The organism is Sulfitobacter aestuarii (assembly GCF_042685005.1).
Taxonomy (GTDB): Bacteria; Pseudomonadota; Alphaproteobacteria; order Rhodobacterales; family Rhodobacteraceae; genus Sulfitobacter; species Sulfitobacter aestuarii.
The window spans coordinates 56,329-110,715 of record NZ_JBHUMP010000007.1 but is presented as its reverse complement, the minus strand read 5'-3'; the positions used below and the strand labels follow the sequence as shown (position 1 = coordinate 110,715).

The 54,387-nt window shown below is 66.4% G+C and carries 58 protein-coding genes and 1 pseudogene (2 of these 59 cut by a window edge); 40 read left to right on the top strand and 19 right to left on the bottom strand.

The window, feature by feature from the left end; genetic code table 11:
• The 3 genes in view from ACFSUD_RS10045 to ACFSUD_RS10035 are tightly spaced (at most 60 nt apart) and all read left to right on the top strand, a layout consistent with a single transcriptional unit that may run on beyond the window.
• Positions 1-200, top strand: the 3' portion of a protein-coding gene (locus ACFSUD_RS10045; RefSeq protein ID WP_386373965.1) for a hypothetical protein. Its footprint begins 103 nt before the window's first position; 200 of the gene's 303 nt are visible here — the last part of the coding sequence; the start codon falls outside the window, past its left edge; its stop codon occupies positions 198-200.
• The gene (locus tag ACFSUD_RS10040) at positions 200-2,929 is read left to right on the top strand and encodes an ATP-binding protein (RefSeq protein WP_386373963.1); all 2,730 of its coding nucleotides are present in this window, start codon (positions 200-202) and stop codon (positions 2,927-2,929) included. The genes ACFSUD_RS10045 and ACFSUD_RS10040 overlap by 1 nt, the downstream gene beginning before the upstream one ends.
• Before the next feature lie 60 nt (positions 2,930-2,989).
• On the top strand, positions 2,990-4,138 hold the full coding sequence (locus ACFSUD_RS10035; protein ID WP_386373961.1) for a FliM/FliN family flagellar motor switch protein: 1,149 nt from the start codon (positions 2,990-2,992) through the stop codon (positions 4,136-4,138).
• A gap of 224 nt (positions 4,139-4,362) precedes the next feature.
• On the opposite strand, the gene ACFSUD_RS10030 is transcribed toward ACFSUD_RS10035, so the two are convergent.
• The 3 genes from ACFSUD_RS10030 to ACFSUD_RS10020 all read right to left on the bottom strand — a co-directional run bounded on the left by ACFSUD_RS10030 (position 4,363) and on the right by ACFSUD_RS10020 (position 6,088).
• Complete coding sequence (locus ACFSUD_RS10030) at positions 4,363-4,785, bottom strand: TIGR01244 family sulfur transferase (RefSeq protein WP_386373959.1); 423 nt, start codon at positions 4,783-4,785, stop codon at positions 4,363-4,365.
• Between the two features lie 77 nt (positions 4,786-4,862).
• The gene (locus tag ACFSUD_RS10025) at positions 4,863-5,741 is read right to left on the bottom strand and encodes an MBL fold metallo-hydrolase (protein WP_386373957.1); all 879 of its coding nucleotides are present in this window, start codon (positions 5,739-5,741) and stop codon (positions 4,863-4,865) included.
• A gap of 107 nt (positions 5,742-5,848) precedes the next feature.
• Complete coding sequence (locus ACFSUD_RS10020) at positions 5,849-6,088, bottom strand: hypothetical protein (protein WP_386373955.1); 240 nt, start codon at positions 6,086-6,088, stop codon at positions 5,849-5,851.
• A 100-nt stretch (positions 6,089-6,188) separates the two neighbouring features.
• Here ACFSUD_RS10020 and ACFSUD_RS10015 point away from each other — a divergent pair, with 100 nt between their 5' ends.
• From ACFSUD_RS10015 to ACFSUD_RS10005, 3 genes are all read left to right on the top strand, one after another.
• Positions 6,189-6,473 carry a DUF2312 domain-containing protein gene (locus ACFSUD_RS10015; protein WP_386373953.1) on the top strand — a complete coding sequence of 95 codons (285 nt, stop codon included), beginning with the start codon at positions 6,189-6,191 and terminating at the stop codon, positions 6,471-6,473.
• Between the two features lie 158 nt (positions 6,474-6,631).
• A complete protein-coding gene (tig, locus tag ACFSUD_RS10010; protein WP_386373951.1) occupies positions 6,632-7,963 on the top strand; it encodes a trigger factor in 1,332 nt (443 codons plus the stop codon).
• A gap of 180 nt (positions 7,964-8,143) precedes the next feature.
• A complete protein-coding gene (locus ACFSUD_RS10005) occupies positions 8,144-9,247 on the top strand; it encodes a histidine kinase dimerization/phosphoacceptor domain -containing protein (RefSeq protein ID WP_386373949.1) in 1,104 nt (367 codons plus the stop codon).
• Positions 9,248-9,314: 67 nt separating this feature from the next.
• Here ACFSUD_RS10005 and ACFSUD_RS10000 read toward each other — a convergent pair whose 3' ends face one another.
• Positions 9,315-10,703, bottom strand: coding sequence for an HWE histidine kinase domain-containing protein (locus ACFSUD_RS10000; protein ID WP_386373947.1), 1,389 nt, complete (start codon positions 10,701-10,703; stop codon positions 9,315-9,317).
• A 142-nt stretch (positions 10,704-10,845) separates the two neighbouring features.
• Positions 10,846-11,328, bottom strand: a complete 483-nt coding sequence (locus ACFSUD_RS09995) for a transglycosylase SLT domain-containing protein (RefSeq protein ID WP_386373945.1) — start codon at positions 11,326-11,328, stop codon at positions 10,846-10,848.
• Between the two features lie 187 nt (positions 11,329-11,515).
• On the opposite strand from ACFSUD_RS09995, the gene ACFSUD_RS09990 reads away from it, so the two are divergent.
• Positions 11,516-11,860 carry a hypothetical protein gene (locus tag ACFSUD_RS09990; RefSeq protein ID WP_386373944.1) on the top strand — a complete coding sequence of 115 codons (345 nt, stop codon included), beginning with the start codon at positions 11,516-11,518 and terminating at the stop codon, positions 11,858-11,860.
• A gap of 85 nt (positions 11,861-11,945) precedes the next feature.
• Here the strand turns inward: ACFSUD_RS09990 and rplI are convergent, their stop codons facing one another.
• From rplI to rpsF, 3 genes are read right to left on the bottom strand one after another with little or no spacing between them, the layout of a single operon-like run.
• Complete coding sequence (rplI, locus tag ACFSUD_RS09985; protein ID WP_386373942.1) at positions 11,946-12,569, bottom strand: 50S ribosomal protein L9; 624 nt, start codon at positions 12,567-12,569, stop codon at positions 11,946-11,948.
• Between the two features lie 11 nt (positions 12,570-12,580).
• On the bottom strand, positions 12,581-12,808 hold the full coding sequence (rpsR, locus tag ACFSUD_RS09980; RefSeq protein WP_005852865.1) for a 30S ribosomal protein S18: 228 nt from the start codon (positions 12,806-12,808) through the stop codon (positions 12,581-12,583).
• A 28-nt stretch (positions 12,809-12,836) separates the two neighbouring features.
• Positions 12,837-13,199, bottom strand: coding sequence for a 30S ribosomal protein S6 (gene rpsF / locus ACFSUD_RS09975; RefSeq protein ID WP_386374136.1), 363 nt, complete (start codon positions 13,197-13,199; stop codon positions 12,837-12,839).
• 271 nt (positions 13,200-13,470) lie between these two features.
• On the opposite strand from rpsF, the gene ACFSUD_RS09970 reads away from it, so the two are divergent.
• Complete coding sequence (locus tag ACFSUD_RS09970; RefSeq protein ID WP_386373940.1) at positions 13,471-13,977, top strand: hypothetical protein; 507 nt, start codon at positions 13,471-13,473, stop codon at positions 13,975-13,977.
• 155 nt (positions 13,978-14,132) lie between these two features.
• On the top strand, positions 14,133-14,708 hold the full coding sequence (locus ACFSUD_RS09965; RefSeq protein WP_386373938.1) for a YceI family protein: 576 nt from the start codon (positions 14,133-14,135) through the stop codon (positions 14,706-14,708).
• Positions 14,709-14,714: 6 nt separating this feature from the next.
• Here ACFSUD_RS09965 and ACFSUD_RS09960 read toward each other — a convergent pair whose 3' ends face one another.
• Positions 14,715-15,956 carry a cytochrome b/b6 domain-containing protein gene (locus ACFSUD_RS09960; protein WP_386373936.1) on the bottom strand — a complete coding sequence of 414 codons (1,242 nt, stop codon included), beginning with the start codon at positions 15,954-15,956 and terminating at the stop codon, positions 14,715-14,717.
• A 141-nt stretch (positions 15,957-16,097) separates the two neighbouring features.
• On the opposite strand from ACFSUD_RS09960, the gene fabD reads away from it, so the two are divergent.
• The 26 genes and pseudogenes from fabD (at position 16,098) to cysE (ending at position 37,664) form a co-directional block, all read left to right on the top strand.
• Positions 16,098-17,030: an ACP S-malonyltransferase gene (fabD, locus tag ACFSUD_RS09955; protein WP_386373934.1), complete on the top strand. Its 933-nt coding sequence runs from the start codon at positions 16,098-16,100 to the stop codon at positions 17,028-17,030.
• Entirely contained in the window at positions 17,027-17,614 is a 588-nt protein-coding gene (locus tag ACFSUD_RS09950) for a hypothetical protein (protein WP_386373932.1), read from the top strand. Before fabD ends, ACFSUD_RS09950 begins: the two co-directional genes overlap by 4 nt.
• A 77-nt stretch (positions 17,615-17,691) precedes the next feature.
• A complete protein-coding gene (gene fabG / locus ACFSUD_RS09945; RefSeq protein WP_386373930.1) occupies positions 17,692-18,429 on the top strand; it encodes a 3-oxoacyl-[acyl-carrier-protein] reductase in 738 nt (245 codons plus the stop codon).
• Positions 18,430-18,630: 201 nt separating this feature from the next.
• Positions 18,631-18,864, top strand: coding sequence for an acyl carrier protein (locus ACFSUD_RS09940; protein WP_386373928.1), 234 nt, complete (start codon positions 18,631-18,633; stop codon positions 18,862-18,864).
• A 169-nt stretch (positions 18,865-19,033) separates the two neighbouring features.
• A complete protein-coding gene (locus ACFSUD_RS09935) occupies positions 19,034-19,567 on the top strand; it encodes a GNAT family N-acetyltransferase (protein WP_386373927.1) in 534 nt (177 codons plus the stop codon).
• 127 nt (positions 19,568-19,694) lie between these two features.
• Positions 19,695-20,954 carry a beta-ketoacyl-ACP synthase II gene (gene fabF / locus ACFSUD_RS09930; RefSeq protein WP_386373925.1) on the top strand — a complete coding sequence of 420 codons (1,260 nt, stop codon included), beginning with the start codon at positions 19,695-19,697 and terminating at the stop codon, positions 20,952-20,954.
• Positions 20,954-22,138, top strand: coding sequence for an endolytic transglycosylase MltG (gene mltG / locus ACFSUD_RS09925; protein WP_386373923.1), 1,185 nt, complete (start codon positions 20,954-20,956; stop codon positions 22,136-22,138). Before fabF ends, mltG begins: the two co-directional genes overlap by 1 nt.
• 270 nt (positions 22,139-22,408) lie before the next feature.
• Positions 22,409-22,753, top strand: a complete 345-nt coding sequence (locus ACFSUD_RS09920) for a hypothetical protein (protein WP_386373921.1) — start codon at positions 22,409-22,411, stop codon at positions 22,751-22,753.
• The gene (locus ACFSUD_RS09915) at positions 22,662-24,032 is read left to right on the top strand and encodes a DNA-packaging protein (RefSeq protein ID WP_386374135.1); all 1,371 of its coding nucleotides are present in this window, start codon (positions 22,662-22,664) and stop codon (positions 24,030-24,032) included. The genes ACFSUD_RS09920 and ACFSUD_RS09915 overlap by 92 nt, the downstream gene beginning before the upstream one ends.
• Before the next feature lie 134 nt (positions 24,033-24,166).
• Entirely contained in the window at positions 24,167-25,360 is a 1,194-nt protein-coding gene (locus ACFSUD_RS09910; RefSeq protein ID WP_386373919.1) for a phage portal protein, read from the top strand.
• Complete coding sequence (locus ACFSUD_RS09905; protein ID WP_386373917.1) at positions 25,353-25,577, top strand: GTA head formation protein, RCAP_rcc01685 family; 225 nt, start codon at positions 25,353-25,355, stop codon at positions 25,575-25,577. The genes ACFSUD_RS09910 and ACFSUD_RS09905 overlap by 8 nt, the downstream gene beginning before the upstream one ends.
• Positions 25,578-25,601: 24 nt before the next feature.
• Complete coding sequence (locus tag ACFSUD_RS09900; protein ID WP_386373916.1) at positions 25,602-26,210, top strand: HK97 family phage prohead protease; 609 nt, start codon at positions 25,602-25,604, stop codon at positions 26,208-26,210.
• A 37-nt stretch (positions 26,211-26,247) separates the two neighbouring features.
• A complete protein-coding gene (locus ACFSUD_RS09895) occupies positions 26,248-27,417 on the top strand; it encodes a phage major capsid protein (protein WP_386373914.1) in 1,170 nt (389 codons plus the stop codon).
• Between the two features lie 156 nt (positions 27,418-27,573).
• Positions 27,574-28,173, top strand: a complete 600-nt coding sequence (locus tag ACFSUD_RS09890; protein WP_386373913.1) for a head-tail connector protein — start codon at positions 27,574-27,576, stop codon at positions 28,171-28,173.
• Positions 28,170-28,508: a head-tail adaptor protein gene (locus ACFSUD_RS09885; RefSeq protein WP_386373911.1), complete on the top strand. Its 339-nt coding sequence runs from the start codon at positions 28,170-28,172 to the stop codon at positions 28,506-28,508. Before ACFSUD_RS09890 ends, ACFSUD_RS09885 begins: the two co-directional genes overlap by 4 nt.
• Entirely contained in the window at positions 28,505-28,915 is a 411-nt protein-coding gene (locus ACFSUD_RS09880; protein ID WP_386373909.1) for a DUF3168 domain-containing protein, read from the top strand. Before ACFSUD_RS09885 ends, ACFSUD_RS09880 begins: the two co-directional genes overlap by 4 nt.
• A gap of 42 nt (positions 28,916-28,957) precedes the next feature.
• Complete coding sequence (locus tag ACFSUD_RS09875; RefSeq protein WP_386373908.1) at positions 28,958-29,380, top strand: phage major tail protein, TP901-1 family; 423 nt, start codon at positions 28,958-28,960, stop codon at positions 29,378-29,380.
• On the top strand, positions 29,377-29,697 hold the full coding sequence (locus ACFSUD_RS09870) for a gene transfer agent family protein (protein ID WP_386373906.1): 321 nt from the start codon (positions 29,377-29,379) through the stop codon (positions 29,695-29,697). Before ACFSUD_RS09875 ends, ACFSUD_RS09870 begins: the two co-directional genes overlap by 4 nt.
• Entirely contained in the window at positions 29,694-29,912 is a 219-nt protein-coding gene (locus ACFSUD_RS09865; RefSeq protein ID WP_386373904.1) for a rcc01693 family protein, read from the top strand. Before ACFSUD_RS09870 ends, ACFSUD_RS09865 begins: the two co-directional genes overlap by 4 nt.
• A complete protein-coding gene (locus ACFSUD_RS09860; RefSeq protein WP_386373902.1) occupies positions 29,899-30,558 on the top strand; it encodes a phage tail tape measure protein in 660 nt (219 codons plus the stop codon). The genes ACFSUD_RS09865 and ACFSUD_RS09860 overlap by 14 nt, the downstream gene beginning before the upstream one ends.
• Positions 30,559-30,573: 15 nt before the next feature.
• Entirely contained in the window at positions 30,574-31,206 is a 633-nt protein-coding gene (locus ACFSUD_RS09855; RefSeq protein ID WP_386373900.1) for a phage distal tail protein, Rcc01695 family, read from the top strand.
• Positions 31,206-32,093 (top strand): DUF2163 domain-containing protein, encoded by an 888-nt coding sequence (locus ACFSUD_RS09850; RefSeq protein WP_386373898.1) that lies wholly within the window; start codon positions 31,206-31,208, stop codon positions 32,091-32,093. The genes ACFSUD_RS09855 and ACFSUD_RS09850 overlap by 1 nt, the downstream gene beginning before the upstream one ends.
• Positions 32,090-32,530: a peptidase gene (locus ACFSUD_RS09845; protein WP_386373896.1), complete on the top strand. Its 441-nt coding sequence runs from the start codon at positions 32,090-32,092 to the stop codon at positions 32,528-32,530. The genes ACFSUD_RS09850 and ACFSUD_RS09845 overlap by 4 nt, the downstream gene beginning before the upstream one ends.
• A pseudogene (locus tag ACFSUD_RS09840) lies at positions 32,530-36,461 on the top strand (baseplate multidomain protein megatron). The gene ACFSUD_RS09845 and the pseudogene ACFSUD_RS09840 overlap by 1 nt, the downstream one beginning before the upstream one ends.
• The gene (locus ACFSUD_RS09835) at positions 36,461-36,940 is read left to right on the top strand and encodes a DUF7742 family protein (protein ID WP_386373894.1); all 480 of its coding nucleotides are present in this window, start codon (positions 36,461-36,463) and stop codon (positions 36,938-36,940) included. The pseudogene ACFSUD_RS09840 and the gene ACFSUD_RS09835 overlap by 1 nt, the downstream one beginning before the upstream one ends.
• The gene (gene cysE / locus ACFSUD_RS09830) at positions 36,855-37,664 is read left to right on the top strand and encodes a serine O-acetyltransferase (RefSeq protein ID WP_386373892.1); all 810 of its coding nucleotides are present in this window, start codon (positions 36,855-36,857) and stop codon (positions 37,662-37,664) included. Before ACFSUD_RS09835 ends, cysE begins: the two co-directional genes overlap by 86 nt.
• Positions 37,665-37,736: 72 nt before the next feature.
• Here cysE and ACFSUD_RS09825 read toward each other — a convergent pair whose 3' ends face one another.
• The 5 genes from ACFSUD_RS09825 to ACFSUD_RS09805 all read right to left on the bottom strand — a co-directional run bounded on the left by ACFSUD_RS09825 (position 37,737) and on the right by ACFSUD_RS09805 (position 43,280).
• On the bottom strand, positions 37,737-39,071 hold the full coding sequence (locus tag ACFSUD_RS09825) for a pyruvate dehydrogenase complex dihydrolipoamide acetyltransferase (RefSeq protein ID WP_386373890.1): 1,335 nt from the start codon (positions 39,069-39,071) through the stop codon (positions 37,737-37,739).
• 12 nt (positions 39,072-39,083) lie between these two features.
• Positions 39,084-40,490, bottom strand: coding sequence for a pyruvate dehydrogenase complex E1 component subunit beta (locus ACFSUD_RS09820; protein WP_386373888.1), 1,407 nt, complete (start codon positions 40,488-40,490; stop codon positions 39,084-39,086).
• 3 nt (positions 40,491-40,493) lie between these two features.
• Positions 40,494-41,504, bottom strand: coding sequence for a pyruvate dehydrogenase (acetyl-transferring) E1 component subunit alpha (gene pdhA, locus ACFSUD_RS09815; RefSeq protein ID WP_386373886.1), 1,011 nt, complete (start codon positions 41,502-41,504; stop codon positions 40,494-40,496).
• Between the two features lie 111 nt (positions 41,505-41,615).
• Complete coding sequence (locus ACFSUD_RS09810) at positions 41,616-41,915, bottom strand: FtsB family cell division protein (RefSeq protein WP_386373884.1); 300 nt, start codon at positions 41,913-41,915, stop codon at positions 41,616-41,618.
• Between the two features lie 171 nt (positions 41,916-42,086).
• Positions 42,087-43,280 (bottom strand): phosphoglycerate kinase, encoded by a 1,194-nt coding sequence (locus ACFSUD_RS09805; RefSeq protein ID WP_386374133.1) that lies wholly within the window; start codon positions 43,278-43,280, stop codon positions 42,087-42,089.
• Between the two features lie 130 nt (positions 43,281-43,410).
• On the opposite strand from ACFSUD_RS09805, the gene ACFSUD_RS09800 reads away from it, so the two are divergent.
• The 3 genes from ACFSUD_RS09800 (at position 43,411) to ACFSUD_RS09790 (ending at position 45,506) form a co-directional block, all read left to right on the top strand.
• Positions 43,411-43,917: a peptidylprolyl isomerase gene (locus ACFSUD_RS09800; RefSeq protein ID WP_386373882.1), complete on the top strand. Its 507-nt coding sequence runs from the start codon at positions 43,411-43,413 to the stop codon at positions 43,915-43,917.
• Positions 43,910-44,467, top strand: a complete 558-nt coding sequence (locus ACFSUD_RS09795) for a peptidylprolyl isomerase (protein WP_386373880.1) — start codon at positions 43,910-43,912, stop codon at positions 44,465-44,467. Before ACFSUD_RS09800 ends, ACFSUD_RS09795 begins: the two co-directional genes overlap by 8 nt.
• Positions 44,468-44,531: 64 nt before the next feature.
• Complete coding sequence (locus ACFSUD_RS09790) at positions 44,532-45,506, top strand: DUF3179 domain-containing protein (protein ID WP_386373878.1); 975 nt, start codon at positions 44,532-44,534, stop codon at positions 45,504-45,506.
• Here ACFSUD_RS09790 and ACFSUD_RS09785 read toward each other — a convergent pair.
• The 5 genes from ACFSUD_RS09785 to ACFSUD_RS09765 form a co-directional block, all read right to left on the bottom strand.
• Positions 45,503-46,972 (bottom strand): MFS transporter, encoded by a 1,470-nt coding sequence (locus ACFSUD_RS09785; protein WP_386373876.1) that lies wholly within the window; start codon positions 46,970-46,972, stop codon positions 45,503-45,505. The two genes, ACFSUD_RS09790 and ACFSUD_RS09785, sit on opposite strands and share 4 nt — an antisense overlap.
• Positions 46,973-46,988: 16 nt before the next feature.
• Complete coding sequence (locus tag ACFSUD_RS09780; protein ID WP_386373874.1) at positions 46,989-47,513, bottom strand: bactofilin family protein; 525 nt, start codon at positions 47,511-47,513, stop codon at positions 46,989-46,991.
• Positions 47,503-48,831, bottom strand: coding sequence for a DUF5930 domain-containing protein (locus ACFSUD_RS09775; protein WP_386373872.1), 1,329 nt, complete (start codon positions 48,829-48,831; stop codon positions 47,503-47,505). Before ACFSUD_RS09775 ends, ACFSUD_RS09780 begins: the two co-directional genes overlap by 11 nt.
• Positions 48,832-49,020: 189 nt before the next feature.
• Positions 49,021-49,836 (bottom strand): ferritin-like domain-containing protein, encoded by an 816-nt coding sequence (locus tag ACFSUD_RS09770; RefSeq protein WP_386373870.1) that lies wholly within the window; start codon positions 49,834-49,836, stop codon positions 49,021-49,023.
• The gene (locus tag ACFSUD_RS09765; protein ID WP_386373868.1) at positions 49,833-50,294 is read right to left on the bottom strand and encodes a peroxiredoxin; all 462 of its coding nucleotides are present in this window, start codon (positions 50,292-50,294) and stop codon (positions 49,833-49,835) included. The genes ACFSUD_RS09770 and ACFSUD_RS09765 overlap by 4 nt, the downstream gene beginning before the upstream one ends.
• A 143-nt stretch (positions 50,295-50,437) precedes the next feature.
• Here ACFSUD_RS09765 and ACFSUD_RS09760 point away from each other — a divergent pair, with 143 nt between their 5' ends.
• Positions 50,438-53,881, top strand: coding sequence for a YhdP family protein (locus ACFSUD_RS09760; RefSeq protein ID WP_386373866.1), 3,444 nt, complete (start codon positions 50,438-50,440; stop codon positions 53,879-53,881).
• Positions 53,882-53,891: 10 nt separating this feature from the next.
• Positions 53,892-54,387, top strand: the 5' end (the start) of a protein-coding gene (gene queA / locus ACFSUD_RS09755; protein WP_386373864.1) for a tRNA preQ1(34) S-adenosylmethionine ribosyltransferase-isomerase QueA. 557 nt of this gene lie beyond the right edge of the window; the window shows 496 of its 1,053 coding nt (coding positions 1-496); the start codon lies at positions 53,892-53,894; its stop codon lies beyond the right edge, outside the window.

Here is a 54,387-nt window from a genome sequence, read left to right as displayed (position 1 = left end):
TGCCGCTGCTCTGGCCCGTCGCGGCGCCCCTGTCGCCGCCCGCGCCGGGCCTGTCCGGTGCGCTCGATCCGGAGGCGGCGGGCGCGCTGGCGACCAGCGTGACGTTGAAATATGTCTTCGGCATCTGGGCGGCGCTCATACTTGCAGCGCTCGGTCTCAAGCGGCGCGGCAATAATCCGGCTGCCGCCGGGCGGCGCTGATGGTCTCGCTCAACCAGCTCGTTGCGGTCTGCCTGACCTATGTAGCCTTCCTCTTCATCATCGCCTTCGCCGCCGAACGCGCCGGACTGCGCGGGCGCGGCGACTGGCTGTTGCGCTCGCCGTTGGTCTATACGCTGTCGCTGTCGATCTATTGCACCGCCTGGACCTTTTACGGCGCGGTCGGCTATGCGGCGCGTTCGGGACTGGAATACGTGACGATCTATCTCGGTCCGTCGCTGGTGATGATCGGCTGGTGGTGGATCCTGCGCCGGCTGGTGCGCATCGGGCGCAGCCAGCGGATCACCTCGGTCGCCGACCTGATCTCCTCGCGCTACGGCAAGTCGAACCTTCTGGCGGTGCTGGTCACGCTGATGGCGGTGATCGGGGTCACCCCTTATATCGCGCTGCAGCTGCAATCGGTGACCCTGTCGCTGTCGATCTTCGCGGCGCCGGAGGCCGGAGCCGTCGCGCCGGGGGCCGAGCCGATCAACACCGCCCGCGCGGCGGGCTGGGTGGCCACTGGGCTGGCACTCTTCACCGTGCTTTTCGGCACCCGCAACCTCAATGCCAACGAGCGTCATCACGGCGTGGTCATCGCCGTGGCGGTCGAGGCAGTGGTCAAGCTGGTGGCGCTGCTCGCGGTCGGGATCTTCGTCGTCTGGGGGCTGGCCGGCGGGGCCGGGCAGGCGCTGGCGCGCATCGACGCATCGGCGATCGGCACATGGCAGGTCGCGGGCAGCCGCTGGACGGCGCTGATCCTGCTGTCGGCCGCCGCCTTCCTCTGCCTGCCGCGGATGTTCCAGGTGCTGGTGGTCGAGAACGAGGACGAACGCCATCTGCAGATCGCCAGCTGGGCCTTCCCGCTCTACATGCTGCTGATGAGCCTCTTCGTGGTGCCGATCGCGGTGCTCGGGCTCGACCTGCTGCCGCCGGGGTCGAACCCCGATCTCTTCGTGCTGTCGCTGCCGCTGAGCCAGGGGCAGAACGGGCTGGCGATGCTGTCGTTTCTCGGCGGCTTCTCCTCGGCGACCTCGATGGTGATCGTGGCGACGCTGGCGCTCGCGACGATGCTGAGCAACCACATCGTCATGCCGCTCTGGCTGGCCCTGAGCCGTCAGGGCGCGAGCCAGTCGGGGGATGTGCGCAACGTGGTGATCCGGGCCCGGCGCCTGTCGATCCTGTTCATCCTCGCGCTCGGCTATTTCTATTACCGCGCCTCGGGCGGCAGCGGCGCGCTGGCGGCGATCGGGCTGATCTCCTTCGGCGGGGTGGCGCAGTTCCTGCCCGCCATGCTCGGCGGCATCTTCTGGCGCGGCGCCACCGGGCGCGGGGCTCTGGCCGGGCTCTGCGTCGGCTTCGCGCTCTGGGTCTTCACCATGCTGCTGCCCTCCTTCGGACCCGGCGTGGCGCTCTCGGCGGCGAGCTTCGATCATGGGCTCTTCGGCCTGTCCTGGCTGCGTCCGCAGGCGCTCTTCGGCATTTCGGGCCTCGATCCGACCGTCCATGCGGTGATCTGGAGCCTTGGGCTCAACCTGCTGACCTTCGTCAGCGTCTCGTTGCTCGATTTTCCCGATCCGGTGGAACGGCTGCAGGGCGCGCAATTCGTCAATGTCTTCGATCACTCCAGCCCGTCGCGCGGCTGGAACGCCTCGGTCGCCGACAGCGAGGATCTGATGGTCATGGCGCAGCGGATCCTCGGGGCGCGCGAGGCGCAGGCGTTCTTCGCCGCCGCCGCCCGCGCGCAGGGGCTGAGCGGCAGCCTGCCGGCACCCAGCCCCTCCTTTGTGCAGGCGCTGGAACGCGAGCTGACCGGGTCGGTCGGCGCCGCCACCGCCCATGCCATGGTGGCGCAGATCATCGGCGGCACCTCGGTCTCGGTGCAGGATCTGCTGGCGGTGGCCGATGAATCCGCGCAGATGCTGGAATATTCCAGTCAGCTCGAGGTCAAGTCCCGCGAGCTCGCCCGGACCGCCGCGCAGCTGCGCGAGGCCAATGAGAAGCTGACGCAATTGTCCCGGCAGAAGGACAGTTTTCTCAGCCAGATCAGCCACGAGCTGCGCACGCCGATGACCTCGATCCGCTCCTTTTCGGAGATCCTGCGCGATGCCGAAGGTCTGGAGGCGGAAGAGAAGACCCGTTATGCCTCGATCATCCATACCGAGGCGATCCGCCTGACGCGGCTGCTCGACGACCTGCTCGATCTGTCGGTGCTCGAACATGGCCAGGTCGTGCTGAACCGTCAGCGCGCACGGCTGGGCGACGTGATCGATCACGCGGTCTCCACCGCGCAGGCCGGGGCCGAGCGACGGCTCGAGATCGCGCGCGACCGTGCGGCGGAGGATCTGGCGCTCGACACCGATACCGACCGGCTGGCGCAGGTCTTCATCAACCTGATCGCCAATGCGCAGAAATACTGCCGTGCCGAGGTGCCGCGCCTGTCGATCAGGCCGCGCCGTTCGGGCGGCGAGGTGGTGATCGATTTCAGCGACAACGGCAGCGGCATCGCCGCCGAGGCGCGCGACGTGGTCTTCGAGAAATTCGCCCGGCTCGACGGCGGGGTCGGCACCGGCGCGGGGCTTGGTCTTGCCATCTGCCGGGAGATCATGGGGCGGCTCGGCGGGCGCATCGAGCTGATGAGCCCTTCTGACGGCACCACATTCAGGATCCGTCTGCCCCTGTCGCTCGACGCGGCTGTCGCGGCGGAGCCGACGGGCGTTTCGCCGTCGTAAAGGTCGCGTTAACCAAAGCCCTGCTAGACTGGAAACCGGACCCGCCAGCCGGGGGAGGCGATGACAGAAGTTGATCAGAATTCGGTGATGCGACGCAAGGCACGGGCCGGTCAGGCGGAGGCGCAGATCCGTGGCATGTCGCTGGCCAAGGCGCTGCGCCTGTCACTGGCCAAATCGGCGGAGGCGCTGCTCGGCGTTGCCATGGCGGCCATCGGCATCACCAGCGAGGCGCGGCGTGGCGAGGATTTCGGCGATCTGTTCGAGGCGGCGGACCTGATGCTCTTGCTGGACGGGCCGGAAGGGCGGCGCGGCGCGGCCCTGCTCGCCCCGGCGCTGGTCGGCGGGCTGATCCAGCAGCAATGCATGGGCAAGGTGCTGGAGGCCGAAAAGGACGCGCCGCGCCCGATGACCGCGACCGATGCGGCGATCTGCGCGCCGCTGCTGGACCGGCTGTTCGAGACGGCGGCGGAATTGTTGAGCGATGCGCCGGAGGCGGCGCTGCTCGACGGGCTGCGTTTCGGGGCGCATGTGGGCGATGCACGTCTGTTGCAGCTGGCGCTCGAGGCGCCGGAATACCGGCTGGTGCGGATCACCGTGGATCTGGCGGCGGGGCAGCGTCAGGGCGTGCTGAGCCTGCTGCTGCCGCTGACCCCGCCCGCCGCCGCCCCCGGCAGCGCACCGGCGGAGGCCGAGACGGCGGGCGCCGCCGCGCCCGGTCCGGTGCTCGGGGAGGTGGCGATGGGGCTGCGGGCGGAGCTCGACATCGCGCTGACCCGCCTGTCGCTGCCGCTGCAACAGATCTCGGCGCTGAAACCCGGAGATGTGCTGTCGCTCGGCTCGGCACGGTTCGACGCGGTAGAGGTGCTCACGATCACCGGCAAGCAATTGGCGACGGGACGGCTTGGACAGGTGGGCGGGCAACGCGCCCTGCGCCTCACCCCCGCCGCCGCAAAGGACACCGGGCCGCAACGCCGTCGGGAGGATCGCGGCGCGCTGCAACAGGAGGAGCCGGACCGGCTCGGCGCGGCACCGGAAATGGAGACCGCGGGCGTCGCACCCCCACCGCCGTCGCCTGAACCGGCTGCGCAACCGGAGATGCCCGATATGTCGGACCTGCCGGAAATGCTGCCGGTGCCGGAGATGGAGGATCCGGCGGAACTCGCAAGGCTGCGGGCGCAGGCCGAGACACCGGAGCGGCTGCAGGCCTGAGCCGGCAGGATCGGTCAGGGCCGGACGGGCGCAGTGGGCGGTGCGCGAGATTGGCGCGCGTGCAGCAGGGCAGGATCAGGCGGGCCTGATCAACAGGGCGCGAGGCTCGGGCCAGATCGGCTGGCCAGCGTCAGAAGACTAGGGGCAGGCGGATGCCGCCGATACGGCGACAGCACCTGTCCGGGCAGATCGGCGTCGCCTAGGCCGCCTCCGGCCCTGCGTGATCAGACGAAGGGTTGCTGCAACACGCCGCGCAGGTTTTCCAGATCATAGCCGCCGGCCTTCGCCGCCGCGATGATCTCGTCGGCGTCCTTCTCCCCGGCCTGGCCGAGAGCCCAGGCGATGGTCGAGCGCGTGCCGGAGGCGCAATAGGCCAGCACCACCTCGCCGCTCTCCACACCCAGCGCGCGGTTCTGCGCGATGACCTCGGGCGTCATGGTCTGATGGGTAAGCGGTTGTTCGGCAAAGCCCAGCCCGGCGGATTCGGCCGCCGAGCGGATGGCGGCGGCCTGATGGCTCGGCGGCACTTCGCCATCGGGGCGGTTGCACAGGATCCGGGTGATCCCCGCTTCACGCAGGGCCGACATGTCCTCCGGCGAGATCTGCGGGGCGACGTAATAGCGGGGGGTGATCTGACGAATATCCATGCGCCTGATTTACGCAAGCGCCGCGGCCCTGTCCAGCACCGCTTGCAGGCGGGGGTGGGCGAGGCCCCGGACGGCGCTCAGAGCTTGTTGATCGGCAGTTTGAGCATCACCGTGCCGCTGTCGTCCGGGGCAGGCATGTGACCGGCGCGCATGTTGACCTGCAAAGAGGGCACGATCAGCTTGGGCATCGGTAACTTGGCATCGCGCGCCTCGCGCATCGCGACGAAGTCATCCTGCGACCGCGCGTTGCCGACATGGACATTGTTCGCCCGTTCCTCCGCCACGCTGGTCTCCCAGGCGAATTCCTCGCGTCCCGGCGCCTTGTAGTCATGCCCGACGAAGATCCGCGTCGCCTCGGGCAGTGCCAGTATCCGCTGGATCGAGCGGTAGAGCTGCTCCGCCGAGCCGCCGGGAAAATCGCAGCGCGCGGTGCCGAAATCGGGCATGAAGAGCGTATCGCCGACAAACGCCGCATCGCCGATCACATAGGTCATACAGGCCGGCGTATGCCCCGGCGTATGCATCACGTCCGCCCGCAGCTGCCCGATGTGAAAGGAATCGCCATCCTCGAACAACGCGTCGAACTGGCTGCCGTCGCGCTGGAATTCGGTGCCCTCGTTGAAGACCTTGCCGAACGTGTCCTGCACCGTGGTAATCTGCGCGCCGATGCCGATCTTGCCGCCGAGCCGCTGCTGCAGATAGGGCGCCGCCGACAGGTGATCGGCATGCACATGGCTTTCCAATATCCACTGGGTCTGAAGGTGATGGGAGGTGATGTGATCGACGATCCGGTCGGCGGTGCTGGTGTCGGTGCGCCCGGCGGCATGATCGAAATCGAGCACCGAATCGACGATCGCGCAGGCGGCGCCCTGCGGGTCCTGCACCACGTAGCTGACGGTATTGGTGGTCTCGTCGAAGAAGGCGGTGACGCGCGGGGCGGCGGGGCTGTCGGTCATGGCGGGTTCCTCAAGGCAGGGGCAGGGCGATGATATCCGCCCCCGCGCGTCTTGCAAGCGCGGGCCGGTCCCGGGGGCGATCCCGCGTATGCGGCGCGATGCGGCGTTCAGGCGAGGAAGATGCCGAGGATGACCATCATCAGCCCGATCACCGACAGGAACAGCGAGCCGAGGTTCAGCGGCAGCGCCGCCTGCACCGCGGCGCGCATCGCCGCATCGTCAAGCTGCGCGCGGCGCGCCCGGGCCACGCGCACGATGCTCCAGATCAGCCCGATCAGCCCGAGGATGGTAACGGCGACGCCGAGCCAGATCAGCATGTCGAAGAGGGAGGTGCTTTGATGTTCCATAAGCCGAGCGCTACTGCAATCCGCCGCCACGGGCAAGAGCGGCTTGCGGGTGCGAGGCTGCTCGGGCTATCAGGCAGCGCGGATATTTCAGGAGCGCGTGATGAACGATACAGGCATGGATGCGGATGTTGTCGACCAGGTCGGCGAGGCCAATTACCGGGTGACGGCCAATGAACTGCGGCAATTCGTCGAGCGGATCGAACGGCTCGATGCCGAGAAGAAGGACCTCGCCGAGCAGCAGAAGGAAGTCATGGCCGAGGCCAAGGGCCGCGGATATGACACCAAGGTGCTGCGCAAGGTGATCGCATTGCGCAAACGCGACAAGGACGACATCGCCGAGGAAGAAGCTGTGATGGAAATGTACAAGGAAGCGCTGGGGATGTGATCCGCGCCGGTCGGCTGACGCGACGCGGTCCTGTACCCCGTGCGAGCCAATCGGACCGGCGGTATGATCCCCCTCTTGCATGCGCGCGGCAAGGGCCCTAGAAGGGCGGAAATTTTCGCCCGTGCCCTCCGCGCGCGGCCTTACCCTATGGAGCACACATGCAGGTCAACGAGACGCTGAACGAAGGTCTGAAACGCGGTTACGCCATCACCGTGACGGCCGCCGAACTTGAGGCCAAGGTCAACGAGAAACTGGCCGAAGCCCAGCCCGACGTCGAGATGAAGGGTTTCCGCAAGGGCAAGGTGCCGATGGCGCTGCTGAAGAAGCAGTTCGGCCAGCGCGTCATGGGCGAGGCGATGCAGGAAAGCATCGACGGCGCGATGAACGAGCATTTCGAGAAGTCCGGCGACCGCCCCGCCATGCAGCCCGAGGTCAAGATGACCAACGAGGACTGGAAAGAGGGCGACGACGTCGAGGTCGAGATGTCCTACGAGGCGCTGCCGGAGATCCCCGAGCTCGACCTCGGCCAGATCAAGCTGGAAAAGCTGGTCGCCAAGGCCGATGACGCCGCTGTCGAGGAAGCGCTGAACAACCTCGCCGAGACCGCGCAGGACTTCAAGGCCCGCGAAGAGGGCGCCCCGGCGCAGGACGGCGATCAGGTCGTGATGGATTTCGTCGGCAAGGTCGATGGCGAAGCCTTCGAGGGCGGCTCGGCGGAAGATTACCCGCTGGTGCTGGGCTCGAATTCCTTCATCCCCGGTTTCGAAGAGCAGCTCACCGGCGTGAAGGCGGGCGAGGAGAAGGCCGTCACCGTCAACTTCCCCGAAGAATATCAGGCGTCCCACCTCGCCGGCAAGGAAGCGGTGTTCGACTGCAAGATCAAGGAAGTCAAGGAACCGGTCGCTGCCGAGGTGAATGACGAGCTGGCCAAGAAATTCGGCGCTGAGGATCTTGCCGCGCTGAAGGGTCAGATCGCCGAGCGTCTGGAAGCCGAATATGCCGGTGCCAGCCGCGCCGTGATGAAGCGCGCGCTGCTTGACGAACTCGACAAGCTGGTTAGCTTCGACCTGCCGCCGAGCCTTGTCGAGGCCGAGGCCGGTCAGATCGCGCATCAACTCTGGCACGAGGAAAACCCCGAGGTTCAGGGCCACGATCACCCCGAGATCGAGACCACCGACGAGCACAAGAAGCTTGCCGAGCGCCGCGTGCGTCTGGGGCTGCTGCTTGCCGAGCTTGGCCAGAAGGCCGAGGTGCAGGTCACCGATGCCGAGATGACCCAGGCGATCATGAACCAGGCGCGTCAGTATCCCGGCCAGGAGCGCCAGTTCTTTGAATTCGTGCAGCAGAACCAGCAGATGCAGCAGCAGATGCGCGCCCCGATCTTCGAAGACAAGGTCGTCGATCACATCGTCGAAAACGCCGATGTGACCGAGAAGGAGATCAGCAAGGACGAGCTGCAGAAGGCCGTCGAGGCGCTGGAAGACGAATAAGCCACACCGGCATCCCATGATGCCGAAAGGGCCGCTCCGGACCGGGGCGGCTCTTTTGCGTTTCCGGCCTGCGCCGCCCCGTCCGGGGGGCGCGGGTGTTTTGTACCGGTGGCCTGTTCACTGAGGGCCCCACCGGTTATCATGTCGTTTCGACGCAATTCTTTAGCAGCAGGAAGTCCAGTGCTGGCGCCAAAACATCCCGATGAAGACGAACGGCTCAGAACGCTGCGGTCCTATGACGTGCTCGACAGCGGGGCGGAGGTCAATTTCGATGATATCGTGGCGCTCGCCTCGAAGATCTGCGAAGTGCCGGTGTCGCTGATCAGCCTGGTGGACGATGACCGGCAATGGTTCAAGGCGCGGGTCGGTTTCGAGCCCCACGAGACGCCGCTCGACCAATCGGTCTGCTCGCACGCGATCCTGGAGGATTCGCTCTTCGAGATCAGCGACATGTCCGCGGATCCGCGCACCAGCGACAACACGCTCCACACCGGCGATCCGCATGTCGAATTCTACGCCGGAGCGCGGCTCATTGCGCCCAACGGGATGCCCATCGGAACGCTTTGCGTGCTCGACACCAAGCCGCGCAAGCTGACGGAATTCCAGCGCGAGGCGCTGCGCACCCTGTCGAAACAGGTGGTGACCGAACTTGAATTGCGCAAGCGGATCAAGCACGAGGAACAGCTGCGCGGCGAGATGGATCACCGGGTCTCGAATTCGCTGCAGACGATTTCGTCGCTGCTGCGCATGTCCGCCCGCCGGGTCAGCGACGACGTGGCGCTCGAAGTGCTCGAACTTCTGGAAAGGCGCATCTCTGCCGTGGCCTCGCTGCATGGCGAATTGATGTCGCGCGGCGGCAAGGGTTCGGTCAGGGCCGACAGCTATCTGCGGCGCGTCGCGGCGTTTCTGCAGGACATCTGCCCGCCGCATGTGCGCATCTCCTGCAATAGCGTGGATGCGGAGATCAGGGTCAGCATGGCCTCGGCATTGGGCATGATCGCCAGCGAATTTGCGGCAAATTCGATCAAATACGCTTTTCCCGACAATCGCGCGGGCCGGATCTCGATCCGGTTGAGCAAGATCGGCGAGGGGCGTTTCGCCTTTTGCTGTGAAGATGACGGCGTCGGGCGGGAGCCGGACGTAACCCGCAAGGACGCGCGCGGGTCGGGGCTCGGCGTGGCGCTGATGTCCTCCGCCGCGGCGCAGCTCAACAGCGCGCTCAACCATGAGGTCACCGAGACCGGCACGGCCCTGTCGGTGGCATTCACGGTGCCGCCGCTCTGAGGATCCGCAACGCGGCACGCGCTGCTCCGCCGATGCCCGTCCCTGCCTGTTACGGCGCGGCCAGGGCTCAGGTGCCGCTGCCGCGCCGGTCCTCCGCCGCCGCGTCGAGACATTGCTGCAACAGCGCCAGCAACGCGCAATCCCGGTGCGGTTTCTGCATCACCGCGGCGCCTTCGAAACCCGGCGGCAGCGGATCGTCGGAGGCACGACCGCTCAGCACCACGAAGGGCACGCCGAGCGCGCGCAGCCGTTCGGCCACCGGGGCGCTTGTCTCCTTGCCGAGCTGCACGTCGAGCAGGGCAATATCGGGCATGACATTGAGCGCCCGCATCGCCGCGGCGACATCGGCATGGGGGCCGTCGACACTGAAACCGGCTTCTTCCAGCGTCAGCGACAGGTCCATGCCGATCACCACCTCATCCTCGACCAGCAGCAGCCGCGGCGCATCGCTGATATTGTCGCTCGGTCGCGGCAGCACATGGACGGGGCGCTGGTAGGGCAGGGAGATCTTCACCCGCAGCCCTTCGCGTCGGTAATCCCGTTGCAGATCGCCGACACCGTTGAGCGCATTGGCAATCAACGCACCACCAAAGCCCGCCGGCCCCGGCGTGCCGACTTCCGGTCCGCCGCTTTCCTCCCAGTTCAGGCTCAGCGAATTGTCGGGATTGCGGGTGATGGCGATGTCGATACGCCCGTCATCGTTGGACAGCGCACCGTGTTTCGCGGCATTGGTCAGAAGCTCGTGCAGCACCAGCGTCATCGCCTCTGCCGAGCGCGGTTCGAGCGAGATGTCGGTCGGGCCGGTGACACCGATCCGCGTCGTGCCGCTGCCGAACATCGCGACTTCGGTCTCGACGATCTCACGCAGGAAAGTATCCTTGTCGGGATTTCTGGTGAGCATCCGGCTGGACCGTGCCAGCGCATCGAGCCGTGCGTCCAGATCGACGGTGAAATCCTCGATATTCCCGGCGTTATGGGCACTGATCCGGACCATCGCGCGGATCACAGAAATCGTGTTCAGCACCCGGTGGTTGAGCTCTCCGGAAAGCAGTTTCAGCCGTTCCTCGCGCCGCTTGGACGCGGTGATGTCGAGCACATGGCCGATCAGATGGGTGATCTTTCCGGATCCATCGAAGCGCGGCTGCCCCTTGGCGGAGATCCAGCGGCGATCGCCCTGCGCGCTGAGGATTTCCGTCTCGAAGGCCCAGGGCTCCCCCGCCGCCACGGCCGCGCGCAGCAGCCCGCCGACGCGTTCGCGGTCCCGTGCGACGACATGCGACAGGAAGATCTCGTCGCTCCAGCGATCGAGCGCGCCGACATAGCCGAAGATCTGGTCATGGCGCAGATTGCGCTCCGCGACCCCGGTGCGAACGTCGAGCTCCCATAGGCCGATATCGGAAGTGGCGGCGATGAGGTCGAGATGGCTCGCACGATGGTTCGGGAAACTGGTGTTCACTTAGTCCCTTCTTTCCAACAGGTTGAACGCCGCGACCGAAGGCGCGCACGGAACTCAGAGAGTAAACCCGAGTTGGACAGTTTCTCGCGGTCCCTGTCAACGACAATACACCGACAGTATAACATATGACATAGCCGCCGTCTCAGCTGCCGCGCAGACCGGTCTCCTCCAGCATGCCGCGGCGCTTGGCCTCGTAGTAATAGCCGCGCGAATACCATTTGACCGCTGTGCCGTGATCGCCGTCCGACAAGAGCCAGGCACCGCGCAGATATTTGACCGCATATTCGAGATTGGTATCGGCATTGAGCAGATCCGACGGCTTGCCGCGGAAGCCCATGCTGCGGGCGGTGGCGGGCAGTATCTGCAGGAGCCCGTAATAGGGACCGTTGCGCGCGCCGGGACGGTGGGTGCTCTCGCGGATCGCCAGGCGATGCACCAGCCTGCGCGGCACCTCGTAGTGATCGGCCCATCTGTTGATCGATTGGCGCAGCTCCGGCGTCTCGTTGGGATGGAGCGGCAGGGCGACCGGGGCGGGCTGGGGCACCGGTTGCGGGGCTACGGTGCAGGCGGTGAGAGCGGTGGCGACAAGAAGGCTGAGTAGAACACGCTGGCGGGTCTGCGGCATGATGCACCGAAACTTGTTGAAACTGCGCGCAGATTACGCAAGCGGGGCGGTCGGGCAAGGCGATTGATCATGGTGGGCGGCGCTTCGCCTGTCCCTGCCGGGCGCGGGCCTCGGCGGCCAGGAGCGATGCAGCAGACAGAAACCGGAAAAACTGCTAGGATTCATGTTTTATCAGGAGATATTTCCCATGATCAGATTTCTTGCGGCGATCCTGCTGACATTCTGGGCCCAGGGTGCGGCGGCGCAATATTGCACCGAGATCCGCTTTGCCCACGGTGCCTCGTCCGGGGAAGTCTCCGGGCAGGTCGCCGACGGCATGCCGGTCTGCTACGTCTTCGGCGCCGGTAGCGGGCAGACCGCGCGGCTGCAGCTCTTTGGCAGCGACAATACCTGTTTCACCCTGCCGAACGTGGTGGATTGCCAGGCGGATTTCAGCTTCCACACCCGGAACCAGATGTACGAGGTCGGGATCTTCCAGCTGCTGCGCACCACCGGTTTTGAATATTACACGCTGCGGCTGACGATCTACTGACGGTGTATCGGGGGTCTGGGCCAAGCGAAAAGGCCGGGCGCTGCTGCACCCGGCCTTTCCGAAATTGCGAGACGCGATCCGCGGATCAGGCGTTCGAGCTGTCTTCCTCGGAGTCACGGGCCGGGGCCGGTGCGTCGTAATCGTCGTCGGCACCGGCGGAGCCGATGTCATCGAACAATTCGGAGATCTCGAACTCGGCAGCCGCTTCTTCTTCGGCGGCCAGTTCCTGGATCGACTTGCCGGAGGCCTGCAGCTCGGCTTCCTCGGGCGAACGCGCGACGTTCAGCTGAATGGTCGCTTCGACCTCGGGGTGCAGGATGATCTGCACGTCGTGCAGGCCCAGCTCCTTGATCGGCTGGCCGAGAACGACCTGCTTGCGATCGACGGTGAAGCCTTCTTCGGTTGTCGCATCGGCCGCGTCGCGGGTGGTGACGGAGCCATAGAGCGCGCCGGCATCCGAAGCGGAGCGAATCACGATGAATTGCTGACCGTTCAGCTTCTCGGCCATTTTCTCGGCTTCTTTCTTGGTCTCGAGGTTCTGCGCCTCAAGCTGGGCCTTGCGGCCCTCGAAAGCTTCGATATTGGCCTTGGAGGCGCTCAGCGCCTTGCCCTGAGGCAGCAGGAAGTTGCGGGCATAGCCCGGCTTCACTTCGACGACTTCGCCCATCTGGCCAAGCTTGGCCACACGTTCCAGAAGGATAACTTGCATGTGCTCTCTCCTTACTTGACGGCGTAGGGCAGCAGGGCGAGGAAACGGGCGCGCTTGATGGCACGGGCCAGCTCGCGCTGTTTCTTGGCCGAGACGGCGGTGATGCGGGAAGGAACGATCTTGCCACGCTCAGAGATGTAGCGTTGCAGCAGACGGGTGTCCTTGTAATCGATCGCAGGTGCGTTGTCGCCCGAGAAGGGGCAGACCTTGCGACGGCGGAAAAACGGTTTTGCAGCCATGGTTTATGTCCTTTTCAAAAGCTGAGGATCAACGACGCTCGCGGCGTTCGCCACGGCCTTCGCGCTCGTCGCGCTTCTGCATCTGCACCGAGGGCAGATCCTTGTGCTCTTCGACCTTGATGGTCAGCACGCGCATCACGTCATCATGCAGGCGCATCAGGCGCTCCATTTCCTGAACGGCGGTTGCCGGGGCATCCGAGCGCAGGAAGGCATAATGGCCTTTGCGGTTCTTGTTGATCTTGTAGGCCATCGTCTTGACGCCCCAATACTCGCTATCCACGAGTTTGCCGTCGTTGTCGGCAAGGACTGTGCCAAAATGTTCGATCAGACCTTCAGCTTGCGTGTTGGACAGGTCCTGACGCGCAATCATGACATGCTCATAAAGCGGCATGTGCTCTCCTATTTCTATCAAAGCGCATTTCATAGGCAGGGCAAGATCCCTTGCGGCCCCACCACGAGAGTCTGCGCGGTTCATCAGCTGTGCAAAGGTCGGGCCGATATACACCTTTATGCGCGCAGGGCAAGGGCGGAGTGGGGCCGAGGCGACAGGCAAAGCGCAGGCTTCGGGACGCCCGTCGCGCCAGCGCCCCGCCGCTGCCGTGATTTCGCCGATTTGATGGACAGAATACGGGCGGATAGCAAGGGCGAACAGGGGACGATCCGTGACAGCGACCGAACATGTGGACGGGGCAGGGAGATCGACGGACGGTGATGCAGTGCGACGCCTGCGATCCAGTGCGCTCCGGGCACGGCTGCAGCGCGGCGCACTGGCGCTTGGCGGCGGCGGGCTCCTGCTGGCGACGCTGGCGCTCTGGCTGGCGCCGGGGGCGAGCTGGGAGTCGGATCTGCTGTTGTTCAAGGCCGCGCTCTCCCTCACCCTCTGTCTCGCCGCCGCCGGTCTGCTCGCCGGATGCGGCCAAAACGCGCCGGTGCGGATGGAGATCGACACGGGTCGTCGCGAGCTGCGCCAGGTGCGGCTGCGGGGCAATGGCATGGCCGAGATCCTGTGGCGCTGCCGTTATGCGGATCTCGCGCCGGTCGAGCCGACAGGCAACGCGTTGCTGCTGCGCGACCGCGCCGGAACGGTCCGCGCCGAGGTGGTTTTCGACGATCCCGGCATCCTCAGCGACCTGCTCTCCGATCTGCGCGAGGCGCGGCAGCGGGGCTGATCGGCAGGCAATCGCTCGGTTCGCCGCTGAACGCTCACAAGGGCGTTCCGGGGGTGGTTGTTCAGCAGCGCGCAGAATATGGGGAGCTCTGTGCACTTGCCGCGCCCGGCTCTCGGGGTCAGTTCAACGCGGCAGACAAATTGGAGTAACACGTCATGAAGAACCTTTTTTTCGCCACCACCGCCGCCCTCGCGCTCGGCGCCGGGACCGCTTTCGCGGCAGAGAAATACACGCTCGACCCCAGCCACAGCCAGGTGGTGTTCACCTACAAACACCTCGGCTTTTCCACCACCACCGGCATGTTCTCGGGCTTTGAGGGCGAGATCATGATGGATCAGGAAGATCCGTCCAATTCCTCCGTCAACGTCTCGATGCCGGTCAGCAGCATGTTCACAGGCTGGGAAGAGCGCACCAAGCATTTCATGTCGGGAGAGTTCTTCGACGCCGCCGAGGGCGACATGGTGACCTTCACCTCGACCGGCATCGAAGTGACCGGCGAGGATACCGCCAAGATCACCGGCGATCTGACCATGAACGACGTCACCAAGCCGGTAGTGCTTGATGCCAAGCTCAATCAGATGGGTGAGCATCCGATGGAGGGCAAGCCCTGGGCCGGGTTCGACGCCACCGCCACCGTGCTGCGTTCGGATTACAACCTCGAGAAGTTCGCGCCCTATGTCAGCGACGAGATCGAGGTGAAGATCTCGATCGAGGCGATGAAGGCCGAGTAAGCCAGCCTACAAGTTCCGAGCGGAACCGCCGGGTGCAAGCCCGGCGGTTTCCTTTTCGCCCCGTGTGGCGCTGAGCGAGATCTGCACCGCGACGTCAAAGCCGAGGCTGCTCTCGTCGCTCATCTTCTCGCCGATCCCGAAATGGCGACGGTCCAGCACCAGTTCGGCCTGCACCTGTGCCAGATCGCCGTCCAGCGTCAGCGCGAAAGGCATTTCAAGCGGTATTTCGTTGCCCTTGATGGTCAGCGTGCCGGTTGCGACATATCCCTCGTTACCTTTCACGATTGTCGCGTCGAAGATGGCGGTGTCATGGCTCTGCGCATCGAAGTAATCCGCCCCCATCGCCTGTTCGGTGACCGATCCGAGCTTCAGCGAGGGGATCGAGATGGTCGTGGTGACATGACCCGCCGTCTCGCCTGTCGCGACTTCCTCGAAACTGATCGCGGCGGTCCAGTCCTCGAAAGAGCCGCTGACAGCGGAGCCGAATTGCTGCACCGAAATCTCGATACTGCCGCTCTGCACCTGCCAGTCCGAGGAAACCTCGGCCAGCGCCGGAGCCGCCGGGGCGTTGCTCTCGCCATTGCTGCCGAGGAAACTGCCGCCCGCCAGCACCATGGCCCAGAGCACCACCGCCCCGAAAAGCGGCGCGCGGTGATGTTGCGGGGCGGGCAGCGGGCCGAGCACGGGCAGTCCGGGCAGCATCCGGCGCAGGGTGGCGTCGCGGTCGATGAAATGATGTTTCAGGGCGCCCGCCACATGCAGCAGCAATGCGGCGATCAGCACCCGCCCGGAGATATAATGCAGCAGCGCAAAGGTATGCTCGACCTGCGTGCTTTTCGCCACCAGCGGCAGCGATTGCCCGAAAGGCCACCAGATCGGCGCGAAACCTTCGGCGGCGGCATGGGAGATCCAGCCCGACAGCGGCACGATCACCAGCGCGCCATAGAGCAGCCAATGCATGATCTCGGCCAAAAACGCCTCGAACCGGCGCTCGGCATTGAGCAGCACCGGGCGCGGCTGGCTCAGCGCCCAGACGATCCGCGCCAGCGCGGTGAAGAACACCGCCACGCCGAGGGTCTTGTGCAGCGAGAACATCCAGGCCTTGCGCGACAGCTCGGCGGCGGTTTCATGGGGCAGCCACTCGGCATAGAGGCCGAGCGGAATCAGCGTCAGGATCAGCAGTGCGGTGAGCCAGTGAAAGGTCTTGGCGACGCCGCCATAACGCTGCGCGGTGTTGGATAGGGCCATCGGGGTGCTCCGTGAAATTCCCGCCGCAACATAGGGACGCGCGGTGGCGGCGCAATGGCGATTGGCGCACAGGTCCCGTGCAGGCTTGTTTGCCGAGGCTCTGCAGGATACATCATTGCCCATCGCAAGTTAGAGGTCCCAATGAGCATCGCATTCGTATTTCCCGGGCAGGGCGCCCAGAGCATCGGCATGGGCCGCGAGCTGGCCGAGGCCTATCCCGCCGCAAAGGCGGTCTTTGACGAGGTTGACGAGGCGCTCGGCGAGAAATTGTCCGCGACGATCTGGGAGGGCGATATCGAGACACTGACCCTGACCGAGAACGCCCAGCCGGCGCTGATGGCCACGTCCATGGCGGCGATGGCGGCGCTCAAGGCCGAGGGGGTCGGGATCGAGCGGGCAAGCTATGTTGCGGGTCATTCGCTGGGCGAATATTCAGCGCTCTGCGCGGCGGGTACCGTGTCGCTGGCCGATACCGCGCGGCTGCTGCGGATCCGCGGCCGGGCGATGCAGAACGCCGTGCCGGTCGGCGAGGGCGCCATGGCGGCGCTGCTCGGGCTGAGCTTCGAGCAGGCGGCGAAGATCGCCCAGGAAGCGGCGCAGGGCGAGATCTGCCAGGTGGCCAACGAGAACGACCCGGCGCAGAATGTCGTGTCGGGCAACAAGGCGGCGGTCGAACGTGCCGTGGCGCTGGCCAAGGAGGCCGGGGCCAAGCGGGCGCTGATGCTGCCGGTCTCGGCGCCGTTCCACTGCACGCTGATGATGCCCGCCGCCGCCGAGATGGCGAGCGCGCTCGATAACGTGGAATTCAACGACCCGGCGGTGCCGCTGGTCGCCAATGTGCTGGCCGCGGGCGTCGGCGCCGCGCCGCTGATCCGCTCGCTGCTCGTCGATCAGGTCACCGGCAGGGTGCGCTGGCGTACCTCGGTGGAATGGATGGCCGCGCATGGCGTCACCGAAACCTGGGAGATCGGCGCGGGCAAGGCGCTGAGCGGGATGATCCGGCGCATCGACAAGAGCCTCGCCACCCGGACCTTCGGCACGGCGGCGGAAGTGGCGGCGGTCAACGAAGCGTGATCGCCCGCCGCGCGGCCCTGGCGCTGGTTGCGCTGCTCGCGCTGAGCAGTTGCAACCTCGCCGCCAATTACCTGGAATCGACCGAGTTTCGCGTTGCCGGGTCGCGCCTGCTGATGTCGGGCACGATCACCAGCGCCACGCCGCGCCAGTTTGCCCGGGTGCTCGCCGCCAATCCGCAGATCACTACGCTGGTGGAGCGCAATGTCGATGGTTCCGTCGATGACGCGGCGATGATCGAGATGGGCTACCGGCTGCGCCGCGCCGGGCTCGACACGCATCTTGACGGCGACAGCCAGATATTCTCCGGTGCGGTGATGCTGTTTCTTTCGGGGGTCGAGAGGACTATGATCCGCGGCGCGGTGATCGGGGTGCATTCCTGGCGCGACAGCCTGCGCGACGGGGCGGATTATCCGGCCACCTCGCCGAAACACGCGCTGAACCGGCGCTACGTGGCGGATATGCTGGGGCAGGACGCGTTTTACTGGTTCACCCTGCGAGCGGCGCCGTCGGAGGGGATGTATCTGCTGCGCGAGCATGAGATACGCGACTTCGGGCTGCTGACCCGGCCGATCGAAGCGCCGTGAACCGGGCCTGACGACGATAGCCATGGGCAATGTCCATGGATGAACATTCAAGAACGACAATGGACTGAGAGAGACAGATGTTTGATTTGACAGGAAAGAACGCGCTGATCACCGGGGCTTCGGGCGGGATCGGGGCCGAGATCGCACGGGCGCTGCATGCACGGGGCGCCACCGTCGGCCTGTCGGGTACGCGGGTCGAGCCGCTGCAGGCACTGGCCGACGAGCTGGGCGAACGCGCCCATGTGCTGCCCTGCAACCTGAGCGACATGGACGCGGTCGAGGCGCTGCCCAAACAGGCGGCCGAGGCGATGGGCTCGGTCGATATCCTGGTCAACAACGCCGGGATCACCCGCGACAACCTGTTCATGCGGATGTCCGATGACGAGTGGAATTCGGTGATCAACGTCAATCTCACCGCCACTTTCAAGCTCTGCAAGGGCGTGATGCGCGGCATGATGAAGGCGCGCTGGGGACGGATCGTGAATATCTCCTCGATCGTCGGCGCCACCGGCAACCCCGGGCAGGCCAATTACGCTGCGTCAAAGGCCGGCATGGTCGGGATGGGTAAATCGCTCGCCTATGAGGTCGCAAGCCGCGGTATCACCGTCAATACCGTGGCGCCCGGATTCATCGCCACGGCCATGACCGACAAGCTCAACGACGAGCAAAAGGCGGGAATCATGGGACAAATTCCCGCCGGTCGCATGGGCGAGCCGGGCGAGATCGCCTCGGCCGTGGTCTATCTCGCCAGCGAGGAGGCGGCCTATCTGACCGGCAGTACCTTGCATGTGAACGGCGGCATGGCCATGTTGTAGGCGTCGCTGCAATTGCGTTTGCGTCCCCAGTATCATGTGCTAAAGGGGGCGCAGATTCAGTTCTACGGGTGCTTGATTGCCCCCATACCTTGTGCAAACAAGGGATTTAGCCGCCCCTTTTGGGGCATCCTCCAAGGGTCTCTCAGCGGGGCCTGCGGAAACCAAAAGGGGCCCATTGGCCCGAAGACATGAGGACTTGTTATGAGCGACGTCGCAGAGCGCGTAAAAAAGATCGTGGTTGAGCACCTGGGTGTGGAAGAGGAAAAAGTGACCGAGAACGCGTCGTTCATCGACGATCTCGGCGCGGACAGCCTCGACACCGTCGAGCTGGTCATGGCCTTCGAAGAAGAATTCGGCATCGAGATCCCCGATGACGCCGCCGAGAACATCCAGACCTTCGGCGATGCGGTGAAGTTCATCAAGGAAGCTTCCTGAGATCACCGGCATCCCGCCAGGGCGGGATCGTGATGCGAAAAACGGCGCTGTTCCCCCGGGAAAGGCGCCGTTTTTTCATATGCGGCGGTCTCGGCCCTTGCTCCGGGGGCGGTGATTGCGGCAGCATGGGGCGAGGCAGCAATTCAAGCGTGAAGGCAATTCACCAGACATGGCGCGCAGCATACCGACGATCAACACCAACCGGCTGACCCTGCGGGCGATGCGCGCGGAGGATTTCCCGCGTTTCGCCGAGATCTGGGCGAGCCCGGCGGTGGTGTCGCATATTTCCGGCAAGCCCTGGCCCAAGGCGCGCTCCTGGGATGCGTTCCTGCGCAACGCCGGTCATTGGCAGATCACCGGTTTCGGCCAATGGGCGGTGCAGATGCATGGGCGGCGCGACATGGCCGGGCAGACCGGGTTCTATTTCGGCGCCCGCGGGCTCGGCGATGATTTCGACCCGTTTCCCGAGGCCGCCTGGGTGATCGAGCCGCAGACCCGCGGGGCCGGGCTCGGGCTCGAGGCGGCGCGGGCGGCGCATGAATGGTTCGACCGGGTGATCGCCGGGCGCACCGTCTGCATGGTCGCTGCCGACAATGCCCAGTCGCTGCGCATTGCCGAGACGCTCGGATATGTCGCGCTGCGCGAGGTCGAGGTGGAGGGAATGGCGGTGAGATTGATGACACGCAAGGGTCCGCCGGTCTAAACTTATCCGAGTCATTTCAGGCGATTCACCGGCGCCGGTCTGCCATCGGGCGCGGGCGCGCACTTGAACAAACGGGCGGCTGCAATGTATAGCCGGTCAACGCAAGAGAACACCAAGGGGCTTGGATATGCGCAGAGTTGTTGTGACAGGAATGGGAATGGTGTCGCCGCTGGCGGACGGGGTCGAGGCGACCTGGCGCCGTCTGCTGGACGGTCAGTCGGGCGCCGGTCCGATCACCGGTTTCGATGCCAGCAACCTGGTCACCCAATATGCCTGCGAAGTGCCGCTTGGCGATGGCAGCGACGACACGTTCAACGCCGATGCCTATATGGAGCCCAAGGAGCAGCGCAAGGTCGATACCTTCATCCTCTTCGGCATGGCCGCCGCGCAGCAGGCGGTCGAGGATTCCGGCTGGCTGCCGCAGGATGACGAGGGCCAGGAGCGCACCGGCGTGCTGATCGGCTCGGGCATCGGTGGCCTGAACTCGATCGCCAATACCGCCGTGATGATGAAGGAGCGCGGGCCGCGCCGGGTGAGCCCGTTCTTCGTGCCCGGGGCGCTGATCAACCTGATCTCCGGCCATGTCTCGATCCGCTACAATTTCCGCGGGCCGAACCATTCGGTGGTGACCGCCTGTTCGACCGGCGCCCATGCGATCGGCGATGCGGCGCGGCTGATCCAGCTCGATGACGCCGATGTGATGATCGCGGGCGGTGCCGAAGCGGCGATCTGCGAGATCGGCATGGCCGGGTTCAACGCCTGCAAGGCGCTCTCCACCAAGCGGGGCGACGATCCGCAGAAGGCCAGCCGCCCCTATGACGTGGACCGCGACGGTTTCGTCATGGGCGAGGGGGCCGGCATGGTGGTGCTGGAGGAATACGAACATGCCAAGGCGCGCGGGGCCAAGATCTATGCCGAGGTGCTGGGCTATGGTCTTTCCGGCGACGCCTATCACATCACCGCGCCCTCCGAGGATGGCGAGGGCGCCGAACGGTCGATGCGCGCGGCGCTGAAGCGGGCGAAGCTGGCGCCGGAGGCGATAGACTACATCAACGCCCATGGCACCTCGACCATGGCCGACACGATCGAGCTCGGCGCGGTCGAGCGGATATTGGGCAAGCATGCGGGCAAGGTGACCATGTCCTCGACCAAATCCTCGACCGGACATCTGCTCGGCGCGGCGGGGGCGATCGAGGCGATCTTCTCGATCCTGGCGATCCGCGATCAGGTGGCGCCGCCGACCATCAACCTCGATAATCCGGCGGTCGAGACGCCGATCGATCTGGCCCCCAACAAGAAGGTGGAGCGCGAAATCAACGTGGCCCTGAGCAATTCCTTCGGCTTTGGCGGCACCAACGCGAGCGTGCTGTTCGGGAAAGTCTCATAATGTGGCGACATATTGCGTCCAACGGGGTGACCTTCTTGCTGGTTGCCCTGTTCCTGCTGGGCGGTCTGATCCTCTGGGGCAAGTCCCAATATGAAAACCCCGGCCCGCTGAGCCAGGCGATCTGCGTGCAGGTCGAGCGCGGGGCGAACATGCGCAAGGTCAGCCAGAATCTCGAAGAACAGGGCGCGGTCAGCTCGGCGCCGATCTTCCGCATCGGCGCGGAATATGAGGAGAAGTCCGGGCAGCTCAAGGCCGGGTCCTTCCTCGTGCAGCCGGAGCAGTCGATGCGCGAGATCGTCGATGTGCTGACCAAGGGCGGCGCGAGCACCTGCGGCACCGAGGTGGTGTATCGCATCGGGGTGAACCGGATCTCGGTGCAGGTGCGCGAGCTCGATCCGTCGAGCAACCGTTTCGTCGAGCGGGCGGAGTTCAGCCCCGGCGAGGAGGACGTGCCCGAGGCCTATGAGGAGACCAAGGAGAAGGCCGACACGCGCTTCCGCATCGCGCTCGCCGAGGGCGTGACGAGCTGGCAGGTGGTGCAGGGGCTGAACGGCGTTGATCTGCTGGAAGGCGAGATCGAGGAGGTGCCCGCCGAGGGGCTGCTCGCGCCGGACAGCTACGAGGTGCGACCGGGGGACAAGCGCGCGGCGTTGCTCGCGCAGATGCAGGAGGCGCAGGCGGCGCAGCTGGCCGCGGCCTGGGAGGCGCGCAGCCCGGAATTGCCGGTGGAGACACCCGAAGAGCTGCTGGTGCTGGCCTCCATCGTCGAGAAGGAGACCGGGGTGGCCGAGGAGCGTGAGCAGGTCGCCAGCGTCTTCGTCAACCGGCTCAATCAGGGGATGCGTCTGCAGACCGACCCGACGGTGATCTACGGGCTGACCAAGGGCGAGGGCGTGCTGGGCCGGGGGCTGCGGCGCTCGGAACTGCGCAAGGAGACGCCCTGGAACACCTATGTGATCGAAGGGCTGCCGCCCACGCCGATCGCCAATCCGGGCCGGGCGAGCCTGATGGCGGCGGCGCAGCCGGCCGAGACGGATTTCGTCTTCTTCGTGGCCGATGGCACCGGCGGTCATGCCTTTGCCGAGACGCTGGATGAGCACAACCGCAACGTCGCGCGCTGGCGTCAGATCGAGGCGGAGCGCGGCGCCGAGGCGGCGGGCAACGCCTCGACGGGCGGCAATTGAGCGGCTGCCGGGACGGCGCAACACCGTCTCGGCCCGGTTCCCCGCGGGGACCATAGCGAGATCAGCGTCTTAGCGGTGTCATTAGGGAAATCTTAATGATCGCACGGGTTTGCAAGGTGTTGTTAACCTTGTTTTCCTTGACTTTGCGACCGCTGTAAGGCACAGTTTGTGACATGCTGGAAGAGATGGGCAGCGGCCCCGGGGGTGACCCCGGCGGCCGCTTTTCCATGTCGGCTCGGTTGGAGGGATCCAAACGAGAGGTAGAGCATCATGACTATGATTACCCCGGAACAGGACGTGGCCGAGAGCGCGGAGATCCTGCGGTCCCTGCAGGCCGCCATCGCGGAATTGCGTCGAGAAATCGAAAGCCTGTCGCAACAGGCTCGGTCCGGGGAGGAGATCAGGGAAACCGCGATGTCCAAGCCCCTGGGTCAGGTCTCGGGGCTGTTGGCGCATTGCCTGAAAGCGGAGAACACGCTGAATGAATGCCGTAACAGACGGGCGGGCATTGCCCGTGGAAGCTATGCGCTCGATCTCGATCGGGCCCGGGCTGAGATCGGGTGCAAGCTGGATCGGCTGCGCCGATGTGGCAACGCAGGAGAGGTTCCTGAGTGAACTGGACGAGGGAGAGCTTCTGGCTCTCCCTTTCTTGTTCGAGTTCTGGGCGCTGCCGCATCAATTGCCGCCGGAGGGCGATTGGCGGGCCTGGGTGGTGATGGGCGGGCGCGGTGCCGGGAAGACCCGGGCCGGGGCCGAATGGGTGCGCGCAAAGGTCGAGGGGGCGCGTCCGCTCGATCCCGGTCCCTGCGCGCGGGTGGCTCTGGTCGGGGAGACCATCGAGCAGGTGCGCGAGGTGATGGTGTTCGGTGACAGCGGCATATTGGCCTGCAGCCCGCCGGACCGGCGCCCGGATTGGGAGGCCAGCCGCAAGCGGCTGATCTGGCCCAATGGCGCCGTGGCCAGCGTGCGTACGGCGCATGACCCGGACGGTCTGCGCGGGCCGCAGTTCGATGCCGCCTGGGTCGATGAGCTGGCGAAGTGGAAGCGCGGGCGCGAGACCTGGGACCAGTTGCAATTCGCGTTGCGGCTGGGGGAGCGGCCGCAGGTCTGCGTGACCACGACGCCGCGCAATGTGGAGGTGCTGAAGGAATTGCTGGAGGCCGACTCGACGGTGCTGACGCAGGCGCCGACCGAGGCCAATGCGGCGAATCTCGCGGGTTCGTTTCTGGAGGAGGTGCGGGCGCGCTATCGCGGTACGCGGCTGGGGCGGCAGGAGCTTGACGGCGTGTTGCTGGCCGATGCGGAGGGGGCGCTTTGGACCAGCGAGATGCTGGAGGCGGGGCGGCTGGGTGAGGCGCCGCCGCTCGACCGGATCGTGGTCGGGCTCGACCCGGCGGCGAGCAGTGGCAAGGGGTCCGATGAATGCGGGATCGTCGTGGTCGGGGCGCAGTGCAAGGGACCGCCGCAGGATTGGCGTGCGGTGGTGCTGGCCGATTGTACCGTGCAGGGGGCCACGCCCGGCAATTGGGCGCGTGCGGCGATCAGCGCCATGGAACGTTTCGGCGCGGACCGGCTGGTGGCGGAGGTCAATCAGGGCGGGCAGATGGTTAGCGAGGTGCTGCGCGGGGTCGATCCGCTGGTGCCGCTGAAATCCGTCCACGCCAGCCGGGGCAAGGTCGCGCGGGCCGAGCCGGTGGCGGCGCTTTATGAACAGGGCCGGGTGAGGCATCTGCGCGGGCTGGAGGCGCTGGAGGATCAGATGTGCCGGATGACGGCGCGGGGCTTCGAGGGGGCGGGCTCGCCCGACCGGGTCGATGCGCTGGTCTGGGCGTTGCATGAGCTGATGATCGAACCGGCGGCGCATTGGCGCGCGCCGGGGCTGCGGTTTCTGTGAAAGGGCGCGACCGGGTGTTGCGCGGGGCAGCGCCCGGTCGCTTCCGCAGGCGTTAAGGCTTTTTTGGCAAAGTGTGATTGCGCCGGGTGGAACGGGACTTCGGGGCGGCAGGTGGAGCAGATGAGGAGCGCGACATGGTTTTTGATTTTCTTCGACGCGGGGCGGAGGCGCGGCAGGGCGCGGCGTCGGCGCCGGAGCGCAAGGCCTCGGCCACCGGGAAGGTCGTGGCCTATCACAGCGCGGGTCGCGTCGCCTGGAGCCCGCGCGATGCGGTGAGCCTGACGCGGAGCGGCTTTTGCGGCAATCCGGTGGGCTATCGCTCGGTCAAGCTGATCGCCGAGGCGGCGGCGGCGCTGCCGCTGGTGGTGCAGGATGGCGCGCGGCGCTACGAGACGCATCCGCTCGCCGAGCTGCTGTCGCGGCCGAATGGCGGGCAGGGTCGGGCGGAGTTGCTGGAGGCGCTCTATGCGCAGCTGCTGTTGTCGGGCAATGGCTATGTCGAGGCGGTCGGCGGCGGGGCCGGCTTGCCGCTGGAGCTGCATGTGCTGCGCTCGGACCGGGTTTCGGTGGTGCCGGGGTCGGACGGCTGGCCGGTGGGGTATGAATATGCGGTCGGCGGGGCCAAGCACCGGTTTGACGCCGGAGACGCGGCCGGGCCGATCTGTCATATCCGCAATTTTCATCCCCAGGACGATCATTACGGGTTCAGCCCGTTGCAGGCGGCGGCGATGGCGATGGATGTGCATAATTCTGCCTCGCGCTGGTCGAAGGCGCTGCTTGACAATGCGGCGCGGCCTTCGGGGGCGATCGTCTATCGCGGGGCCGAGGGGCAGGGCAGGCTTAGCGATGAGCAATACGACCGGCTGCTTAGCGAGATGGAGAGCCATCATCAGGGCGCGCGCAATGCCGGGCGGCCGATGCTGCTGGAAGGCGGGCTGGACTGGAAGCCGATGGGGTTTTCGCCCAGCGACATGGCATTTCAGAAGACCAAGGAGGCCGCGGCGCGCGAGATCGCGCTGGCCTTCGGCGTGCCGCCGATGCTGATCGGGGTGCAGGGGGATGCGACCTATGCCAATTATCAGGAGGCGCATCGGGCGTTCTACCGGCTAACCGTGTTGCCGCTGGCGAGCCGGGTGACGGCGGCGCTGGCAAGCTGGCTGTCGGCCCATGCCGGGGCGGGGGTCGAGGTGAAGCCCGATCTCGACCAGGTGCCTGCCCTGTCGGCGGAACGCGATGCGCAATGGGCGCGGGTGAGCCGGGCGGAGTTCCTCAGCGAGGCGGAGAAGCGTAGCCTGCTTGGCTTGCCGAGCGAGGCCGCCGATGCATGAGGCGCCGCGCTATGAACGGTTTGACTGCGCGCCGGGGCTGCGGTTGCAGGCGCATGAACGGGTCAGCGAAATTCATCACGAGAACCTGCTCAACCGGTTTGCCCGGCTCGAAGTGGTGATGGAGCGGCTGGAGCGACGCTTGTGGCTGGCGCTTTACGGGGTGGTTGCGGGGATCCTGGCGCAGGCGGTGCAGTCGGTGCTGGCGGTGGTGCCCTAGGGCGCGAGATTCAGAGGAGTTGTCATGGAAATGGACAGTATTGACCCGCCGCAGGCGCGCGGGACCGGGAGAGAATTGCCCGATGGGCAGGGCGGGCTGGAGCACAAGTCTGCCCGATTCGGCGGGGCGCTGGAGGTCAGCGACGGGGTCGAGATCAGCGGCTATGCCAGTCTTTTCGGAGAGGTCGATCAGGGCGGCGACGTGGTGGCGCCGGGGGCCTATGCGGCCTCGCTGGGCGCGCTGGCGGCGGCCGGGCGCTGCGTCAAGATGCTCTGGCAGCATGATCCGGGCCAGCCGATCGGGGTCTGGGAAGAGGTGCGCGAGGATGGGCGCGGGCTCTGGGTCAAGGGGCGCATCCTCGACAGCGTGGCGGGGGGACGCGAGGCCGCGGCGCTGGTCGGGGCCGGGGCGATCGACGGGCTCAGCATCGGCTATCGCACGGTCAGGGCCGACAAGGATGCCAAGGGGCGGCGGCTGCTGTCGGAGCTGGAGCTTTGGGAAGTGTCGCTGGTGACCTTTCCGATGCTGCCGAGGGCGCGGGTCGGGGCGAAGGGCGATTTTGTCGCGCTGGGTGAGGTGTTGCGCGGCATGGCGGCGAGCTTCGAGACGGCGCGGGCGTGTCTGGCGCGCTGAGCGTGTCGGTCAGGATCAACCAAATGGGGAAGAGCGGATGAGTGAGAGCGAGACGCGGGCGGCAGAGCTGTCGCCGGTCGAGGAAGTGCGGCAGGCGGTGAGCGGCTTTGTCAGTGATTTCAACGGTTACAGGGCCGAAGTGGAGAGAAAATTGCAACAGAATGAAGAGCGAATGAGCATGATGGACCGCAAGATGAGGATGCCCGCACGCACCCCGCTGGGCAGCGGGAACCCCGGGGAGGCGCCGCATCAGAAGGCGTTCAGCGCCTATCTGCGCAATGGCGACGATGATGGCCTGCGCGGGCTTGAGATGGAGGGCAAGGCGCTGTCGGGCGCGGTCAATTCGGATGGCGGCTATCTGGTCGATCCGCAGACCTCGGACCGGGTGCAGTCGGTGCTGAATGCGACGGCTTCGATCCGGGCGATTGCCTCGGTGGTACAAGTCGAGGCGACGTCATACGACGTGTTGATCGATCACAGCGATGTCGGCGCGGGCTGGGCCACTGAGAATGGCGCGCGCAGTGAGAGCGACACGCCGCAGATCGACCGGATCACTATCCCGCTGCATGAGCTGAGTGCTTTGCCCAAGGCAAGCCAGCGGCTGCTGGATGACAGCGCGTTTGATATCGAGGGCTGGCTCGCCGGGCGTATTGCAGACAAGTTTGCCCGGGCCGAGGCGCAGGCCTTTGTCAGCGGTGACGGGATCGACAAGCCGAAGGGGTTTCTGGCTCACCCAGCCGAGGACAACCAGAGCTGGAGCTGGGGGCGTCTGGGCTACGTGGCGACCGGGATTGACGGCGGGCTCGATCCGGAGGCGATCATCGATCTGGTCTATGCGCTGGGGGCGCAGTACCGGGCCAATGCGAGCTTCGTCATGAGCTCGAAGACCGCCGGGGTGATCCGCAAGCTGAAGGATGCGGACGGGCGGTTCCTGTGGTCGGACGGGCTGGCCGCCGGGGAGCCTGCGCGGCTGCTGGGCTATCCGGTGCTGGTGGCCGAGGACATGCCCGATGTGAGCAGCAATTCCTTCGCGGTGGCCTTCGGTGATTTCAACGCCGGTTACACGGTGGCCGAACGCCCGGACCTGCGCATCCTGCGCGATCCGTTCAGCGCCAAGCCGCATGTGCTGTTCTACGCGACCAAGCGGGTCGGCGGGGATGTGAGCGATTTTGCCGCGATCAAGCTGCTGAAATTCGGTCTGGCCTGAACCAGGCCGGATCCGGGGGCGGGGGAACCTCACCCCCGGCCGGGCGCGCGGGGCGAGACCTGCATTGTCTAGCTGCTCCCTCCGACCGGGCAGTGCAGGGCTTCGCGCGTCCGGGATTGGCGCGCGGGCCGGGGGCGAGGAAATTTGGAGAGTTTCATGATGTTGACCGAAGAGACGAGCGTGCCGGATGCGGCCCTGCCGGTGGAGGCGTTCAAGGCGCATCTGCGTCTGGGCAGCGGCTTTGGTCAGGCGCAGCTGCAGGATCCGGTGCTGCGCAGCTTTCTGCGGGCAGCCCTGACGGCGATCGAGGCGCGTACCGGCAAGGTGCTGATCAGCCGCGCGTTTTCCTGGTCGCTGACTTTCTGGCGCGACGCCGCGGCGCAGGTGCTGCCAGTGGCGCCGGTGGTCGAGGTGACGCGGGTGGTGCTGGTCAATCGGGACGGGGTGCAGAGCGATCTTGCGGGCGACAGTTACTGGCTGGAGCGCGATCAGCAGTATCCGCGGCTGCGCTCGGTCGGGGCCTGTCTGCCTGCGATCCCCAGTGCCGGGGCGGTGCGGATCGAGTTCGTCGCCGGGTTCGGCGAGGGCTGGGAGGCGTTGCCTGCGGATCTTCAGCAGGCGGTGCTGATGCTGGCGGCGCATTATTACGAATATCGCCATGATGTCGGGCTCAGCGATGGCTGCATGCCGTTCGGGGTGAGCAGTCTGATCGAGCGTTACAAGAGGCTGCGCCTGCGTGCCGGGGGTGTGCGATGAACGCGCCGCGGCTCAACCGGGCGCTGGTGCTGGAAGCGCCGATGCGGGGGAGTGACGGTGCCGGGGGGCATGTGCAGGGCTGGACGGCGCTTGGCACGCTTTGGGCCGAGGTGAGCCTGCGCACCGGGCGGGCGAGCCATGAGGCCGGGGTGCCGACCGGCAGGATGGCCTACAAGATCGTGGTGCGCGGCGCACCGGTGGGCGCGCAGGAGCGGCCGGTGCCCGGGCAGCGGTTTCGCGATGGCGCGCGGATTTTCAGCATCGAGGCGGTGGCGGAGCGTGACCCCGAGGGGCGCTATCTGAGCTGTTTTGCACAAGAGGAGGTGGGGCTGTGAGCTATGGGGTTTCATTGGCATTGCAGGTGGCGGTCTATGACGCGCTGCGGGGGGATGCCGCGCTCGGCGCGCTGATCGGGGACGCGGTTTATGACGCGCAGCCGGGCGGGGTTTTACCGGAAGTTTACGTGCAGATCGGCGAGGAGGTGGTGCGCGATGCCTCGGATGGCAGCGGCGCGGGGTCCTGGCATCGCTTCACGGTCACGGTGGTGTGCAGCGCCGCGGGGTTTGGCGCGGCGAAGACGGCAGCCGGATTGGTGAGCGAAGCGCTGCACGACGCGGCGCTGAACCTGAGCCGGGGGCGGCTGGTCAGCCTGGTTTTCGAACGGGCGCGGGCGGCGCGGATCGAGGCGGGAGGCGCGCGGCGGATCGACCTGCGGTTTCGCGCGCGGATCGAGGATGGCTGAGGCTGTCGGCGGCAAATTTGAGACAGATTGAGGAGATGAGGAATGGCGGTACAGGCGGGCAAGGACCTTCTGGTCAAGGTGGACATGACCAGCGACGGGCAATTCGAGACGATTGCCGGGCTGCGGGCGACGCGGGTGAGTTTCAACGCCGAGACGGTGGATGTGACATCGCTGGATTCCGCCGGGGGCTGGCGCGAGCTGCTGGCCGGGGCCGGGGTGCGCTCGGCGGCGATCTCGGGCTCGGGGGTGTTTCGCGATGCGGGCACGGATGAGCGGGCGCGGCAGTTGTTCTTTGACGGGCTGACGCCGGATTTCCAGATCATCATTCCCGATTTCGGGGTGGTCGAGGGGCCGTTCCAGGTGGCGGCGCTGGAATATGCCGGGACGCTGAATGGCGAGGCGACCTATGAGCTGAGCCTGCAATCGGCGGGACAGCTCGGCTTTACCGCCGATGTGACGCCATGAGCGGGGTGAACCCCTGGCGCGGTGAGGTGGCGCTGGTGATCGACGGGGAGCGGCATGTGGCGCGGCTGACCCTCGGGGCGCTGGCGGAGCTGGAGGAGAGCCTTGCGGAACCGTCGCTGGTGGCGCTGGTGGAGCGGTTCGAGGGGAACCGGTTCACCAGCCGTGATGTGCTCACGCTGCTGGCGGCGGGGCTGCGGGGCGGGCGTGCACCGGTGAGCGCGGCGCAGCTGGCGCAGGGCGAGATCGAGGGCGGTCCGATGGTAGCGGCGCGGGTGGCGGCGGAGCTGCTGGCACGGGCCTTCACGGAGCCGGGATGAGTAGCGGCGGGCGACTTGACTGGGCGGCGCTGATGCGGGCCGGATTGTGCGGGCTGGGGCTGCGGCCCGTCGAGTTCTGGGCGCTGAGCCCGGTGGAACTGCAGCTGATGCTGGGCACGCCGGGGCGCGAGGCGCCGTTGCTGGGCGCCGGGCTGGCCGCGCTGATGGCGGCCTATCCCGATGACAAGGAGGCGAGACAGGATGGCGGAGCATGAGGATATTGACGGGTTGGAGGACAGCGCCGAGGCGCTAAATGCCACCCTGGCGCAGACCGGGGCGCTGATCAGCGGTTTTGACAGCGAGTTGCGCCGGATGCGCAGCGCCTTGGCGGCGACCGGCAAGGATGTGGCGGTGCTGGAACGCGGCCTGAGCCGGGGGCTGCGGCGGGCTTTTGACGGGGTGGTGCTGGACGGGATGAAGCTGTCGGACGCGTTGCAGGGCATGGCGCAGTCGATGGTCAACACCACTTACAACGCCGCGATGAAACCGGTCAGCGATCATTTCGGCGGGCTGGTGAGTCAGGGGGTCAATACGCTGATGCAGGGGGTGCTGCCCTTCGCGCAGGGCGGGGCGTTTCAGCAGGGGCGGGTGACGCCTTTCGCGCAGGGCGGTGTGGTAAGCAGCGCGACGGCTTTCCCGATGCGCAACGGTATGGGCCTGATGGGCGAGGCCGGGCCGGAGGCGATCATGCCGCTGGCACGGGGGCCGGACGGCAAGCTTGGCGTGCGCGGCGCCGGGGCTGCGCCGGTGAGCGTCGTAATGAACATCAGCACGCCGGATGTGCAGGGGTTTCAGCGCAGTCAGAGCCAGATCGCGGCGCAGATGAGCCGGGCGTTGAACGTCGGCAATCGCAATCGGTGAGGGGAGAGCAGACTGATGGATTTTCATGAGATACGATTTCCACCGAGCCTGAGCTTCGGCTCGGTCGGCGGGCCGCAGCGGCGCACCGATGTGGTGAGCCTAACCAACGGGTTCGAGGAGCGCAACACGCCCTGGGCCCATTCGCGGCGGATCTATGACGCGGGGCTGGGGATGCGGTCGATCGACGACATTCAGGTGCTGATCGCGTTTTTCGAAGCGCGGATGGGGCAGATGTACGGTTTTCGCTGGAAGGATTGGTCGGATTACAGATCCGGTGCCGCCTCCGCCGCGCCGGTGTTCGATGACCAGAGCCTCGGCTTCGGCAACGGGGTGCAGGAGGCGTTCCAGCTGGTGAAGGTCTATCGCTCCGGGGCGCAGGAATACCGCCGCCCGATCACCAAGCCGGTGGCGGGCAGCGTGCGGGTCGGGCTGGCGCAGGATGAGCTGCGCGAGGGCGTGGAATACGAGGTCGATGCGGCGCGGGGCGTGATCCGTTTCGATCATCCGCCCGATCCCGGGGTGGAGATCTTCGCGGGTTATGAATTTGACGTGCCGGTGCGATTTGACACCGACCGGATCCTGACCTCGGTGGCGTCGTTTCAGGCCGGGCAGGTGCCGAATGTGCCGGTGATCGAGGTGCGGGTCTGATGGCGGGGCTGGAAAACGCGCTGGGCGCGCATCTGGCGGGTGGATTGACGACATTGTGTCATGCCTGGGCGATCATCCGCAGTGACGGGGAGTGGTTCGGGTTTACCGATCATGACCTGCCTTTACGCTTTGACGGGATGGAGTTTCGTGCCGACAGCGGGTTGAGCGCACGGGCGCTGGCGCAGAGCACCGGGCTGGCGGTGGACAACAGCGAGGCGATGGGCGCGCTCAGTGCGGATGCGATCCGTGAGGATGAGATCGAGCAGGGGCGCTTTGACGGGGCCGAGGTGCTGGCCTGGCTGGTGAACTGGGCTGATCCGGCGCAGCGGCATCTGCAGTTTCGCGGCAGCATCGGCGAGCTGCGCCGGGTTGATGGGGCGTTTCGCGCCGAGCTGCGCGGGCTGAGCGAGGCGCTGAACCGGCCGCTGGGGCGGGTCTATCAGAAGCCTTGCAGCGCTGTCTTGGGGGATGGCGAGTGTCGCTTCGATCTCGCCACGCCGGGCTATGCACAGACGCTGGCATTGCAGGCACATCACGAGGGCCGGGAGTTTCGCTGGAACAGCTTCGCGGGCTTTGACGCTGGCTGGTTCGCGCACGGGCGGCTTGAGGTGCTGGAGGGCCCTGCGGCGGGGCTCTGGGGGATGATCAAGCAGGATTACAGCGACGCGGGGGAGCGGGTGATCGAGCTCTGGGAGCCGATCCGCGGCGTGTTGGTGCCGGGGGTGGCGCTGCGGTTGGTAGCGGGCTGTGACAGGCGGATGGAGACCTGTCGGCTGAAGTTCGACAATCTGCTGAACTTTCAAGGCTTTCCCGATCTCCCGTCTGAAGATTGGGTGGTGGCGGTGCCGCGCTCCGGGGGCGCCAACAATGGCGGGTCGCTCAGATGAATGGGCGGGATGTGGTGGCGGCGGCGCGGCGCTGGATCGGGACGCCTTATGTACATCAATGCTCGGCGCGGGCCGCCGGGTGCGATTGTCTGGGGCTGCTGCGCGGGGTGTGGCGCGAGCTTTGCGGCGCGGAGCCGGAGCCCATCCCGCCCTATTCGATGGATTGGTCGGAACCACAGGGGCAGGAGCTGCTTTGGGCGGCGGCGGCGCGGCATCTGGCCGTCAAGGCGCCGGGCGATGAGGCGCCGGGGGATGTGCTGCTGTTTCGGATGCGCGCCGGGGCGGTGGCCAAGCATCTTGGCATCATGGGGCGGGTCGGGGCGCGGGCCAGTTTCATCCATGCCTATAGCGGGCGCGGCGTGGTGGAGAGCCCGCTTGGCGCGCCCTGGCGGCGGCGCATCGTGGCGCGGTTCGAATTTCCGGGGGAGACAGGCTGATGGCGACAATCTTACTTTCTGCGGCGGGGGCGGCTGTCGGCGGCTCGATGGGCGGCACGCTGGCGGGGTTGTCCTCGGTGGCGGTGGGCCGGGCGTTGGGCGCGAGCCTGGGGCGGGTGGTGGACCAGCGGTTGCTCGGGCAGGGCGGGCAGGCGGTCGAGACCGGCCGGGTCGATCGCTTTCGCGTGACATCGGCCGGGGAAGGCGCGGCGATTGCGCAGGTCTATGGCCGGATGCGGCTCGGCGGGCAGGTGATCTGGGCCTCGGACTTTGCCGAGCGCGTGCAGGTATCGGGCGGTGGCAAGGGGGCGCGACAGGCGCCGCAAACGAGCGAATACAGCTATTCGGTGAGCCTTGCGATCGCGCTCTGCGAGGGAGAGATCAGCCGGGTCGGCCGGGTCTGGGCCGACGGGGCGGAGGTGGCGCCGGATGAGTTGAACATGCGGGTCTATACCGGCAGCCGTGAGCAACTGCCTGACCCGGTCATCGCGGCGGTGGAGGGGGCGGATATGGTTCCGGCCTATCGCGGGACGGCCTATGTGGTGATGGAGGATCTGCCGCTGACGCGGTTCGGCAACCGGGTGCCGCAGTTTTCCTTCGAGGTGATGCGCCCCGAGCAGCGCGGTGCGCCTGGTTGGGAGCACGCACCGGCCCACTGGCTGCAGGGGGTGGCGTTGATCCCCGGTACCGGGGAATATGCGCTGGCCGCCCGCCCAGTGAACTACATGCAGGGGCCGGGGGCGCGCTGGAGTGCGAATATCTCGACCCCGGCGGGCAAGAGCGATTTTGCGGTGAGTCTGGAGAGCCTGACCGGGGAATTGCCGAATCTCGAGGCAGTATCGCTGGTGGTGTCCTGGTTCGGCGATGATCTGCGCTGCGGCGAATGTCGCATCCGCCCGAAGGTGCTGGACAAGGAGGTCGAGGGCGAGGAGATGCCCTGGCGTGTGGCGGGGGTGAGCCGAGGGGCCGCCGAAGAGATGGGTTTGCAGGAGGGGCGGCCGGTCTATGGCGGCACGCCGTGTGATGCGTCGGTGATCGAGGCGATCCATGCGATGCAGGCGGCGGGCAAGGCGGTGATGTTCTATCCCTTCATCCTGATGGAGCAGCTTGCCGACAACATGCTGCCCGACCCCTATAGCGCGGCGGAGAGCCAGCCGGTGCTGCCCTGGCGCGGACGGATCACGCTGTCAAAGGCGCCGGGGCAGGACGGGAGCCCGGATGGCACGGCGGCGGCAGAGGCCGAGGTTGCGGCGTTTTTCGGCAGCGCCGTGGCCGCGGATTTTACCATTTCGCAAGGATTGGTGAGCTATCATGGGCCCCAGGAATGGAGCTTCTCGCGGTTCATCCTGCATTATGCGGCGCTTTGCGCGGCGGCGGGCGGGGTCGAGGCCTTTTGCATCGGCTCGGAGACGCGCGGGCTGACGCAGATCAGGGGGGCTGGCGGGGCGTTTGTCAGCGTCGCGCGGTTGCGTGCCCTTGCGGCGGAGGTGCGCGCGCTGCTGGGGCCGGAGGTGAAGCTGAGCTATGCGGCAGATTGGTCGGAATATTTCGGCTATCAGCCGCAGGATGGCAGCGGTGACCGCTATTTCCATCTCGACCCGCTCTGGGCCGACGAGAATATCGATTTCATCGGGATCGACAATTACATGCCGCTGGCGGACTGGCGGGAGGAGGAGGGACATCTTGACGGGCAGGACTGGCCGTCGATCTACGGGCTCGAATACCTGCAGAGCAATATCGAGGGCGGCGAGGGTTATGATTGGTATTACCATTCGCCCGAGGCGCGCGCGGCGCAGATCCGCACGGCGATCAGCGACGGGTTGGCGGGAGAGCCTTGGGTCTATCGCTACAAGGATCTGCGCGGCTGGTGGGAGAATGAGCATCACGAGCGCATCGGCGGGGTGAGGCAGGCGGCGGCGACCGATTGGCAACCAATGTCGAAACCGATCTGGTTTACCGAATATGGCTGCGCGGCGGTGGACAAGGGGGCGAACCAGCCCAACAAGTTTCTCGATGCCAAGAGCTCGGAGAGCCGCCTGCCGCATCACTCCACCGGCGCGCGGGACGAGCTGATGCAGATGCAATATCTGCGCGCCATGGTGGATTACTGGGGGCAGGCGGAAAATAACCCGGTATCGCCTGAATATGGTGGCGCGATGATCGACATGGGGCGGGCCTTCGTCTGGGCCTGGGACGCGCGGCCCTATCCGGCCTTTCCCAATAACGACAGGCTGTGGAGCGACGGGGAGAATTACGCGCGCGGGCATTGGATCAACGGGCGTGTCTCGGCGCGGTCTCTGGCCTCGGTCGTGGGAGAGATCTGCCGCCGCGCCGGGCTGGAAGCCTATGACGCCAGCGGGCTCTATGGCTACGTGCGCGGCTATGCGGTGGAGCAGGTGGGGGATGCGCGCGCGGCTTTGCAACCGCTGATGCTGCGCTTCGGGTTCGATGCGATCGAGCGCGACGGGACGCTGCAGTTCCGGATGCGCGACGGCTGCGATCCGGTGCCTTTGGCGCGCGATGCGCTGGCGGTGAGCGATGAGCTTGAAGGGCGCGTCGAGGAGCGCCGGGAGGCGGAGGCGGAGATCTCGGGCCGGGTGCGGCTGCGGTTCGTGCAGGCGGACGGGGATTTCGACACGATTGCCGAGGAGGCGGTGCTGGCGGATGAGGTGAGTCATGCGGTGGCGGTGTCGGAGCTGAACATGATGTGACCCGCGCGGAGGGGCGGCAGGTCAGCGAACGCTGGCTGACCGAGGCGCGGGTGGCGCGCGAGAGCCTGCGGCTGGCTCTGCCGCCCTCGTGGCTGGCGCTGGGCGCGGGGGATGTGATCGAACTGCCGGGAGAGGGGGGCGAAGGGCCGGGGCGCTATCGGATCGACCGGGTCGAACAGGCGGAGATGCAGCTGATCGAGGCGGTGCGGATCGAGCCGCAGGTCTATGATCCCGTGTCTTTCGAGGATGAGCGGGTGCGGCTGCGCCCCTTTGCGGCGCCGGTGCCGGTGCTGCCGCTGTTCCTCGACCTGCCGTTGCTGCACGGCGACGAGGCCCCCCACGCGCCGCACCTTGCGGTGAGCGGGCAGAGCTGGCCGGGCTCGGTGGCGTTGTATCAATCGGAAAGCGATGCCGATTACCAGCTCAACAGCGTCATCGCGGCGCGTTCGGTGATCGGGGTGACGCGGAACGCGCTGTTGCGCGCGCCTGCGGGGCGGTTCGATCATGGCGCGGCCTTGCACGTGGAACTGGTGGCGGGGCAATTGCAATCGGTGAGCGAGGCGGCGCTGCTGAACGGCGCCAATCTCGCGGCGATCGGCGACGGGACGCCCGGCAACTGGGAAGTGTTCCAGTTTGGCGAGGCGGAGCTGATCGCGCCGCGGACCTGGCTGCTGGACCGGCGGTTGCGCGGGCAGGCGGGCAGTGACGGGGTGATGCCCGAGGTCTGGCCGGAAGGATCCTATTTCGTATTGCTGGACGGGCGGCCGAGGCAGATCGCGCTCAGCCCCTCCTTGCGCAACATCGCGCAGCAGTACCGCGTCGGTCCGGCGCTCCGGGGTTATGAGGATCCTTCCTACCGGCATCTGGTCGAGGCTTTCACGGGTCAGGGGCTGCGCCCCTATGCGCCCTGTCATCTCGGTGCTGCGCGGCAGGGCAATGGTGATCTGGCGCTGAGCTGGATCCGGCGCACGCGGGTTGAGGGCGATGGCTGGGAGGCGTTGGAAGTGCCGCTCGGGGAGGAGAGCGAGCTCTACCGGCTGCGGGTGATGAGGGATGGCGCGGTATTGCGCGAGGTGATGCTCGATGTGCCACGCTGGACCTATGACGCGGCGGAACAGGGTACGGATGCGCCGGAGGGCGGTGCGGTGGTGATCACGGTGGCGCAGGTCTCGGCGCGCTACGGGGCCGGGCCGGAACGCGCGTTGCGGATCGCGCTTTGATGCGGGCGGTGCTGCACAGCGATCTGATCGCCGCGGCGCGGGCCTTGTTGCTTGTGCCGCGCGATGAGCGTCCGGCGCTTTGCGAGACAATGCTGCGCGAGGCGGATTGGGCGGATCGCTTCACCCGGCGGCTCGGCCGCATGCATCCGCTATGGGGCAACGGCACCTTGCTGGCGGCCGCGCGGCGGCGGGATTGGGCGGATGAACCGCGGGTGAATCAACCTGACTATTGCGCCTGCCTGCTGCTGGTTCTGCAGGCGCTGGCGGCACGGCGCGGCGGCGAAACCTTGCAAGATCGCCGGATCGTCCCACATGAGAAACAGGAAACGAGTCGGTTTGCGTTTGGTTTTCCGATGCGGCATGAGGTAAAGTCTGGACAGAGAAGGACCGACAATGGCCGAACCAAGCAGAAATATCGCGAAGATGGACCCGGTCTGGGACCAGATCCTGCGGGAAGCGCAGCAGGCGGTCGAGGATGAACCGCTGATCGGCGGTTTCGTGCATGCCTGTATCCTGCATCACAAATCGATCGAGAAGGCGCTGTCCTACCGGATCGCGGCAAAGCTGGCCTCCAACGAGATGTCGATGATGGTGGTGCGCGAGATGGTCGAACAGGCCTATGCGGCCGATGGCGGGCTTGTCGCCGCAGCACGGGCCGATCTGGCGGCGATCTATGAACGCGACCCGGCCTGTCACCGGCTGTTGCAGCCGATCCTCTATTTCAAGGGCTATCAGGCGGTTCAGGCCTATCGTGTCGGGCATTACCTGTGGAAGCAGGGCAAGCGCGACCTGGCCTATTTCATCCAGATGCGGGTGAGCGAGATTTTCGGGGTCGATATCCACCCGGCGGCAAGGATCGGCAAGGGGATCATGATCGACCACGCCCATTCCATCGTCATCGGTGAAACGGCGGTGGTCGGGGACAATGTCTCGATGCTGCATTCGGTGACGCTGGGCGGGACCGGCAAGGAAGAGGAAGACCGGCACCCGAAAATCGGCAATGGCGTGCTGATCGGGGCCGGGGCCAAGGTGTTGGGCAATATCACGGTCGGGCCGTGCAGCCGGATCGCCGCCGGGTCCGTGGTGCTGGAGCCGGTGCCCGCCTGCAAGACGGTCGCCGGTATCCCGGCGCGGATCGTGGGCGAGGCGGGTTGCGATCAGCCGTCGGTCTCGATGAACCACATGCTGGGGCCGCACGAATAGGCGCAGTGCTGGAGTAGAATATAAAAGCCGGGGTTAATGCCCCGGCTTCGCTGTCTGTCGAGCTGCGCTGGCTCAGGCCAGCATGACCATCGGGTTTTCGAGGTTCTCCTTGATCGCGCCGAGCAGTTCTGCCCCGAGGGCGCCGTCGATGACCCGGTGATCAACCGAGAGGGTGACCGACATTACCGTCGCCACGGCGAGCTCGCCATCCTTGCCGACCACAGGTTTCCTGACGCCCGCGCCGACGGCGAGGATCGCGCCATGGGGCGGGTTGATCACCGCGTCGAAATTGTCGATGCCGAACATGCCGAGGTTGGAGATCGCGAAGCTGCCGCCCTGGTATTCATGCGGCGCGAGCTTGCGGTCGCGGGCGCGGCTGGCGAGGTCTTTCATCTCGGCCGAGAGGGCGGAGAGGGATTTCATCTCGGCATCCTTCAACACCGGAGTGAAAAGCCCGCCCTCGATCGCCACGGCGACGGCGACGTCGGAGGGTTTGAGCTTGAGGATGCGATCTCCGGCCCAGACCGCGTTGGCATCGGGAATGCTCTGCAACGCCAAAGCGCAGGCCTTGATGATGAAATCATTGACGCTGAGCTTCACGCCGCGGGGTTCGAGCTGCGTGTTGAGCTCGCCGCGGAATTTCAGCAACGCGTCGAGCTCGATGTCGCGGCGCAGGTAGAAATGCGGGATGCTCTGCTTGGCCTCGGTCAGCCGCGCGGCGATGGTCTTGCGCATGCCGTTGAGGGTGATCTCCTCGTATTCGCGGCCTTCGTACATCTTGGCCACGGCATCGGCGGAGGCGCCGACGGTCGGGGCCTTGGGGGCTTCCTGCGCGGCCGGGGCGGCTTTCTGCTTCGGGGCTTCGGAGGCGGAGAGTCCTTCGACATCGGCCTTGATGATGCGCCCTTTGGGGCCGGAGCCGTTCACGGAGGCGAGATCGAGCCCCTTGTCGGCGGCGATGCGCCGGGCCAGCGGGGAGGCGAAGATGCGTTTGTCGTCTGATCCCCTGGGGGCTGCGGGGGCAGGGGTGGCTTCGGTCTCGCCGCGGCCATAGCCCTTTTCGGGGGCGGTTATTCCGGAAGCCCCGGCAGGTGCCTGATCTTCCGGTTTCGGGCCGGATTCCTGCTTGGACGCCGCGCCTTCGCCGATGTCATCGGCGGATTCGCCCTCTTCCAGCAACACGGCGATCGGCGTGTTGACCTTCACGCCTTCGCTGCCTTCGGAGATCAGGATCTTGCCGATCGTACCTTCGTCCACGGCTTCGAATTCCATCGTCGCCTTGTCGGTCTCGATCTCGGCAAGCAGGTCGCCGGAATTCACCGTGTCGCCCTCCTTGACCAGCCATTTGGCCAGCGTGCCTTCTTCCATGGTCGGGCTGAGGGCGGGCATGAGAATTTCTGTAGGCATGAACGCCGCTCCTTATTTGTAGGTAACCTGTTTCACCGCGTCGATGACCTCAGCGGTGGTGACAAGCGCGTGTTTCTCGAGATTGGCGGCATAGGGCATCGGCACGTCCTTGCCGGTGCAGTTGATCACCGGGGCGTCGAGATAATCGAAGGCTTCCTGCATCAGCACCGAGGAGATGTAGCTGCCGACCGAGCCCTGCGGCCAGCCTTCTTCGACGGTGACGCAGCGGTTGGTTTTCTTGACCGACTTGATGATGCTTGCGGTGTCCATCGGACGCAGGGTGCGCAGGTCGATCACCTCGGCCTCGATGCCTTCTTCGGCGAGCTTTTCCGCCGCTTCGAGCGCATAGGTCATGCCGATGCCGAAGCTGACGATGGTGACGTCAGACCCCTCGCGCCAGATCCGCGCCTTGCCGAAGGGAACGGTGTAATCGTCGAGATCCGGCACGTCGAAGGTCCGGCCATAGAGGATCTCGTTTTCGAGGAAGATCACCGGGTTGGGATCGCGGATCGCGGTTTTCATCAGGCCTTTGTAGTCGGAGGCCGCATAGGGCATGACCACTTTCAGCCCCGGGATCTGCATGAACCAGGCGGCATAATCCTGGGAATGCTGCGCGGCGACGCGGGCGGCCGCACCGTTGGGGCCGCGGAACACCATCGGGGCGCCCATCTGGCCGCCGGACATGTAGAGCGTCTTGGCGGCGGAGTTGATGATCTGGTCCATCGCCTGCATGGCGAAGTTGAAGGTCATGAATTCGACGATGGGGCGCAGCCCGCCGAAGGCGGCGCCGACGCCGATCCCGGCGAAACCATGTTCGGTGATTGGCGTGTCGATGACGCGCTTGGCGCCGAATTCGTCGAGCATACCCTGCGAGATCTTGTAGGCGCCCTGATATTCGGCGACCTCCTCGCCCATCAGGAAGACATTCTCGTCGCGGCGCATCTCTTCGGCCATGGCGTCACGCAGGGCCTCGCGGACGGTCTGCTGCTTCATCTCGGTGCCTTCGGGCCAGTCGGGGGCGATGTTGCTTTCAGGCGCTTCGGGCTCGGGCTGGCTCAGGCCCTCGGCGGGGGCTTCTTTCGGGGCGTCCTGCTTGGCGTCCTGCTTGGCGCCGGACCTGTCGTCCCTGCTCTCGGCCGGGGCGGCGCTGGCGCTGTCGATGTCGGAGGCGTCCTCGCCTTCCTCCAGCAGCACCGCGATCGGGGTGTTGACCTTGACGCCCTCGGTGCCCTCGTCGATCAGGATCTTGCCGATCGTGCCCTCATCGACGGCTTCGAATTCCATCGTTGCCTTGTCGGTTTCGATCTCGGCCATGATGTCGCCGGATCTGACCTCGTCGCCTTCCTTGACCAGCCATTTGGCCAGCGTGCCTTCTTCCATTGTGGGGCTCAGGGCGGGCATCAGAATTTCGCTTGCCATGTCTCAAGCCTCCTGCGGGACTTCGGTTGCGTAGATGTCGGTCCAGAGCTCGTCGAGATCCGGTTCGGGGCTTTCCTTGGCGAATTCGGCGCTGTCGTTCACGATCTTCTTGATCTCCTTGTCGATGGACTTGAGGTCGTCCTCGCTGGCGTGTTTGCCGTCGAGCAGCATGGAGCGGACCGCCTCGATCGGGTCGCGCTCGTCGCGCATCTTCTGCACTTCCTCGCGGGTGCGGTACTTGGCCGGGTCGGACATGGAATGGCCGCGATAGCGGTAGGTCTTGATTTCGAGGATGTAGGGGCCCTCGCCGGAGCGGCAATGCGCGACCGCCTTCTCGCCCGCCTCCTTGACCGCCAGCACATCCATCCCGTCGACCGCTTCGCCGGGGATGCCGAAGGCCTTGCCGCGCTCGTAGATCTCCGCCGAGGAGGTCGAGCGCTGCTGCGAGGTGCCCATGGCGTATTGGTTGTTCTCGATCACGAAGATACAGGGCAGTTTCCACAGCGCGGCCATGTTGAACGCCTCGTAGACCTGGCCCTGGTTGGCCGCGCCGTCGCCGAAATAGGTGAAGGTGACGCGGCCGTTCTCCTTGTACTTGTCGGCAAAGGCGAGCCCGGCACCGAGCGGGACCTGCGCCGCGACAATGCCGTGACCGCCGTAGAAATGCTTCTCTTTCGAGAACATGTGCATCGAGCCGCCCTTGCCCTTGGAATAGCCGCCCTCGCGACCCGTGAGCTCGGCCATGACGCCGTTGGGGTCCATGCCGCAGGCCAGCATATGGCCGTGATCGCGGTAGGAGGTGATCCGCTTGTCGCCTTCCTCCGCCGCCGCTTCGAGCCCGACGACGACCGCCTCCTGACCGATATAGAGGTGACAGAAGCCGCCGATCAGCCCCATGCCGTAGAGCTGTCCGGCCTTTTCCTCGAACCGCCGGATCAGCAGCATGTCGCGGTAATAGGCCTTCAGCTCATCGGCTGATACATTGGGTTTCTTGCTGGTCTTCTTGGCAGCCATAGGGCGTCTCCTCCGTGGGCGCGGACCGTGTCGGGCGCAGATAGTTTAGCGTTAAACTATTCTTTATCGGATTCGGAGGCCGATGGCGAGGGGGTTTCTGGCGGGCCGGGCTCAGCGGATCACGATCTCGTCGCTGCGCACCATGCCGAGCACATTGCGGGCGCGTTCGTCGAGCAGGTCGAGGTCGAGGTAATCGTCCGACAGCCGTTTCGTGAGGTTCTCCATCCGGGTGACCTCGGCGCGCACCTCGGCGAGACGTTCCCGCAGGCCCTGGTTCTCCAGAAGGATCTCGGCCCGGCGGAACAGGCCGAAATCGCCCTGCACGGCAGCAAAGGTGAAATAGAGCGACAGCGCGAAGGCGATGGCGAAGAACAGCAAGGTGCCGAAAGCCGGACGGGAAGAGCGGGTCATCTGGTCTGCCTCAATGGGAGCCTCTTGGAGGGCGTCCGCTGACTATGGCACAGGCGAATCGCCTTTGGAATCCCCTGTGACCGGGGATTGCCTTGTTTTTTCGGTGAAATTGCCGGAAGGAGGGCGGAATTTTTGGAAAATTCCGCATCGTTTTCCTTGAAGGAAAACGGCTTACCCCTGCAGTGCCGCGACGCCGGGCAGATCCTTGCCTTCCATCCATTCGAGGAAGGCCCCCCCGGCGGTGGAGATATAGGTGAAATCATCCGCCGCCCCGGCCTGGTTGAGCGCGGCCACCGTGTCGCCGCCCCCGGCGACCGAGATCAGTTGGCCCTCGCGGGTCATCTCCGCCGCAGCCGTCGCGGCGGCGTTGGTGGCCGTGTCGAAGGGCGTGATCTCGAAGGCGCCGAGGGGACCGTTCCAAATCAGGGTTTTCAGCCTGGCGAAGGCGGCGCGGATCACCTCGATGCTCTGCGGCCCGGCGTCGAGCACCATCTGATCGGCGTTAAGCTTGCTGTCAGGCCCCAGCGCCACGACGTCATGCGCCGCATTGGCGGCGAATTCCCGCGCCACCAGCCCGTCGATCGGCAGGATCACCCGGCAATCGGCCTTCTCGGCCTGCGCGAGAATGTCCTTTGCGGTGTCGTAGAAATCCTCCTCCTTCAGCGAGGCGCCGAGATCGGCACCCTGCGCGGCGAGGAAGGTATTGGCCATGCCGCCGCCGATCACCAGCACGTCGAGCCGGTTCACCAGGTTTTCCAGAAGCGCGATCTTGGTCGAGACCTTGGCGCCGCCGACCACCGCGCCGAGCGGGCGTTCAGGCTTGGAGAGCGCCGCTTCGAGCGCCGAGAGTTCGGCCTGCATCAGCCGTCCCGCACAGGCGGGCAGCAGCCTTGCCAGCGCCTCGGTCGAGGCATGGGCGCGATGCGCCGCCGAGAAGGCGTCGTTGCAATAGATGTCGCCAAGCGCGGCGAGGCGCGCGGCGAAATCGGGGTCATTGGCCTCCTCGCCGGGATGGAAGCGGATGTTCTCGAGCAGCAGCACATCGGCGGCTTCGGCCTCGGCAGTGAGGTTCTCGGCGCCCTCCAGCGTCTGGATCAGCACCACCTCGCGCCCGAGCGCCTCGCGCAGCGCCGGGAGCACCTGTTCAAGGCTCATGTCGAGGTTGACCTTGCCCTTGGGCCGTCCGAAATGCGCCAGCAGCACCGGCTTGCCGCCGCGCGCCAGAATGTCCTGCACGGTGGGCACGATCCGCTCGATCCTCGTGGCATCGGTGACCCGGCCGTTTTCCACCGGCACGTTGATGTCCACCCGCAGCAGCACCCGCTTGCCCTGCAGTTCCATATCATCCAGCGTTTTCCAGCCCATGCCGCGCGTCTCCATGTCAGATGTCTGGCGCGTGTTTTGCCGCAATCGGCGCGCAGGTCAATGCTCCGGCTTGGCAATTGCGCGCAAGGGGCCTAGGTATCGGGCCATTATCCAGCCAGAGGAGCCAGTCATGGCAGAGATCAAAGACCCGGAGAACACCATACTGATGGAGCTGAAGGACGGCACCGTCGTCATCCAGCTTCTGCCCGATGTCGCCCCCAAACACGTGGCGCGGATGAAGGAGCTGGCGCGGGCCGGCAAATACGACAATGTCGCCTTTCACCGGGTGATCGACGGTTTCATGGCGCAGACCGGCGACGTGGAACATGGCAACATGGAAAATGACTTCAACCTGCGCATGGCCGGAACCGGCGGTTCGGATCTGGGCAATGTCCCTGCCGAATTCTCCAAGGTGCCGCATGCGCGCGGCAGCATCGGCGCGGCCCGTTCGGCCAATCCCGACAGCGCCAACAGCCAGTTCTTCATCAATTTCAAGGACAACGATTTCCTCAACGGGCAATACACCGTCTACGGTCAGGTGATTTCGGGCATGGAACATGTCGATGCGATCACCCGGGGCGAGCCGCCTGCGCAGCCCGACCGGATGGTAAGCGTCAAGGTTGCCGCAGATGCATAAGGTCCTGACAGCGGGCCTGTTCGCGGCGCTTCTCGGCAGCGGGGCCGCCGCCTCGGGGCTGGAGATCGAGGTCGCGGGCGAGGCCAACGGCACGATCAGGATCGACCTGTTCGAGGACGTGGCACCGCAGCATGTGGCGCGGATCACCGAGCTGGCCGAGGCCGGGAAATATGACGAGGTGGTGTTCCACCGGGTCATCGACGGTTTCATGGCGCAGACCGGCGATGTCGAGTTCGGCAAGGTCGGCGGCGATACCTCGCGCGCCGGGATGGGCGGCTCGGAGCTGCCCGACCTGCCCGCGGAATTCTCCGACAAGCCGTTTGACCGCGGTGTCGTCGGCATGGCGCGCAGCCAGAACCCGGATTCGGCCAACAGCCAGTTCTTCATCATGTTCGATGCGGGGCATTTCCTGAACGGCGAATACACCGTCGTGGGCGAGGTGACCGACGGGCTCGACGTGCTCGACGCGATCAAGCGCGGCGAGGGCGGCAACGGCGCGGTGATCGGCGAACCCGATCGCATGGTCAAGGTCTCGGTCACCGGGGACTGACGCGCGTTCACCTTTGTGTGCGGGTGGGCTGACAGGCCCGCCCGTCTTGCGGCAGGATGGGGAGATGTCGAAAAAGTTCAGCCTTGCCCTGATCTGCCTGCTTTGGCCGCTGCTTGTCGCGGCGGAGCCGAGCGTCTGGCGCCATGAATGGCCGCAGACCGATTTTTCCAGATCCAGTGTCGGTACCTGGAACGAGATCCGCTCCGGCGGACCGGGCAAGGACGGTATTCCGGCGCTCGATGCGCCGACGTTCAAACCCGTCGCCCAGGAGCGGCGTATCGAGCCGCGCGAGCCGGTGATCACGCTGGAGCTCGGCAAAGCCACGCCGCGTGCCTATCCGATCCGCTACCTGACTTGGCACGAGATCATCAACGACAGCATCGGCGGCGTACCGGTGGCGGTGACCTTCTGCCCCTTGTGCAATTCGGCGATGACCTTCGACCGGCGGGTCGGGGGACAGGTGCTGCGCTTCGGCGTCACCGGGAAGCTGCGCCATTCCGACATGGTGATGTATGACGCACAGACCCAGAGCTGGTGGCAGCAGGCCGAGGGCCGGGCCATCGTCGGGGCGCTCACCGGTACGAAGCTGCGCGCGCTGCCGAGCTGGATGGAGAGCTGGTCCGAGTTCAAGGCGCGCAATCCGCAGGGGCTGGTGATGGCCGAACCCGCCCATAACCGCGCCTATGGCAGCAATCCCTATCGCGGCTATGATTCCGCCAAGCGCCCGTTCTTCTATGACGGGGTGCCGCCGCCGCATGGCATCGCGCCGCTGGCACGGGTGTTGCGTGTCGGTGACCGGGCCTGGCCGCTGAGCCGCCTGGCGCGCGAGGAGCAGATCCGCGAGGCCGGGCTGGTGATCAGTTGGCGCGCCGGGCAGGCCTCCGCGCTCGATACGGCGAAGATCGGCGCGGGGCGCGATGTCGGTTCGATCCGGGTGCGCGACGGGCAGGGGCGCGACGTGGCGCATGACGTCATGTTCGCCTTTGCCTATCATGCCTTCTGGCCGCAGGGCCGGTGGATGCTGGGCGGCGGTGGTTAGGCGGCCCTGCGCAGCCCCAGCGCGGCGATCAGCGCGCTGAGCCAGCAAAGTCCCGCCGCGCCATAGGCCAGCATCGCGAAGGCCGCGGTCATCGCCGCCGCATGGCCCTCGCTGTCTGACAGGCTTCCGAAACTGGCCTGACCGCCCGCCGCCTTGTAGAGCGCCGCGACCAGCCCGCCCGCGGCGGCGACGGAGATCAGCCCGGCCATCCGGCTCACCGCGTTGTTGATGCCCGAGGCGACGCCGGATTGATCCTCCGCGACCGCACCCATCACCGCGCTCGACAGCGGCGCCACCACCAGCGCCATGCCGAAGCCGACAAGGCCCATGGCAGGCAGGATACGGGTCCAGAGGTCCTGTTCGGCGGCAAAGACCCCCATGGCGGCATAGCCGACCCCCGTCAGCAGCGCCCCCGCGACGAGCAACGGGGCCGGGCCGATACGGTCGGCGAGCCGACCGACATGCGAGGACAGGGCGGCGATGAAGATCGACATCGGCGCGAAGGCGGCGCTCGCCTCGATCTCGGAATAGCCCCAGGCGGCAATGAAGGTCATCGGCATGAAAAAGAACATCATGCCGAGCGCGGCATAGAGGCTGAAGGACATGAGGTTGGCGACGCAGAAGACGGGGTTGGCGAAGAGCGCGAGGGGCATCATCGGCTGGCGGCTGCGCGATTCGATCCACAGGAAGAGCATCAGCAACAGCCCCCCGGCGCTGAGCCACGGGAGCAGCATCGCTGTGTCGGACCCCGCCGAGGTCAGCGCCCAGGCAATGCAGAACAGCGCCAGTGTCGCGCTGAGCGCGCCGGGCAGGTCGAGCCCCGCATCGCCGCCGCGCCGCGCCTCGCGTCCGGTATGGGCCCGAATGAGCCAGAGCGCCAGCATCCCGAGCGGCAGGTTGATCGCGAAGATGAAGCGCCAGATCTCCGGCCCGCCGAAGCTCAGCAGCAGCCCGCCGAGGATCGGCCCCAGCGCGGTGGTCAGCGCCGACGCCCCGGCCCAGATCCCGATGGCGCGGCCCCGCGTCTCGCGCGGGTAGGCGCGGGCGATCATCGCCAGCGAGCCCGGCACCATCACCGCGGCGCCGATCCCCTGCAGCGCGCGGGCCGCGATCAGGCTGCCGGGACCGGGCGCCAGCGCACAGGCGAGCGAGGCCAGCACGAATAGCGCGATGCCCCCGGCGAAGGCACGCGCCAGCCCGATCCGGTCCCCGAGCGCGCCGCCCGCCAGGATCAGCGCCGAGAGGGTCAGCATATAGGCGTTGTGCACCCATTGCGCCTGCACCAGATCGGCGCCGAGGCTCTGGCGTATCGTCGGCAGGGCGATCGCCACGATCGAGCCATCGATGAAGCCGAGCGCCGAGGCCAGAATCGCCGCGAGCAGCAGGAAGCGGCGCGATTCCGGCGCGCAGAAGCCGGAATCGAAAACAGGCGCCGCATGGGGAAGCGGCGCCTGTCGGTCGGTCATGGAAACGGGATCGCGATCAGGAGGCCGGGTTCGGCTTCTGCGCCGGGGCGGATTTGGCGCCCGGGTTCAGCGGATCGTCCTGGCGCTGCACCGAGCCTTCGAAATGCGCGCCGCTCTCGATGGCGATGGTCTTGTGGATGATGTCCCCCTCGACGCGGGCGGTCGAGGTCAGGCGGACCTTGAGCCCGCGCACCCGGCCGACGATACGGCCGTTGATCACCACGTCATCGGCGACCACTTCGCCCTTGATCGTGGCGGATTCGCCGATGGTCAGCAGATGCGCGCGGATGTCGCCCTCCACCGTGCCCTCGACCTGGATATCGCCGGTGGTCTTCATGTTGCCGGTCACGTGCAGATCCGCGGAGAGCACCGAGGCGGGCGGCTTCGCCTTCGGGGCGCTGGCCTTGTAATCGCCCTGACCGCTGCCGGTGGATGTCGCGGCGCTCGAAGGCGCGGTCTGCGGGGCCGTGGAGGTTGCCGAACTGTGCGACGTATCTGCGCCTTTGGAGGCAGGATCGTTGATTTTGCTCTTAGAAAACATCGTTTGCAGCCTTGATATAGATCATGGGGTTAACAGCCTTGCCACCTACACGAACTTCGTAATGGAGATGCACTCCGGTGACCCGTCCAGATGCTCCCATATCACCAATATGCTGCCCGCGCGAGACCCTTTGGCCGACTTTTACCCGGATCCGGGACTGGTGGGCATAGCGGGTCTCTATGCCGAAGTCGTGCTGGATCTTCACCAAACGGCCGTATCCGGAGGACCAGCCGGCATGAGTAACGACCCCGTCCGCCGTGGCATAGAGCGGCGTGCCGGTCCCGGCGGCGAAGTCAACGCCCTTGTGCATGCGCCGCCCGCCGGTCTTGGGGTCGCGGCGGTAGCCGAACTCGCTGGTGAAGCGGAAGGCGGTCTTCACCGGGCTCGCGAAGGGCGCCTTCTGCGCGGCGATGCGGTAGAGGTTGAGCTGGTCCATCTGCCCGAGCAGGCGGTTGGCGCGGGTCGTGTCGGGGGAGGGAACCTCGCCCCGGGTGCTGAAGGACAGCGGCGCCATCGGCCCGCCCTGACCGGAATAGCCGCGCCGCACCGTGTCGAGAATGCGATCCGTCGGCAGGCCGGCCTTGCGGAACATCTTGTCTAGCGGCTTTACCGAAACCGTCATCGCCTCTTCGAGCTGGCGGAAGATCGTGTCGTTCTGATCCTGCATCAGCGCGATCTTGTGGGACAATTCCTCGGCATGGAGCAGGGCGTCCTGGGCATCGGCGATCACCTTGTCGCGCTCCGCCGCGGTCTCGGCCAGCGCCTTGGCCATGAAATCCACCGGCGCGCCGTTCGCAGCCGTCTGCGGCGCGCCGCCGTCGCCGTTCTCCATGGCGCCTTCGAGCTCGGCAAGCTGGGTGCGGGCCGCCTCGCGGTCCTTCATCGTATCGCGCAGGGTGGACTGGATCACCTCGATCCCGGTCTCGAGCTCGCGGCGCCTTGTCTCCGAGGCGAGCAATTCGGACTGCATGACCGAGATCTGCTTCAGCGCCGCATTGAACCGCTCCTGCGCCGCCAGCGCCTCCTCGGCCCGCCCGTCGCGCTGCGCGGAGAGATCGTTGAGCCTTGCCTGATAGGTACGCTGATCGCGCTTGGCCTGTTCGCGGAAATTGCCCGAACCGATCGAGTCCATCAGCACCACCGCGGTGGCGATGATCGCCCAGGACACCAGAAGCGTGCAGCCCGCCGCGACGATCAGCTGGGTAGCCGGACGCAGTCGGATGAAGCGGGTGTCATTGTCGGATTTGAGGAACACGCGGCGTTCGGGAAAGCAATGCTCAAGTATGGCATGGGTCTTGATGGCAAGCCTGGTGCGCACGCGTCTATCCCTCTAACATCCCTCAATAGGCGCGTGGATGCGGTCGCAGCGCCCGTCCCGCAAAGTGCATATATAGTGACTTTGCGCGAGGCAACCCTGTTGAACGGGGGCTGGGCGCCAATCCACCGGTTTGCGGGCCATGAGCAAATATTCGCCTGTTCCAACGACTTGCGTCATGCGGACGGCGGCTCAGTCGCGGAAGTCTTCGCTGAGCGGCCAGTAGAAATCCGGCGGGATCCCCGCCTCGGCGCGTTTCTCCTCGTTAAACGGCGGCTTCAGCGCGCCATGGAAATACTGACGCACCAGCGCGTGGAAACGCTCCTTGGGATCCTCGTCATGGCGTCCGCAGAGGAAGTGGAACCACTTGCTGCCATAGGCCACATGCGACACTTCCTCGGCATAGATCGTCTCCAGCGCGGTGACCGCATCCGCCTCTCTGGCGCGACGGAACACCTCGATCATCCCCGGCGTCACATCGAGCCCGCGTGCCTCGAGCACCATCGGCACCACGGCGAGGCGACCCATCAGATCCGTCGCCGTATCCTCGGCCGCGCGCCACATGCCCGCATGGGCAGGCAGCGCCCCGTAATGGCTTCCAGCCGCTTCAAGACAATCGCACATCAGGTTGAAATGCTTGGATTCTTCATCCGCAGCGCGCACCCAGTCGTCATAAAAGCCCATCGGCAGCCGGGTGTCGCAGAACCGCGCGATGATGTCCCAGTGCAGATCCACCGCGTTGAGTTCGATATGCGCCACCGCATGCAGGAGCGCAATGCGCCCCTCCGGCGTCCCGGGGCGGCGGCGCGGCACGTCGCGCGGGCTCAGCAGGGCCGGGGCCTGCGCGCGCGCGGGATGCATCGGCGGGGCGGCGTGGCCGATCTCGGGGGTTTCCCCGGCCGCCCGTGCCGCCTGCCACTGCGCCGCGAAACGGCGGGACAGGGCGGTTTTCTCGCGGCCATCGGCGCAGCGCAGCACCGCTTCGGCCATCTCGGCCAGCGGCGTCACAGCGCGCGCAGCGCGTCGAGCACCGCCTCCGCATGGCCGGGCACCTTCACCTTGCGCCAGATCTGCGCGATATTGCCGGATGCGTCGATCAGATAGGTGGCGCGCTCGATCCCCATCGACTTGCGGCCATACATGTTTTTCTCGACCCAGACGTCATAGGCCTCCGTCACGGCGCCGTCGGTATCCGATAGCAGCGGCACGGCGAGGTCATGCTTGGCGGCGAATTTCTCGTGCTTGACGATCGAATCGCGCGAAATGCCGAAGACATGCGCGCCCTTGGCCGCGAATTCGGGAAGAAGCTGCGAAAAGGCGATCGACTCCTTCGTGCAGCCCGGCGTGTCGTCGCGCGGATAGAAGAACAGCACCACGGGCGCGCCGCGTAGCGCGCTGAGCGCAACTTCGCCGCCGGTGCTGGCAGGCAGGGTGAAGTCGGGTGCGGGATCGGATATTGCGGGCATGTCTCTCTTTCCATGTTCGGGCGGCGCCCCAGTTTCTATAACGGCCGGGGCGGGCGCAAGGCGCTTGGAAGCACCGGGATGGACTGCCATACTGAGCCGGTATTGCAAGTTGAAATGACCAGTGGCGCGAAAACGACGGTGGCATGACCGAAAACAGCCCTGACCCAGCGGCCGAGGCCGAGCCCGCCGCCGCGTCGTCCCCCGCGCCGGAGCCGGACGCACCGCGAAAGCGCCGACGCCCGAAGCTGCGCCGTGCAGGACTTTGGTCGCTGATTGGCGTGCTGGTGTTCGCAGGCGTGGCGGCGGGAGCCGTGATGCTGATGATCGGCCGCCCGCTCAGCCCGCCCCATTGGCTGCAGCAGCGGATCGAGACGCGGATCGCCACGGCGATGCCCCAGGCACGGGTGAGTTTCGGGGAGATGGTCTTTGTGCTCGACGAGGGCTGGCGGCCCCGCGTGCGCTTGCGGGACGTTGTGCTGCGCAGCCCGGCGGGGGCGGAGATCGTCAGCTTCAACGAGATCCGCGCGAGTTTTGCCTTCGAACCGCTGTTGCGCGGCGAGATCCAGCCGCGGCGGCTGGCGCTGTCGGGGGTTTTCGTGACCCTGCGGCGGGATGCTGAGGGCCGTGTGGCGCTCAGCGCCGGGGCCGGGCCGCGTCCGCCGATGCGCCGGGCCGGAACGGTGCCGGAGTTGATCGGCGGTATCGACGAAGTGCTGCAGCAGCCGAGCCTGCAGGCGCTGCGCAGCGTCGATCTGCAGGCATTGACCCTGCGCTACGAAGATGCCGTCTCGCAGCGCGGCTGGACGATCGACGGCGGGCGGCTGAGCCTGAGCCGGGAGGACGATCACCTGGCGTTGGCGGCGGATCTCGCCCTGCTCGGCGGCGGAGCCGGGGTGGCCTCGCTCAGCGCTAACTACGACAGCCGGATCGGCGAGACGGCGGCGGCGTTCGGCGTGTCCTTTGACGGGGTCGCGGCGCGCGACATCGCGGCACAGAGTCCGGTCTTCGCCTGGCTCGACGTGCTGCGCGCGCCGATCTCGGGCTCGGTGCGCAGCGGGTTGCGGTCCGACGGACGTTTCGCGCCGCTCAATGCCACGTTGCAGATCGGCGCGGGGGTATTGCAGCCCAATGACGGCACCAGGGCGATCCCCTTCGAGGGCGCGCGCAGCTATTTCCGCTATCAGCCGTCGCGGCGGATGCTGCATTTCGACGAATTGTCGCTCGACAGCAAATGGGTCAGCGGGAAGGCCAGCGGCAGCGCCCGGCTCGACGGGATCGGCGAGGGCAGGCTCGACGCCCTGGTCGCGCAGTTCCGGCTCAACGATCTTGTTGCCAATCCCGGTGAGCTCTACCCGGCGCCGGTGGCGCTGTCGGAGGCAGAGATCGACGTGCAGGTGCGGTTCGACCCGTTTCGCGTGGAGCTCGGGCGCCTGCAGATCCGCGATCAGGGGCAGGTGTTGCAGATCGACGGCGCGCTGCGTGCCGAACCGGAGGGCTGGCGCCTGGCGCTCGATGGCGGGCTCGACGGGATCGCGCCGGAACGGCTGCTGGAGCTGTGGCCCGAGGCGCTGAAACCCAAGACCCGGCGCTGGGTGGTGGAGAACGTGCGCGACGGGATGCTGCGCGACATCGACCTGGCGCTGCGCCTCGCCCCCGATCATCCGCCGCAGCCCTACATGGCCTTCGATTTCGAGGCGGCCAGCGTGCGGTTCATGAAGACCATGCCGCTGATCACCGGCGGCCGGGGCCATGCCAGCCTGATTGGGGATCGTTTCGTCGTCGCTGTTGATCAGGGCGAGGTGATCGCGCCGCAGGGCGGGGCGGTGACGCTCGACGGGTCTGCCTTCATCATGCCTGATGTCAAGGTCAAGGACGGCGCCCCGGCGATCGTGCGGCTGCGGACCGACTCGAGCCTGACGGCGGCGCTGGCGCTGCTCAACCGGCCGCCGATGTCGGTGATGGACCGCACCGGCCTGCCGGTCACGCTGGCCGATGGCCGCGCCCGGTTGGAAGGGACGCTGGCCTTCCCCCTGAAGAAAGGCGGCAAGCCCAAGGATGTCGAATATCACGTCACCGGCAATCTGGAGGATCTGAGCAGCGACCGGCTGGTCAAGGGGCGCGATCTGCGCGCGGCCGAGCTCGAACTGACGGCCGACAACACGCAGGTCAGCATCGGCGGCAAGGCGCGACTCGACGGCGTGCCCTTCGAGGGGGCATGGGCGCAGGCGATCGGGCCGGGCTCGGACCGCAGCAGCCTGCAGGGCAGTATCGCGCTGAGCCCGCAGACGCTCGATGCCTTCGATATCGCGCTGCCGCCGGGCACGCTGTCGGGACGCGGCAGCGGAACGATCCGGGTCGATCTGCACAAGGGCAACCCGCCGCGTTTCTCGCTCGAGTCCGATCTCACCGGCCTGCGTCTCGCGGTGCCGCAGCTCGCCTGGGTCAAACCGGCGGCGCAGTCGGGCAGGCTTTCGCTCTCCGGCACACTGGGTGCGGTGCCGCAGGTCGAGAAACTGGAGATCGCCGGGGCCGGGCTGAGTGCGAAAGGCGCCATCAGCCTGACCGAGGCCGGTTCGCTGGAGCGGCTGCGCTTCGAGAGGGTGGCGCTCGACGGCTGGCTCGATGTGCCGGTCGATCTCATTGGACAGGGCAAGGGGCGCCCCGTGCAGGTGGCGCTGCGCGGCGGCACGCTCGACATGCGGCGCGCGAAATTCGGCAAGAGCCCGACGCGCGGTCCGCCCGGCCCGCCGCTGCTGCTGTCGCTGGCGCGGTTGCAGATCACCGACAAGATCGCGCTGACGCAGATGCAGGGCAGCTTCGCCACGCAGGGCGGGCTCGATGGCAGTTTCACCGCGCGGCTCAACGGTGGCGCGCCGGTAGAAGGCCGGGTGATTCCGCAGAACGGGCGCAGCGCGGTGCGGCTGCTGAGCCCCGATGCGGGCGCGGTGCTGCGCTCGGCGGGGCTGGCCGAGCAGGTGGTGGGCGGCGCGCTGGAGCTGACCCTGCTGCCGGTCGGCAGCGGCGGCGCCTTTGACGGGCAGCTCGCGATCAGCGACGTGCGGATCCGGAACGCTCCGGCGATGGCGGCGCTGCTTAACGCGGTGTCGGTGGTCGGGCTGATCAACGAGCTCAACGGCGACGGGATCTATTTCGACGAGGTGGAGGCCGATTTCCGCCTCACCCCGGCACAGATCACCCTCAGCAAGGCCAGCGCCATCGGTGCCTCGATGGGGATTTCCATGGACGGGATCTATGCGCTCGAATCCGGGCTCATCGACATGCAGGGCGTGGTCTCGCCGGTCTATATGCTCAACAGTATCGGCTCCTTCCTGACCCGCAAGGGCGAAGGGCTGATCGGGTTCAACTACAATCTCGGCGGCAGCGCGGCGGCGCCGCAGGTGTCGGTCAATCCGCTCTCGGCGCTGACGCCGGGGATGTTTCGCGAGATCTTCCGCGCCCCGCCGCCCGAGCTGCCCCCCGTCGAAGGCGCGGCACAGCGCCCGCGCGACCCGGCGCCGCAGCCGCGGCCGCGACATGTGCCCGCCCACCGGGATAATACGGTTGCCGGACCCTACGGAGGGCGCTAAGCGCTCTGCCATGAAACTTTCGGATTTTGACTTCGACCTGCCCGAAACCCTGATCGCGACGCGCCCCGCCGTGCCGCGCTCCTCGGCGCGGCTGCTGGTGGCGGCGGAGGGGGCGATCCATGATCGTCAGGTCACCGATCTGCCGGACTGGCTGGAGCCGGGCGATCTGCTGGTGCTCAACGATACGAAGGTGATCCCGGCGCGGCTGAGCGGGCTGCGCAGCCGGGATTCCGCGCAAGGGAAGGTGCAGGCGAAGATCGAGGCGACCCTGCTCGAGCCCCGCGGCGACGGCACCTGGGCCGCGCTGATCAAACCGCTGCGCAAGCTCCGGCCCGGTGAGGAGGTCATTTTCAGCGAGGATCTGCGCGCGACGCTCGAACGGGTCGAGGAGGGGCAGGGGCATCTGCGCTTCAATTGCAGCGGCGATGATTTCGACGCCGCGCTGAACGCCGCCGGAGCGATGCCGCTGCCGCCCTATATCGCCGCCAAACGCGCGGCCGATGCGC

Excerpts from the sequence above, each read along its gene's own strand:
- ACFSUD_RS10040 (WP_386373963.1), top strand. The coding sequence starts at position 200 with ATGGTCTCGCTCAACCAGCTCGTTGCGGTCTGCCTGACCTATGTAGCC.
- ACFSUD_RS10035 (WP_386373961.1), top strand. The coding sequence starts at position 2,990 with ATGACAGAAGTTGATCAGAATTCGGTGATGCGACGCAAGGCACGGGCC.
- ACFSUD_RS10030 (WP_386373959.1), bottom strand. The coding sequence starts at position 4,785 with ATGGATATTCGTCAGATCACCCCCCGCTATTACGTCGCCCCGCAGATC.
- ACFSUD_RS10025 (WP_386373957.1), bottom strand. The coding sequence starts at position 5,741 with ATGACCGACAGCCCCGCCGCCCCGCGCGTCACCGCCTTCTTCGACGAG.
- ACFSUD_RS10020 (WP_386373955.1), bottom strand. The coding sequence starts at position 6,088 with ATGGAACATCAAAGCACCTCCCTCTTCGACATGCTGATCTGGCTCGGC.
- ACFSUD_RS10015 (WP_386373953.1), top strand. The coding sequence starts at position 6,189 with ATGAACGATACAGGCATGGATGCGGATGTTGTCGACCAGGTCGGCGAG.
- tig (WP_386373951.1), top strand. The coding sequence starts at position 6,632 with ATGCAGGTCAACGAGACGCTGAACGAAGGTCTGAAACGCGGTTACGCC.
- ACFSUD_RS09995 (WP_386373945.1), bottom strand. The coding sequence starts at position 11,328 with ATGCCGCAGACCCGCCAGCGTGTTCTACTCAGCCTTCTTGTCGCCACC.
- ACFSUD_RS09990 (WP_386373944.1), top strand. The coding sequence starts at position 11,516 with ATGATCAGATTTCTTGCGGCGATCCTGCTGACATTCTGGGCCCAGGGT.
- rplI (WP_386373942.1), bottom strand. The coding sequence starts at position 12,569 with ATGCAAGTTATCCTTCTGGAACGTGTGGCCAAGCTTGGCCAGATGGGC.
- rpsR (WP_005852865.1), bottom strand. The coding sequence starts at position 12,808 with ATGGCTGCAAAACCGTTTTTCCGCCGTCGCAAGGTCTGCCCCTTCTCG.
- rpsF (WP_386374136.1), bottom strand. The coding sequence starts at position 13,199 with ATGCCGCTTTATGAGCATGTCATGATTGCGCGTCAGGACCTGTCCAAC.
- ACFSUD_RS09965 (WP_386373938.1), top strand. The coding sequence starts at position 14,133 with ATGAAGAACCTTTTTTTCGCCACCACCGCCGCCCTCGCGCTCGGCGCC.
- ACFSUD_RS09960 (WP_386373936.1), bottom strand. The coding sequence starts at position 15,956 with ATGGCCCTATCCAACACCGCGCAGCGTTATGGCGGCGTCGCCAAGACC.
- fabD (WP_386373934.1), top strand. The coding sequence starts at position 16,098 with ATGAGCATCGCATTCGTATTTCCCGGGCAGGGCGCCCAGAGCATCGGC.
- fabG (WP_386373930.1), top strand. The coding sequence starts at position 17,692 with ATGTTTGATTTGACAGGAAAGAACGCGCTGATCACCGGGGCTTCGGGC.
- ACFSUD_RS09940 (WP_386373928.1), top strand. The coding sequence starts at position 18,631 with ATGAGCGACGTCGCAGAGCGCGTAAAAAAGATCGTGGTTGAGCACCTG.
- ACFSUD_RS09935 (WP_386373927.1), top strand. The coding sequence starts at position 19,034 with ATGGCGCGCAGCATACCGACGATCAACACCAACCGGCTGACCCTGCGG.
- fabF (WP_386373925.1), top strand. The coding sequence starts at position 19,695 with ATGCGCAGAGTTGTTGTGACAGGAATGGGAATGGTGTCGCCGCTGGCG.
- mltG (WP_386373923.1), top strand. The coding sequence starts at position 20,954 with ATGTGGCGACATATTGCGTCCAACGGGGTGACCTTCTTGCTGGTTGCC.
- ACFSUD_RS09920 (WP_386373921.1), top strand. The coding sequence starts at position 22,409 with ATGACTATGATTACCCCGGAACAGGACGTGGCCGAGAGCGCGGAGATC.
- ACFSUD_RS09915 (WP_386374135.1), top strand. The coding sequence starts at position 22,662 with ATGCGCTCGATCTCGATCGGGCCCGGGCTGAGATCGGGTGCAAGCTGG.
- ACFSUD_RS09910 (WP_386373919.1), top strand. The coding sequence starts at position 24,167 with ATGGTTTTTGATTTTCTTCGACGCGGGGCGGAGGCGCGGCAGGGCGCG.
- ACFSUD_RS09905 (WP_386373917.1), top strand. The coding sequence starts at position 25,353 with ATGCATGAGGCGCCGCGCTATGAACGGTTTGACTGCGCGCCGGGGCTG.
- ACFSUD_RS09900 (WP_386373916.1), top strand. The coding sequence starts at position 25,602 with ATGGAAATGGACAGTATTGACCCGCCGCAGGCGCGCGGGACCGGGAGA.
- ACFSUD_RS09895 (WP_386373914.1), top strand. The coding sequence starts at position 26,248 with ATGAGTGAGAGCGAGACGCGGGCGGCAGAGCTGTCGCCGGTCGAGGAA.
- ACFSUD_RS09890 (WP_386373913.1), top strand. The coding sequence starts at position 27,574 with ATGATGTTGACCGAAGAGACGAGCGTGCCGGATGCGGCCCTGCCGGTG.
- ACFSUD_RS09885 (WP_386373911.1), top strand. The coding sequence starts at position 28,170 with ATGAACGCGCCGCGGCTCAACCGGGCGCTGGTGCTGGAAGCGCCGATG.
- ACFSUD_RS09875 (WP_386373908.1), top strand. The coding sequence starts at position 28,958 with ATGGCGGTACAGGCGGGCAAGGACCTTCTGGTCAAGGTGGACATGACC.
- ACFSUD_RS09870 (WP_386373906.1), top strand. The coding sequence starts at position 29,377 with ATGAGCGGGGTGAACCCCTGGCGCGGTGAGGTGGCGCTGGTGATCGAC.
- ACFSUD_RS09865 (WP_386373904.1), top strand. The coding sequence starts at position 29,694 with ATGAGTAGCGGCGGGCGACTTGACTGGGCGGCGCTGATGCGGGCCGGA.
- ACFSUD_RS09860 (WP_386373902.1), top strand. The coding sequence starts at position 29,899 with ATGGCGGAGCATGAGGATATTGACGGGTTGGAGGACAGCGCCGAGGCG.
- ACFSUD_RS09855 (WP_386373900.1), top strand. The coding sequence starts at position 30,574 with ATGGATTTTCATGAGATACGATTTCCACCGAGCCTGAGCTTCGGCTCG.
- ACFSUD_RS09850 (WP_386373898.1), top strand. The coding sequence starts at position 31,206 with ATGGCGGGGCTGGAAAACGCGCTGGGCGCGCATCTGGCGGGTGGATTG.
- ACFSUD_RS09845 (WP_386373896.1), top strand. The coding sequence starts at position 32,090 with ATGAATGGGCGGGATGTGGTGGCGGCGGCGCGGCGCTGGATCGGGACG.
- ACFSUD_RS09835 (WP_386373894.1), top strand. The coding sequence starts at position 36,461 with ATGCGGGCGGTGCTGCACAGCGATCTGATCGCCGCGGCGCGGGCCTTG.
- cysE (WP_386373892.1), top strand. The coding sequence starts at position 36,855 with ATGGCCGAACCAAGCAGAAATATCGCGAAGATGGACCCGGTCTGGGAC.
- ACFSUD_RS09825 (WP_386373890.1), bottom strand. The coding sequence starts at position 39,071 with ATGCCTACAGAAATTCTCATGCCCGCCCTCAGCCCGACCATGGAAGAA.
- ACFSUD_RS09820 (WP_386373888.1), bottom strand. The coding sequence starts at position 40,490 with ATGGCAAGCGAAATTCTGATGCCCGCCCTGAGCCCCACAATGGAAGAA.
- pdhA (WP_386373886.1), bottom strand. The coding sequence starts at position 41,504 with ATGGCTGCCAAGAAGACCAGCAAGAAACCCAATGTATCAGCCGATGAG.
- ACFSUD_RS09810 (WP_386373884.1), bottom strand. The coding sequence starts at position 41,915 with ATGACCCGCTCTTCCCGTCCGGCTTTCGGCACCTTGCTGTTCTTCGCC.
- ACFSUD_RS09805 (WP_386374133.1), bottom strand. The coding sequence starts at position 43,280 with ATGGGCTGGAAAACGCTGGATGATATGGAACTGCAGGGCAAGCGGGTG.
- ACFSUD_RS09800 (WP_386373882.1), top strand. The coding sequence starts at position 43,411 with ATGGCAGAGATCAAAGACCCGGAGAACACCATACTGATGGAGCTGAAG.
- ACFSUD_RS09795 (WP_386373880.1), top strand. The coding sequence starts at position 43,910 with ATGCATAAGGTCCTGACAGCGGGCCTGTTCGCGGCGCTTCTCGGCAGC.
- ACFSUD_RS09790 (WP_386373878.1), top strand. The coding sequence starts at position 44,532 with ATGTCGAAAAAGTTCAGCCTTGCCCTGATCTGCCTGCTTTGGCCGCTG.
- ACFSUD_RS09785 (WP_386373876.1), bottom strand. The coding sequence starts at position 46,972 with ATGACCGACCGACAGGCGCCGCTTCCCCATGCGGCGCCTGTTTTCGAT.
- ACFSUD_RS09780 (WP_386373874.1), bottom strand. The coding sequence starts at position 47,513 with ATGTTTTCTAAGAGCAAAATCAACGATCCTGCCTCCAAAGGCGCAGAT.
- ACFSUD_RS09765 (WP_386373868.1), bottom strand. The coding sequence starts at position 50,294 with ATGCCCGCAATATCCGATCCCGCACCCGACTTCACCCTGCCTGCCAGC.
- ACFSUD_RS09760 (WP_386373866.1), top strand. The coding sequence starts at position 50,438 with ATGACCGAAAACAGCCCTGACCCAGCGGCCGAGGCCGAGCCCGCCGCC.